Here is a 57,223-nt window from a genome sequence, read left to right on the forward strand (position 1 = left end):
GGAGGGATTAAGAGTAAGATTATGAGTAAGAATTGAATGTGGGGCTGCCTTCGAGATGACCCGCTTGCCAGCGGCGGGCGTGGCATGGTGCTATAAGGGCGAAATGCCTGATTCCTCTTCCGATTTTTCCCACCTTGATGCCGCCGGCGGGGCGCGCATGGTCAATGTAGGGCACAAGCCCGAGCAACAGCGTACCGCGAAGGCCGAGGGATGGTTGCGTTGTCGACCGGAAACGATATCTGCTTTGCGGGCGCGGGCGTTGCCGAAGGGCGATGTGCTCACGGTGGCGCAGATCGCGGCCATCCAGGCGGCGAAGCGCACCGATGAATTGATCCCGCTTTGCCATTCGCTGCCGCTGAATGTGGTCGAGGTGGAATTTGACATCGAGGACACGGCGATTCACATCCGCTCGAGCGTGTCGATGACCGGGAAGACCGGCGTGGAGATGGAGGCCCTCACCGCGGTGAGCGTAGCGGCGCTCACGCTCTACGACATGTGCAAGGCGGTGGATAAGACGATGCAGATCGATGGCATTCGCGTAACGGAGAAGATCAAGCAATGAAGGTCGCGCGCATCACTTTGAGTGACCGGGCGAGCGCCGGAGTTTACGAGGACCGCAGCGGGCCGGAGATCGAACGCATCCTCAACGAGAGTTTTGGCTCGGGTATCGAATGGCAGCGAGTGGTGATCCCTGATGAGCGCGTGCAGATCGAGGAAGCGCTGCGCCGGATGTGCGACGTGGAGCACTGCGATCTGGTGGTGACGACCGGTGGCACGGGCCCCGCACCGCGGGATGTCACGCCGGAGGCCACGCGGGCGGTGCTGGAGCGGGAGATGCCGGGCTTCGGCGAAGTGATGCGCATGCAGTCGTTTGCCAGGGTGCCGACGGCGATTCTCTCGCGCTCCACTGCGGGGACGCGCGGGCAGACGTTGATCATCAATCTTCCGGGGAACCCGAAGGCGATCGGGGAATGTCTGCCGATGCTGATTCCCGCAATTCGGGAGTGCATTCGGCATTTGCACGGGGAGTAGGCTGGGGTTCTCCTATAACTCCTATTCTTCCTATCTCTCCTATTGGCTCCTATAGGACGAATAGGAGAGATAGGAAGAATAGGAATTATAGGAGGAGACTTAAACGTCCCCGCTCAGAGCAGCGACTCGATCTTGCCCAGCGAGCGCAGGTAGATTTCGCTCGTATTTGCGCGACCCATTTCTTCGTCGAGCAGGCTGAGGATGTTATCCTCCGAGCACGCGGGATAAATCGCGTGGTAGTTGTGACCGCCGGGAAGGTTGAGTGTCGCTTGGTAGAAGGACGACTTCGGCTCGTGGCGCAGGGCGAAGGTGGCTTCGTCGCTGGCCAGGGTGATGCGGCTCAAGCCGGGGCTGTTGCTGGGCTGGAGCTCGATGACGACGTCTCCGCCGTCCTCGTCGGTGAAAACGATCGGCGATTCGCTCTTCAGCTTCCACTTCATCTGGCCGGCGAGCCAGCCGATGAAGAGCAGCGCGGTGGAGCGATTCTGCGGGGCGTGCATCATGGAGACGCGGCGCAGGCGCAGGAGGTGCGGCTGGTTTTCGGGGTGATCGAAAATCTGCGAGATCGCCTGACGGAGAGCCAGCGAACGCGTCCAGTTGAGATCGCGCAGGGCGAGTTGCGACTTGGCCTCGGCCAGCGAAGCACGCAGGCGGGCAAATTGCGCTTTCGGATCGCGCCAGGCGATGCTGTCCACGAGCAGTCGGTCGATCCACGCCCAGAGGTGCGGATTGAGATTCTCGGAGATATCGCCCTGCCACCAGAAATAGAGCGGCAGATCGGAGTCGAGGTTGGCGAAGACAATGTTGGTGAAGCGCCCCTTAATCTCGCCCTCGAGCAGGAAGCTGATCTGCTCACAGCAGACGTGCTTGCTGCCGCCGGAGAGATGGCAGTGGGCATTGATCCAGGCGGAGGCATTCGGCTTCGGTGCGTTGCGCACCACGCAGATGACCAGCGCGCGGCAGGCGTGCGTGCGGGTGAACTCCGAGATGAGCTCGGTGTTTTCGAGCAACGCCTCGGTGCTGCGGCAGTAGACGGCGAGATTGATGAGCGACGCCCGGGTGAGCGTCCCTTCGCCGGTGTCCCAAATCTTCTTCAGCTCGCGATTGATCTGCCCGATGGCAACGGGCTCGCCGAGACTGGTGGAATCGAAGTTGGCGGGCATTTGAAAATGACGAATGTCGAATGACTACAGTCGGCGCCAGGTGCGGCCGTCGCGGGCGAGGAGGTCGTCGGCTTCCTTTGGGCCCCAGGAACCGCTGGGATAGAAGGCGAGCGGCGGCGGGTTGTCGTGCTGGTGCCAGGCGTGTTCGATGTGGTCGACGAAGGCCCAGGCGCCTTCCACTTCGTCGCGACGGGCGAAGAGCGTGGCGTCGCCGGCCATGGCGTCGAGGAGCAGTCGCTCGTAGGCCTCGGGAGAGGCTTTGCCGAAGCTCGTGCCGTAGTGGAAGTCCATCTTCACCGGTTCGATGCGCACAGCGGTGCCGGGCATCTTGCACTGCATGCGCAGGGAAATGCCTTCGTCAGGCTGGATGCGGATGACGAGCACGTTCGGGCCTTGCGGCTCGGTGGGCTTGTTGAAGAGCACGCTCGGCGCGCTCTTGAATTGCACGGCGATTTCGGTGCCGCCTTTCGGCAGGCGCTTGCCCATCCGGACGTAGAAGGGCACGCCTTCCCAGCGCCAGTTGTCGATGCTGACTTTGATCGCGACGTAGGTCTCGGTCATCGACTGCGGGTTCACGCGGTCTTCCTGACGGTAAGCCTTCACTTCCTGGCCGCCGATCGCGCCTTCGATATATTGGCCGCGGACCACGTCCCTGACGACGTCCTCGGGAGACATCGGGCGCAGGCAGCGAATGACCTTCACCTTTTCATCGCGCACGCTATCCGCGCTGAGGTCGGTGGGCGGCTCCATGGCAGTGAGGCTGAGGAGTTGGAGCAGGTGATTCTGCACCATGTCGCGCATCGCGCCGGAGCTTTCGTAGTATGGTCCGCGCGCTTCCACCCCGAGCGGCTCGGAGGCGGTGATCTGCACGTGGTCGATGTAACGATGGTTCCAGAGCGGCTCGAAGATGGCGTTGGCAAAGCGCAGCACCATGATGTTCTGCGCGGTCTCTTTGCCGAGGTAGTGGTCGATGCGGTAGGTGTGTTTTTCCTCGAAGACGTTGTTGACCACCGTGTTCAGCTCTTCCGCGGAAGGCAGGTCGGTGCCGAAGGGCTTTTCCACGATCACGCGGGCCCAACTGCCCTCCTTCGCCTTGTTCAGGCCGGCGGCGGCGAGTTGCTTGAGGATGCCTTCGAATTCGCTCGGCGCGACCGAGAGATAGAAGATGCGATTGCCGCGGGTGCCACGCTCTTCGTCGAGTTTGTCGAGGCGCTGGGCGAGCGTCTTGTAACCTTCGGCATCGCCGAATTCGCTGCGATGGTAAAACAGCCGCTGCGAGAAGCTTTTCCAGACTTCGTCGTTCAAGCCGGAGCGCGAGAATTTCTTGGCGGCATCCTGCAGTTCCTGGCGGAACGATTCGTCCGTCTTTTCGCGGCGGGCGAAGCCGACGACAGTAAGCGCCGCGGGCAGATCGCCATCGGCGGCGAGATTATAAAGAGCGGGAATGAGCTTTCGGTAAGTGAGGTCGCCCGATGCGCCGAAAATCACGACGCTGCACGGCTGCGGGAGGGGCCGGCTGGAAAGTCCCTCCCGGAGAGGGTTGGCGGTAGAAGTGGTGGTGGCGTTCAAAACAGGAAAGTTCTATCCATCCACCGCGAAGAGGCGAAGTGAAATGTTTTCATCGAGATGATGAATGAACCGAGCGGCGTTGGGGTTTTTTAAACGCTGTCCCTAAACCGACCAAAGATGTGGGTAATGCTTAGAATGGGATAGCGCACTGCGAAGATCGTCTCATTGTCTTCTTCCGCCCTCTGCGTCTCCGCGTCTCTGCGTTTTAAAATCCCCACACGCGTGGCGTGGCCGCTCGTTAGCTCGTGGCGGCTCGCTGGTCGGGGAGTTCCACCGGCAGGCGGACGTGGGCAAGTTTGTGGACGACGACCTCGACGAGCATCCAAAGCGAGAGGCCTTGGGTGAAGAGGGTAGTGACGAGTTGCACGTGCGAATAGCGGCCCACGCCGAGTGTGTGGAAGAGCGCGATGGCGACGTTGTTGCCGAGATTGTAGGCGTAGCCGACGGCAACGACGACCGCGAACAGGCCGCAGGTGGCGCGCAGTTCGGCATCGGCGAGGATCCAGCCGATGGTCAGCAGCGCGAGCAGCATTCCCGGGAGATAGCTGCTCGCGAGGAATGGCATCACCACCTTGTTCAGGAACTTGTGGCGGTGGGTGTCCGATTTGGCCCCGTCGAATGCGTGGAGGGTGGCGACATATTGCGCGGCCGCCGGCACTCGAGCGACGAGCGGGAATCGATTGGGCTCGGAAAGGAACTCCGCGGTTTCGGCATAGGTGCGGGCCATCGTTCCGGAACCGTGTTCGTAGACGGGACAATTGAGGTTGTAGAAGAGCGCGAGCTGCGCACCTACTTTGTGCAACATGGCGCCCGGTTGCTGGCGCCACGTGCGACGGAAATAGAAGTGATAGAAGGCGGCGCGCTCGGGCCGCGTGTGCAGGATGTCCGCGAGTTTGCGACAGAAGGAATCCTCGTAGAGCAGGTAGTCCGGATTGAACCCGAGCGGCGCGAAGCCGTGGCGGACGGTGGGCCGGCTGAGTTCGATCTCGTGGTCGAGCAGGGTCAGGATCGATTGCAGTTGCTCGTGCGAATAGGGGACCGCGGGATCGTTGGCCGCCAGGTCATTGGCGAGTTGCGTGCGAATCTGCGGTGCGTGGATGGTGAAGAGCGACGCAGGAAGAAAAGTCAGGCGACGCGCATCGTTTTCGGCGTAGCGCTCGTTGGGCATCCACAGGAGCAACCAGGCGGCGCACATGGGGATGACCGCCATGGCGAAACGACGAAGAAATTTTTCGCGACGGTCGAAGAGATGCCACCACACGGGCAGTGTCGTGAGGATCGCGGTGAGCGAGTAGCTCGGCTTGAGCAGCGGAATGAAGAACGCCACCGCGATGCTCGCGCCGCCATACCAGAGCGCACGGGTCGGCTGGGCGTCGACGTACTTGGCGAGCAGAAAACGGATGATGAAGCCAAAGCCGAGGATGGCGAAAAACGGCGCGATACCTTCGGGGCGAAGATGATGCTCGGAAAAGGTCGATTGCCCGCAGAGAAGGAAGATCGCGAGTAGGACGAGGCCGAAGAGGTCGTGGGCGAAGGCGGGGATGGGGGAGCACGGAAAGAGCCGCCGTGCCGTCCGCCAATTCGCCAGGAAAAGCAATCCGGTGCCGAGCCCGAGGATATGCTGGGCAACAGTGACTGCATTGAGGCTATGGAACGCCCGGAGCAGGAGGTAAAGGAACCCGGGATAAACGAACGCGCGTCCTTCCGATTGCGTGAAGGGATCGCCGACCAACTTGGCCAGCGCGGGGCTTAAGTAACCCCAGATATCGCGGTCGGCGAGGGGTGGGGCGGGGAGCGAAAAACGCCGCCAGGCCGCGAAACCGAGGATAACAATCCACGAAACATGGAATAAAAACGTGTAAACACGTAAATACGAAGGCTTGGCCTCCTGATCCAGTTGTTGCGGGGCTCCCATGATCGAAGGCTACGTATTTGATGTAGAAAGCGCCACCTGTCAACGCCGCTCGCGCGCAGAATTGTGCACGAAAAAGCACGTAATTTCACCGAAGGGGGTCCTTGTGCGAAGGAGGGATAACGGGTTACGCGGATTTCACGGATTTAGGAAACGGAAACACGGCAAAATCCATGTAATCCGTGGCCAAAATTCCGCCCGCTCGGCTTCGGTACCTCCTAAAGGTCAACATAGGACCTCCAGAAAGAACAGGATGGGTAGCAAGTAGCGGAGAACCGCCTATCCCGGAAGGGGATAACGCGCGGTCAGGGCGCGTACTTCGGCACGGACCTTGGTGATCTCGTCGGCGTTGTCCTTGTTCGACAGCGCGCGGTGGATGAGGTCGGCGATCTCGAGCATCTGCTCTTCCTTCATGCCGCGGGTCGTGACCGCCGGCGTGCCGACGCGGATGCCGCCGCCGAGGGTGATCTTCTCGGTATCGAACGGGATGCCGTTCTTGTTCACCGTAATGCCCGCGTGGTCGAGCGTCTCGCTGGCGATCTTGCCGTTGAGGCCGTTCGGGCGCAGGTCGACGAGCATGAGGTGATTGTCCGTGCCGCCGCTGGTCAGCCGATAGCCATTCTTGATCAGCCCGGCGGCGAGCGCCTTGGCGTTGCTCACGATCTGCTGTGCATAACCCTTGAACGACGGTTGCAGCGCTTCGTGGAAGCACACCGCCTTGGCGGCGATGACGTGCTCCAGCGGGCCGCCCTGAATGCCGGGGAAGACCTGCGAGTCGATGCCCTTGGCAAGCGCTTCCTTGCAAATGATGATGCCGCCGCGCGGGCCGCGCAGGCTCTTGTGCGTGGTCGTCGTCACGAAATCGGCGACCGGCACGGGGTTCGGGTGCATGCCACCGGCCACAAGGCCGGCAATGTGCGCCATGTCGACGAAGAGATAAGCACCCACGCTGTCGGCGATCTGCCGCATGCGATCGAAGTCGATGATCCGCGGATAAGCGCTGGCGCCGGCGGTGATCATCTTCGGCTTCGAGTCGAGCGCGAGCTGGGCGAGGGCATCGTAATCGATGCGTTCATCCTTCTCGCTCACGCCGTAATGTACGACGTCGTAAAAGCGGCCGCTGAAGTTCGCCTTGTGGCCGTGGGTGAGGTGACCGCCGTGAGCGAGATTCATGGTCAGAATCTTGTCGCCCGGCTGGAGCACCGAGAAATAAACGGCGGTATTGGCCTGCGAGCCGGAATGCGGCTGGACGTTCACGTGATCGCCGCCAAAGAGCTGCTTCACGCGATCGATGGCGAGTTGCTCGACGACATCGACGTGCTCGCAGCCCCCGTACCAACGACGGCCCGGATAACCCTCGGCGTACTTGTTGGTCAGGCAGGAGCCCTGCGCTTCCATCACCGCCCGCGAGGTGAAGTTTTCGCTGGCGATGAGCTCGATGTTTTCAAACTGACGCTTCTTCTCCGCCTCGATGGCCTTGAAGATCTCGGGATCCACTTCTTCGAGCGAAGGATGCGAGGCATTCGAGGTGCCGAGATGTTCGAGCTTCTCCACCCGGCGCTCATGGCGGCCGCCTTCGAATTGCCCATTCAGGAAGGCGTCGATGATCTTCGGCGCGTTGCCGGCGTCCACGTGATTGGCGGCGAGGCAGAGGACGTTGGAGTTGTTGTGCTGACGGGGTCACCGTGGCGTCCGTGGCGTTATCGATCAGCGCGGCGCGGATGTGCGGGAAACGATTCGCCGCGATGCTCATGCCGATGCCGCTCTTGCAAGCGAGCACGCCAAAATCGCTTTCCCCGGCGAGCACGTGCCTGGCCACGCCTTCCCGCGTAGTCGGGATAATCCGCGGACTCCGCCGAGTTCACGCCGAAATCCGTAACGATGTAGCCCTTCTTCGTGAGATGCGCGTGGATCGCTTTCTTCAGCTCGAAGCCGCCGTGATCGGCGCCGAGGGCGATGCGCAGGGTGCGGGCGGAAGTGGAAGCGGGCGTGGAGGTTGAGGGCTGTGGTTGGGACATGGACTTGGATTGATCGAGAAAACGAATGATGCCGGGGATACCGCGTTTGAGAGTGTCACGGCACTCGAGATAGGCATGAAGGCCGAGGCCGATGGGGTCGGGAACGTCGAGATTGTTGCTGCGGACGGAGTCGTCGAACTGCCGGAAGAGGTAAATCTTCTCCGAGGCCTCGGGAAAATACATCTCGATGGCCTCCTTGTGCCCGCGAGTCATGACGAAAATGTGCGTGGCGTCCTCCACCAGATCGTCGGTGAGCGGCTGGCTGCGCAGCCCTCCGATGTCCACGCCCCAGGAACGCAGCACTTCCACGGCGTGCGCGCTGGGCGGCTGGCCGTAGCCGGTGGCGACGCCGGCGGAGCTCACTTCGATGTCCGGTTTGTCCTTCACCGCGGCACGGAAAAGCCCCTCCGCCATGGGGCTTCGGCAGATGTTTCCGGTGCAGACAAAGAGGATATGTTTCACAAGAGGAGGGGCAAAATAGGGACACCTGCCGGTCAAGTCAACGCGCGGCGGTGTCCAGCCGTGTTCTAAATCGGAAATCCGGGTATCTTCCGGGTCAAACTGCTTGCGGAATCGGCTTTGCATGCCAGTATGCGCATGTTCACTCTAAAAGTGTCATGGTGCAGAAAGTAATTTCCAGTGGTCAGGCGGGTGTCGCGCAGGCGGCGCTGCGGGCCGCCTCGTGCAGCGGAGTGGCCGTGGGGGGATGGTGCCCGCCGGATTTGCAAATCGAGGAAAGCCTGCGCGCGGAATATGGTTTGATGGAGCCGCTCAGCGACCAAATAACCGGGGTCGCAGAATTGGCCGATGGCGTGGCCACAGATTGGAACGTCAAGGACGCGGATGTGACGTTGGTTTTCCGTCCCGGCAACCCGGCGATTGCGGACCCGATGATCGACGGGACCTTCGCCGCCGCGCATCGCCACGGCAAGGCAGTCCTCGTCTGTGACCCAGCCGATGCGCAGGTTTCGGTGAAGGTTTTCCAATGGCTGCAGAAGACCGATGCCTGGATCGTGAACGTCGCCGGCCCGAGTGAAGCGGCGGCGCCGGGGATTGCCGACCAGGTGCAGGCGGTGTTGCTTCAGGTTTTTGCCAATGAGAAGGCCGCCGTCGAGCAGGCGGAGGCCATCTTGGGCCGCAAGGAAGAACCGGAGGTGCGGCGCGCACGGATGCAGAACGACGCCGCCTGGAAAATCCGCCGGTTGCGCGCGCTATCGGGGCTGAATCAGTTGGATCTCGCGAGAATGATGGGGACTTCGCGCTCGGCGATTTACCGTCTTGAGGATCCCCGCTACTGGGGGCACTCGTTGCCGGTGCTGCGCCGCCTGGCCGCCGCGGTGGGAACGCGGGTGGAGATTCGTTTTGTGCCGAATGGTGAACCGCACGGCGGTCCACCGCCAGAGGAGGTGTAGAGCCAGCAGTGTCGGCGGAAGCGTGCATTTCGCACTATCCAAAAATCAGGCCCAAAGTATTCGCGGGAAACACATCCCACTCCGCCCGGGAATGCGAAATTACGGATGATCGCGCCAACGCTTTTTCCGACGATGTTCCATCTCTACTGTGATTCCCTGAATTCCCATTTCACGCTCTGCCAGGAAGGCGAGAGCTGGCAGCTCACCTTCGAATCATTCGAAGATGCCTACGAGCAAGCCGAAGCCCGCGCGACGGGGGAAGTCCGATTGGTTCTCCACAATGCGAATGGGGCAGTGATCTACCAAACGACGATCTCTCCCTTGGAACCCGCCTTATTGAAGGCTCGCGCCCATTGGAAAGAGGTGGCGAGAGGAGAAAGAGAGGACAAGACGGAAGCTTGGCGCTGGCCAGTCGAAGTTCGCCCACGCCGCGAAAGTTTAGTTAACGGTTGATAGTGCCGGTAAGGTTTTTCATTACGTATTTTTCGGGGCGTTCTCCGGCTGACTCGCAGTTGACCCGAAAGGATGGGTAGCAATACGGTGTCGAGCATGGTTCGAAATTTCACCTTCATCGTCACGGCAGCACTCACTTTCAGCTTCGCGTCACTTGCTTGCGCGGGCCAAAAGGATTTTCACGATCAGGATCTCACTGGGAAGAATTTCGATAACGGGAGCCTGAACGGTGCGGATTTTTCGGATGCGATCCTTAAGCAGGTGCACTTTGATAAAGCCACTTTACGGCACGCCAATTTCAAAGGCGCCGATATCAGTGGTGTTTGGTTCACCGGAGCGGATCTGACGGAGGCGGACTTGAGCGATACGAAAGGCACCTCGGTAAACATCCGTTCGCATTTCGACAAGGCGATCATCCACGGCATGGACCTGCATTGCAATGACTGCAGCTTCAAGGGGGCGGATCTGCGGGAGTCCAAGATTTCCGGCTATATCTACAATTGCGACTTCAGCGGCGCCGACCTGCGCGGGGTGAACATGCGCGGCATGAGCGTGACCGCCGGCGGTTCGGATAGCAACCGCTGGAAGGGTGCCCTTTACGATGACGATACTGCCTGGCCGGAAGGTTTCGATCCGAAGGCGGTCGGCGCGATTTTCAAAGGCTCCGACAAGTAAGCGTCGCCATTTCGCCGCCCACAGGACGTATGAAGCCCTATCGCTATTGGGTAGTCTGCTCCTGCCTCGTCCTCTCCCTGGTGGGAGAGGCGACGCCAGGTTTCGCCGCTCCCACCAACTTCGCGGGACAGGATCTCAAAGGGAAGGATTTCAAGGACGGCAACTTGAACCGGGCCAATTTCGACGGCGCTCTCTTGAATGGAGCGAATTTCCGGAACGCCACGCTGAGAGGCGCGAGTTTTCAGAAAGCGCAGCTCGAAAATGCCATCTTCAGCAAGGCCGTTCTCGATGATGCGGATTTGTCCGGGGCCGAACTTCATGGCGTGGACTGGACGGATGCGAGGGCGTGGCATGCCAAATTGGCAGGGACGGAGATCGATCTGGCGGGCGCCGTCGTCGTCGATCTCAAGAAGTTGAATCTGGATTACGGCGCGGAGAAACTCATTCGATCGGCGCAGCGCAGCGACAGTGGCTCGCTTTCGTTTCATTACGCGGACCTGCGGCGCTGCAAGATCATCGGCAACGCGGATGGCGTGGATTTCCGTGGCGCCGACCTGCGAGGCACGGATTTCACAAAAGCACAAAAGCTGGATTCGGCGCGCTTCGCCGGAGCCAAGTATGACTCCAGCACGCAGTGGAATATCGACCCGGCCAGGATGCATGCCGAATTAGTCGCCGGCAGTGAAGGCGCCGGGCCGGCCGGAGCAAAAATCTCGCATCATCCGCTGATCGGCCACTGGCTGATCCTGAAAGGGGAAAAAGGCGCGACGGAAAGCGGCTCGATTCAGATCCACCCTGACGGCACTTTCGACTGGGATTACTCGCAGAACGGCACGCCGATCAAAGGGGAATGGACCGAGGCCGGCGATAACATCATCGTGAAATCGGGCGAGAAAGGTGAAACCTGGACGGTCAGCCGCACGCATCCCGACGAGATCCTGCTCAAGGGAGACCGCGGCACCGAGCGGGTGGGCATCCTCAACAAATGACTCTTATGAAAACAAATGCCGTTCTTCGTGGAAGCATCGCTTCATTGCTTCTGCTGACACTGCTGCCAAAACCTGCCCACGCCGATCAGCAAACGCGCATCATTGAGGAGCGCATCATCGAACAGCGTCAGGAAGCAGCTGCCGAAGAGCGCCGGGTCGAGGCGCAGAAACAGGCGGCCATGGACGAAAACCGGCGCCTGGAAAATATCCGCCAGGAACAGGCCGAAGAAAACCGCCGCATCGAAAACCTGCGGCAACAGCAGGCGGAGGAAAACCGAAAGATCGCGCAGCGTGAGGCGGATCGGCAGGCGGAAAATCGGAAGGCGGACCAAATCGCGGAAGATCAGCGACAACAGCGGATGAAAGATAACCAGACCGCCGAGAATCGTCGGATCGAGCAGGCGGAAGAAAACCGGAAGGAGGAAAATCGTCGTCAGGCCAATATTGCGGAACAGCAGCGTTTGGATCGCATCAAGGCCGACCAGTTGGCCGAACAACGCCGCCAAAACCGCGTCAAGGAAGAGCAGGCAGCGAACAATCGCATTGCCGCCGTGGCGCCTGTTCGGCAACCCGATCATCCGGATACCCGGCAGTGGCAGGATTATCAAGGTGCTCTCAAGGAACAACGGATCCAGGAAGAACGCCGGCTGGAACGTATCCGGCAGGATCGCCTGGATGAGGAGAGGCGTCTGGCAAGCATCGCCGAAGATCGCCGCCTGGAGAATATCCGACTGGATCGATTGGCGGAAGACCGCAAGCTGGCGCAACAGCGGGAGGATCAACTCGCGGAACAACGAAAGCAGGACGCGATTCGGGAAAGCCAGATCGCCGATAACCGCAAGCGAGAGCAGTTGGCCGAGCAACAGCGCGTCGATCGCCAGAAAGCGGAGCAACAGGCCGACCGGATCGCCGAAGAGCGGAAGCAGGAGAGAATCAAAGCCGACCAGATCGCGGAACAGCAACGGCAGGATCGCATTAAGGCGGATCGGATCGCCGAAGATCGCCGGCTGGAGCGCATCAAAGAAGAATCCCTGGCCGAAGACCGGCGACAGGAACAGATCAAGGCCGACCGACTCGCCGAGCAGCAACGGCAGGACCGGATCAAGGCCGATCAACTCGCGGACCAGCGCAAGGCTCGGCAATAGGTTCGCGAGCTAAACAGACGAAAGAACTCACCGGCGCCGTCGACGCGGGCGCAGGAGGAGCAGGGCACCGATTCCTCCAATGACGCCCAAGGGGATGCTCAATGGGCCCGGGATGGCGGCCAGGATGGGTTGAGCAAATTCTTGGAAGACTTGCGTGGATAGGGCGGAGAGAGTTTGCCCATGGACCGTGCCGGACAGGCAGGCCGCGATGATAGAGGGGGTGAGCAGGTTCACGAAGGGGAATGCATGAAAACCCTACAAAGTAATCCTGATCGGGCAACTCCGATTTCGGAGAATGTTGCGCGATTACACGTATTGTTTTGCCGGTTCTCTATAGTCTTGGGTTGAATCGATATTTAAAGTGAATTTCGAAGCCCGGTTTGCCCTGCGATCCAAATTCGGTCTTTATAAGCGGTATGCGGATTTCGATCGAAAGAGCCATGGCGGAAGCGTTGCCGGTCGATCTGCACCTGTCCGTGGACAAGCTCACCGGATGGGAACCCGAGCCGACGGTCGTCGTGTTGAAGACTTCTGAGGACTGGGTATTGGTCCATCGTCTGGACGATGGCTTTTTTACCGACGGCTATGTGGCCATGAGACGAAGCCTGATTCACTCCTTGGGCACGACGCGGCACGATGCGTTTCGCAAGCGAGTGATGCAGGAAGAGAAGAGATGGCCCCAAGTGATTCGCGCTCCGGCGATCGATTTGAAGAATACCGCGGCCGTGCTGCGGTCCATCCAGCAGCGGCGCCAGTTTGCCATCGTCCTGCGCGAAACCGTGAGTGAATGGCATTCCATTCATTGTCGCATCGAGCAAATCACGGATACGGATGCGACCTTGCTGGGCTTCGATGGAGCGGGAAAATGGCAGCGGCGTCCGCTGCGGGTGGATCTGGACGAGATCACGCGAGTCGTTTTCGGGTCCCGATATCTCAAGGTGTATGAAAAATACGCCTAAAGGGCATGGCGGAAGGGTCGTGGGAGGAGTGGATTGCGTGGAATTGCTGTGACGAAGTCAGCGGTCTTGAATCGCCGGCACTCCAAAATCCGATCCCGGGAATTTCTTCCCGCTTGAGCGAGTGTGCGGGTGGCCTCTATGTTCCTGCGCATTGCAAACCGCTCTCTTCCCCAGTTCCACTCTTGCTGAATTCTACCGCTTCGCCTTGCTCCTGACCGGGAATGCCAAAAGCGCCGAGGAAGTCATGGCTGAGACCCTGACCGAGGTGGAATCGCAGCTTTCCCAGTTCCGCAACGCGACGAGCCGGCAGGCCTGGCTGGCCACGCATATCCGTGAACGCTGCCTGGAGAACAACAAATCGTTGCCTCCGACCGCCCCGCGGTTATTGCGCGACGATACCGATAGCGGGACGAGCCCCGAGGTATTGCAGATCGAGGCATTTCTCCTTGCTCAGCGCTTCCACACCCTGCCCGAGCCGGAGCGGAGTGCGCTGGCCCTGTTTTATCTCGACCTTTTCAAGGCCGAAGAGATCGCGGAGATTTTGAAGATGGACATGCATGCGCTGTCGGACACTCTCGGCGCGGCGCGCGACCTCCTGCGCAAGGCGTTGCAGGCCATGCGCCCCGAAACCAATCAAACCTCGTGAAGGCGGATACTGCTGAGACCCTGTTGCGCTGCTACCGGCCAGGCAAGAGCGCGGATTCGAAGATGGAGAAGGCGCTGCGTCTGGCCGAGGAAGACTCCGAGCTGGGAAGAATCCTGCGCGCGCAGCTCGAATTCGATGAGCAGATCATCGATGTCATCCATTTCATCAAGCCGCCGGAAAACCTGCGGCAGAAGCTGAGCGAACTCAGCGAGAAACCGCGCGCGGAAAAAGCGCGGCTGCGCAAGCAGGTCATCAATCCCGCAGTCGTCACCGCGCTGTGCGGGGTGCTGGTCATCCTCGGCATCATCGTCTTTTTCGTCATGGAACGGATGGAGAAATTCCCCGGACGCGACGCGGTGGAGGCCATGCTGTCCAACGCCAGCAAGATGAACGGGCACGAGCTCGAGGAGGTGACGAGCACGAGCGGACAACTCGGCGATTGGTTCTACATGCGCGGTTACGATGGCTTTGAGTCGCCGCCGGATCTGGCCGGATTGCCGGTCATCGGCTCGCGCGTTTTCCATATCGATGGCCGGACCGTGGCGCAATTTGCCGTGGGCAATGCCGAGGCCTTGAAGTGCCTGGTGCTGCAGTTCCACGCGAGCGAGTTTGGCGTGCAATTGCCCGAGGGAAATGAGTGGAAGGTGCTCACCGAGGGCGAATGGGTGGGCGCCCTGCGCCAGCACGGGGATATTTGCTTTCTCATTGCCTTCCGCGGCAACAAAGCGGAGATGGATGAGTTTCTGAAAACGCTCCCCCCGAAAACATGAGCCGCCCTTTGCTTCGTTCCGTCCTGGTCCTTCTTGCCAGCCTGCTCACCGCCTGCAGCACGACCTTTGACAAGAAGTGGAACGCAGCCGCCCAAGGGAACACCAAGGCGACCCGTTGGGAGGGACGCTGGGCCAGCGGCACGCGCAAAGACACCGATGGCAGCCCGCACGGGGGACGCCTCCGTTGCGTGATCGTGCCCCAACCGGATCGCAGCCTCGCGGCTTCCTTTCACGCCAACTGGCTCTGTTTCTCGGGCAACTACGACATGACTTTCCAGCCGGCGCCCGGCGGTCAGCGTCACGGCAAGATCCAGAACTACAAGGGAACGCATGACCTTCCGAAGATCCTCGGGGGCACCTATTCCTATGCGGCCACGGTCGCCGGCGACCACCTGGTAGCGCACTACACCTGCAACTACGACCAGGGGACTTTCGACCTGCGCGAACTGCCGCCCGGCAAGAAATGATAGCAATTTTTATGCGTAGGATTGACGCCGCGCGTATTCTTGTCCTACACGGAGACATGTCCCGCCCCTTTCGCTTTCTGCTTCCTGCTGTTTTCGTAGCCAGCGCCGTCGGCCTGACCGGTTGCGTCGGCACGATTTACGACAACACCTACTCTTATCATAAGAATCACTTCGTCCCGCCGCGGGAAGATGCGGTCGCGCATGGCAAGGAACCTTCCGCGGAAGCGCTGCTCGGCGACGCGGAAAAGAACAAGCCGGCTACCGATGCCGGTTCTCCCGCCGGGTTGCCGCCCGCTGGGGAAATCCCGGGCCTGCCGCCTGCGGCGGCTCCTGGCGCTCCTGCGGCGCCGGATGCTGCCGCCCCAGCCCCAGCTCCAGCCGCTCCGCCGGCTCCGGCGACGCCGCCCCCGAAATAACTCACGCCTCACGCGCGCTCATTCGCGTCTTGGAGAGCAACTCGGCCTCTTGGAGCGGGTTCCATCCCGCATGGTCGACACTCATGCCGTCTTTGGATTTTGTCCGAAGCGGATTGTGCTTGTTGACTTCCACTTTGAATGAGCGACTTGCCCACTGTCATGCCTGACCCGCAATTGAACGATGCGGACGCGACGCCGGAACAAATCCAGGCGGAGATTTTCGTCTACGTCGGCCAGGAGCTCAAAGCCAAGTACGCCATCGAGCACGGTGAGTACATCATCGGCCGCGATGCCTCGTGCCCCATTCGGATCGATGCCGACCTGGTTTCGCGGCATCATGCGCGGCTGACCTTCAATGCCTACGAGCTCGTCATCGAGGATCTTGGCAGCAGCAACGGCGTTTTCATCGATAGCATCCAGGTGCAATTGCCCACTCGAGTACGTCTCGACCAGGAGGTGCAGGTCGGTACGGCGCGCCTCTTCATTCGCCTGCGGGCGGAAGCGGCCAAACAACTCGCCGAGGCGCTCTGGGACAAGGATCTCGGTCTCGCGCAGGTGCGCGAGCAGCTCGAGGAGAAGAAGTACAAGGTCATTACCACGATCAACCGCGGCGGCATGGGCGTGATCCTGCAGGCGCGCGATCTGCGGATTCGTCGCACGGTGGCGATGAAGGTGATGAAGACGAGCAACCAGTTTTCGCGCGAAAACGTGCTGCGTTTCATCGACGAAGCCCAGCTGACCGGCCAGCTCGAGCACCCGAATATCGTGCCCATCTACGAGCTGGGCATCGATGATCAGGGGGAGATTTTCTACACGATGAAATTCGTCAAGGGCACGACCCTCGACGACGTGCTGCGTGGGATTCGCAACGGACGGCAAAAGACCATCGAAAAATATCCGCTGGGCACGTTGCTCACCATTTTCCAAAAGGTCTGCGACGCCGTGGCGTATGCGCACTCCAAGAGCATCGTGCACCGCGATCTCAAACCGGAGAACATCATGATCGGCTCCTTCGGTGAGGTGCTGGTCATGGACTGGGGCCTGGCGAAAAATCTCACCACGGTGCGCAAGGAAACTCCGGAGCACCCCCAGGAGCCGGTGCCGGATACGCCGGTGGCGAAATCGGGAGACAACCTGCGCGGCTTCGAGACCATGCACGGGCTGATCGTAGGCACGCCGCCTTACATTTCGCCCGAGCAGGCGCGAGGTGAGCTGGATCGCATTGACGAGCGTTCCGATATCTATGTGCTCGGCGGAATCCTCTACGCGATCCTGGCCTTGCGGCCGCCGGTGGAGGGCGAGTCGGTGCACGAGGTGGTCGAGAAGATCGTGACCAGCGCGATCGCGCCGCCGTCGAGTTACAACCAGCCGGCCAGAAAATCGGCCGCGAAAACGGCGGGCGAGAATTCGTCCGATGGCGCGCCGGCCAATTTCGTCTTCGCGCATTGCCCGAACAAACGCATTCCCGACGGGCTCTCCGCGGTGGTCATGAAGGCGCTCGCGCTCGACCCGGCGGATCGTTATCAGCATGTCGAGGATTTGCAGACGGACATCGAGGCTTACCAGGGCGGCTTCGCGACGAAGGCGGAGCGGGCCAGTGTGGCGAAGCACGCGCTGCTCTTCGCCGCGCGGCACAAAAAAGAGGTCGCGCTCTTCCTGGTCTTCGCGGTCATCTTCAACGTCGTGGTCATCGGCTTTTTCCTCCAGCTCATGCACGAGCGCGACCGCGCGCGCTTGAGCGAGAAACGCGCGATCGACCAGGAGCAACTGGCGGCGGCCCGCTTGAACGAACTGCGCGGCACGGCGCCGACCTTCGCTTCCGATGCGCAGCAGCTCATCGATGAAAACCGGTTCCCGGAGGCGCTGGAAAAGATCGAATACGCCATTCAGCAGGTGCCCAACGAGGCCACCTATCACAACCTGCGCGGCAACATCCTGCAGGCGCAGCTCCGGCTGGAGGAAGCGGCCGATGCCTACACCGAAGCCTTGCGCTTGAACCCCAAGCTCAAGGAAGCGCAGGTCAACCTCGATCTCTCCCGGCGCGTGCTCAAGAGCATCGGCACGGATGAGCAGATCAAGCCGGCGATTCAGGATGAGCTCTACAAGGCGCTCATGAACCAGGGGCGCCACAGCGCCGCGGAGAGCATTCGCGACGAGTTCGGCATGGACAAACAGCGGCTGAACAAAATCTGGCGCGACACCTTCGACAAGCATGGCCTGCGCGCCCAGCGCTTCGAGACGAATGGCGACGGCACGGTGAGTGTCGACTTCAGCTATGTGGCGCAGCCGGATTTCAAGAAGCTGCGCGATCTGCCGGTGACGGGGCTCATTCTCGACGAAACGCGGATCACTGATCTCAATGCGCTGAAGGGGATGGAACTGGAGTCGCTCTCCCTCGGGCACACCGTGGTGCGCGATCTCTCGCCGCTCGAGGGCATGCCCTTGCGGAACCTGAGTCTCGAGGGCAGCGCGGTGCTGGATTTGCGGCCGTTGCACGATCTGCCGCTGGAGGTATTGCGGCTTTCCACCACGCGCGTGGCCAATCTCGTGCCGCTCAAGGGAATGCCGATCGAGCAGCTCTATCTCGCGAATTGCCGCTCGATCAAAGATATCTCGGCACTGGATGGCATGCCGCTGCAAACGCTCACGCTGAATCACACCAGCATCACCGATCTCAAGCCGCTCATCCATTCGCCGCTGCGCGAACTGAATCTCGAAGGGTGCACGTCGCTGACGGATCTGCGTCCGCTGATGGAGATCGCGACCCTGGAAAGCGTGCTCATCCCTTTGCAATGCAAGGACATCGCGTTCCTGCGGAATCATCTCGGCATCAAGCGTCTCTCGTACATCAAGATGACGGAGCCGGCGGAGGAATTCTGGAAAGCGTTCGACACCCGCGCGGCCGGTCACTCCACGCCAAAGCAAAGCGCCCGCCCTGTGTTGTTGAAAGCGGAAGTCACCCCGGCGGCGAAGGAGAAAGAAAAGCCTGCAGAGAAGGTGACCGAAAAAACGGCGGAGAAAGCGGCCGACAAGACGCCGGACAAAGCGCCGGAGAAACCGACGAATAAAGCCGCGGAGAAGCCGGTCGAAAAGGCCACGGAGAAACCCTCGGACAAAACGCCGGAGAAAGCGCCCGAGCCTCCGGACAAAAAGCCGGCTCCGTCAGCGGCAAAATAGTGGAAGCAACATCCTGCCGCCTTGCGTTGGAGGATCAGCGGCTGGAAGCGGCTGCCCCATTGAACAAACCTTCCTCGGGCTCAACGCCTAGGCCCGAAGCGGTACTGGGCAACAGAACTCCCCGATCAAACTTCCACCCGCGGAAAGGATCATCGCCCAGCAACCACGCCCCATCGAGATCGGCATAGTCGGTGCGTTGCGCGACCACCGCGCCGGCGGCGATCAAGGCGCTGCTCTCCAGCATGCACCCGACCATCATCTTTTTCCCGCGTGCCTTGCCGGTCGCAACCATGCGCCGGCCAGGAGTGATGCCGCCGCACTTCACGAGCTTGATGTTGAAGCCATCGAAGGCGTCGGGCAGTTGCGCGGCATTTTCCTCGGTCACGCAGCTTTCATCGGCCATCACGGGCAACTCCAGCTTCGGCAACTCGGTATCGCGCGCGGGCAACCACGGCTGTTCGATGAAGGTGACGCCGAGTTGCGCTAACTCGCGGGAGAGTTTGGCCAGGTCGATTTTCCCCCACGCGCAATTGGCATCCACGGCGAGCAGGGCAGGAGATCGTTCGCGCACGAAACGCACGGGATCGAGGCTCGCCGCTTGATCGGACTTTATTTTGATGCGCGCGAAGCCGCGCAGCTCCTCGACCTTTTCGATCAATTCCTCCGAACTCGACAAGCCGATCGTGGCAAAGGTGATCACCGGCCGCGGAGGCTCATTCCAAGCCAGTTCCGAGACGGTCACCCCTTTTTTCCGCGCGAGCCAATCCCACAGCGCAATGTCGAGCGCGCACTGCGCGGCGTGCGACGGCGCCAGAAATCGCCACGCTTCTTTCCAGGCTGTTTCGATATCGGCGACACTGTGCACTTCGAGCGTCTGGAAAAACTCCCGCGCACTCTCCAACTTCGCCATCACACCGCTCCACGTTTCGTCGTAGAAGGCATTGGGTGAGGCTTCGCCGTAACCGACGACTCCATCGCTTTCGAGACGGATGAAAACGTTGCGCACTTCCGTCTTGCGCGCGCGGCTGATTCGAAAGGCGCGGCGTGGATGTAATTCGCGACTGGTACAGGTGAGCTTCATCACAAAGAGGAATCTATTTCCACAGGGATAGATTTCTGGGAATGTATGCTGAACACGCATGCAAGGCAGCCCAATCTTCACGCGATCCATCGGCCGCTCCGTCGAAGGCCGGGAAATCATCGTGCACGCGAATTTCGGCTTCGCTGTTTCCCCACCGCCGCGTAACAGCACGCTGCTCATCGGTGGCACGCATGGCAACGAACCCGCGACCGTGCGCGCGCTGGAGGATTATCTGCAAAGCCCCGCATGGGAAGCGTTGCGGCAATTCCCGACGATGGTCCTGCCGCTCGCCAATCCCGATGGCGCCGAACGTGCCACCCGCTACAACGCGCGCGGAGTCGACCTGAATCGCAACTGTGGTTTCAACTGGCGCCCGGACTGCGAAGAGCCGCCCGGCCCCGCGGCGTGGTCCGAGCCGGAATCGGTCGCCCTGCGCGATTTCATCCTCGCCTGGCAACCGGCGAAGGTCGTGAGCTTGCATTGGGCGCTGGCGGAAATCGATGCCGATGGTGTACAATCCACGCCGCTCGCCCAGGCCATGTGGGAATCGCTCGATGAGAACGCTCGCCGTCCCTATCGCCTCCGCGTAACGGAACCCGGGCGTGGCCAGCGCCGCCTCGAGCGCATCTACGCCGCGTGTCCCGGTTCGGTCGGCCAATGGTGCGGCTATGGGCTCGAATATGCCGATGGCTCGGCTCCTGCGATGATCACGCTGGAACTGCCTTACGATCCCGAGGCCGAAGCGCGCCCGGACGAATTGCCCGAAGATCATCTCGATACCGTGCGCGCGCTTTGGAAGACCGATGCCGCGGGTTATTTGCGCGGAATCGAGCCTGGCGTGCACGCGATGCTCGCCACGGCCATCCGTTTTCCTGCACACTCCTGACGACATGGTCAAAATCTCCATCGCATATCACGGCGATCTTCGCTGCGAGGCCATCCATGGCCCTTCGAATAACAAACTGCTCACGGACGCTCCCGTGGATAATCACGGCAAGGGCGAATCGTTTTCCCCAACCGATCTCGTCGCCACGGCGCTCGGCACTTGCATGGCGACGGTCATGGGCATCTATGCCCAACAGCACGAGATCGATCTGCGCGGAATGAAAGTGACCGTGGGCAAGGAGATGACCCAGGTGCCGGTGCGGCGCATTGCACGCCTGACCTGCGAAATCACCATGCCGCTGCCGGACACGCATCCGCGCCGTGAGGTGCTGGAGCGCGTGGCGTTAACCTGCCCGGTACACCAGAGTTTACACCCCGATGTAGAGAAGCCGGTGACTTTTATCTGGGCCGGCGCATAGGGCCTATTCCGTAGCTTGCACTCCCACCCGCCGCCGTTATAAACGCCTCGCATGCCGACTCTCAAAGAGCCGAACGGACTGAAAAAAGGCCGACGCCTCGACGACTTGGAGCACAAGTCGATCGACGAGGATGACTACAAACCGAAGCTCAAGGATTTCCAGCTTCGGTTGCTTAATCTCACGCGCGAACTCTCCGAGTCGCACCGCTCGCTGATCGTCGTTTTCGAAGGTCCGGACGCGGCCGGCAAAGGTGGCGCGATCAAGCGGCTCGCCGAGCGGCTCGACCCGCGCCTGCTGCGGGTGCACTCCGTCATCAAGCCGACGGCAGAGGAGTATCAGCACCACTACATGTGGCGCTTCTGGAACAAGCTGCCGCCTTACGGGCAGACCGTGGTCTTCGATCGCTCGTGGTATGGGCGCGTGCTCGTAGAGCGCGTGGAGGGATTTGCCTCGGAAAAGGAGTGGAAGCGCGCTTACGAGGAGATCAACGAATTTGAGCGCACGCTGGCCGATGACGGCGCGGTCATCGTGAAATTCTACCTGCACATCTCGAAGGAGGAGCAGCTCTTCCGCTTCAAACGTCGTGAGGCGGATCCTTACAAACATTGGAAGATCAACGACGAGGACTGGCGCAATCGTCGCAAGTGGGACGAGCACAATTCCGCGGCGGAGGATATGTTCGAGAAGACTTCGACCGAGGACGCGCCGTGGTCGGTGATCCCGGCCAATTACAAGTGGTTCGCGCGTCTCCGTGTGCTCAAGACTGTCGTCGAGGCGCTGGAACGCGCCGGACTGAGCCGGAAAGCCTGAGATGCAGATTCCAGGCCGTTCGCTGGTCCGCGTATTGATTGCTGTAAGCTTGCTCGCACTTCCCGCGTGCGAGCGTCTGTTCGACAAAGGCACCAAGGAAAATATCGCTGCCGCCGATAAGAAGGCGGCTGCAGGAGATTACCGGACGGCGGTGGATTTGTATGAGGGCGCGCTCGATGGCACCGCTAAAACCGCCGAGGTGCACTACAAGCTGGCGCTCCTTTACGATGACAAGCTCAAGAGCCCGATCGATGCACTGCACCACATGGATCGCTACATCGAGCTCGCGCCGAATGGTCCGCATGTCCGCGATGCGAAGGCCTATAAGAAGGAAGGCGAAGCGAGACTGCTGACCAAGCTTTCCAACGGTTCACCTATCACCCAGCAGGATGCCGTTCGATTGAAGAACGAGAATCAAATCCTGCGTGAACAACTGACGGCCTTGCGCGCGCAGAGGGCCATGCCGGCGGCCACGCTGAACGCGAAGGGCGAGCCGATGCAAAAGCCGATCCCACCGGGCGCCCGGACGTATACCGTCCAATCCGGCGACACGCTGGCCAAGATCTCCCGCAAGTATTACAAGACACCTGCGCGAGCCCGCGACATTCAGGACGCGAACTTCAACGCGCTGTCCGGCACGGTGAAGATCAAGCCGGGGATGGTGTTGATCATCCCGTAGGGGGAGGAGGAAGTTGAGGGTTGATGGTTGATAGCCCCCCCACGTGACCGCTTTTCAGCGGCGCTCCGCGCCGAATTTTGTAGGGGCGGCTGGCCTCAGCCGCCCTTCGATGAGTGCCTTGCTGCAGAATAAAGTAATCGCACATTTCCCGGCACATCGAGGCGGGTAATCTCCAGCCAATACCGCGGAGCGGTCACGTCAGAGGTTAGGTGGCGGACTCTCAACTATCAACCTCCGTTCCCTATTCCTCGTCCGTCGCGCCTTTTTCCGCGCTTCAGGCCCGCGGAGCTTGCCCTGGATGAAGGCGTCGATGTCGCCGTCCATCACCGCAGAGATGTTGCTCGTATCCACGCCGGTCCGCAGGTCGAGGACCTTCTGATAGGGCTGGAAGACATAGCTGCGGATCTGGCTGCCGAAGCTGACATCGGCCTTTTCACCATAGGCTGCCGCCGTCTCCGCGGCCATCTTGTCCACTTCAATCTGCTGCAGTTTCGCCTGCAACATGCGCATGGCGGTGACCTTGTTCTTCTGCTGGCTGCGCTCGTTTTGGCAGGCCGCGACGATGCCCGTCGGGATGTGCCGGATGCGCACCGCGGTTTCCACCTTGTTCACATTCTGCCCGCCCTTGCCGCCGCTTCGGTAGGTATCCACCTCGATGTCCGCTTCGTTGATCTCGATCGGCGCGCTCTCGGGCAACTCGGGCACCACATCCACGCCGGCGAAGGACGTGTGCCGGCGCTTGTTCGCGTCGAAAGGCGAGATACGCACCAATCGGTGCACTCCACGCTCCGTCGCGAGATAGCCAAAGGCATATTCCCCGGCAACCTTCAGCGTGCACGATTTGATGCCCGCTTCTTCGCCGAGCTGAATGTCCATGACTTCGCTCTTGAAGCCATGCCGCTCGATCCAGCGCTGATACATGCGCAGCAGCATGTCCGCCCAATCGCACGACTCTGTGCCGCCGGCGCCAGAGTTGATCGTGAGGAAAGCGTTGTAACGGTCGTTTGGACCGTTGAGCAGCATCTTGAGCTCGAATTCGGCGAGCCCATTCTGGATCACGCCGTATTCCTTCTCGACCTCCTTCACGCTCGTCTCGTCGTTCGCCTCACGGGCGAGTTCGATGAGCACCGGCAAGTCCTCGATCTGCCGATCGAGCGTGAGCAGCGGCCCGATCTTGTTCCGCAGCGTGGAGACTTCCTCGACGTTCTTTTGCGCGCGTTCTTTGTTCGCCCAGAAATCGGGCTCGGCCATCAGGCCTTCGAGTTCCGCCAGGCGGGCTTGCAGCTTGGGGAAGTCAAAGATACCTCCGAAGCTCGCCTACGCGGGATTTGAATTCGTCGGTATTGATAGCGCTGAGGTCCATTTTTCGAAAAGTGTTAAGTGTTCAGTTTTAAGTATTAAGGGAAGAGGGGCCGTCGAGAGTTTTCGGGCGTCGCAGGAAGCCGCTTAAAACTTAAAACTTAAGTTCTTAAAACTCCCCGTGCCCTGGAAAAAGATCAATGTACCCTTTTCATCGCCGACCGGTCCGGCTTCGCCGGATCGATGCGATAGATCGTCTCGTTCTCCTTCATCAGGTCGAGGCGGTCGCGGGCGATGAGCCCCACATACTCCGGATCGTGCTTCAGCAGCTCCTCGATCCGCGTATTGCGGATGAGGAGTTGCCGCTGCTGCTCCACCTCGAGCTTGAGCTGCTCGACGCGCGCTTCCTGATCACGGCGCTTTGTCACCTCCGGAAGGAAGTGGTATGCCGCGATTGCCCCGAGCACGAGAAGGATCAGGACAAAAAGGAGCCGATTGAGGAAATACCAGATTCCCCCAGACGGAGAAGGGTTTTGGAAGTGGCCACGGGCCGAGCTCACTTATCGCATCTTACCGCCATAAATGGCATTGTCACCCAATTCTTCTTCAATTCGGAGAAGTTGATTGTACTTCGCCACGCGATCGGTGCGGCTGAGGGAGCCGGTTTTGATCTGTCCGGCGTTTGTCGCCACCGCGATATCGGCGATGGTGTTGTCTTCGCTCTCGCCGGAACGGTGGGAAATGACCGCCGTGTATTTGTTTTCCTTGGCGAGCTCGATGGCGTCGAGGGTCTCGGTCAGCGAACCGATCTGGTTCACCTTCACGAGGATCGAGTTGGCCGTGCCGGTCTCGATGCCCTTCTTGAGGAACTCGACGTTGGTCACGAAGAGATCGTCGCCCACCAGCTGGGTCGTGGCACCGAGCTTGTCGGTCAGCTTCTTCCAGCCGGCCCAGTCGTTCTCGGCGCAGCCGTCCTCGATCGAGATGATCGGGAACTTCTTCTGCAGCTGGACGTAGTATTCGACCAGCTCGTCGGCGTTGCGCTTCGAGCCGTCGCTCTTCTTGAAGACGTACTGCTTCTTGGCCTTGTCGTAGAATTCGGAGGAAGCGACGTCCAGCGCGATGAAGACGTCCTTGCCGAACTTGTAACCGGCCTTCTTGACCGCAGCGGCGATCGATTCCAGCGCGTCGTCGGCGCTCTCGAAATTCGGGGCGAAACCGCCTTCGTCACCCACGGCGGTGGAAAGGCCGCGGCCCTTCAGCACGCTCTTCAGCGAGTGGAAGATTTCGGTGCCGGCGCGGAGCGCTTCGGAAAAGCTCGGAAAATTCTTCGGCACGACCATGAACTCCTGGAAGTCCACCGGCGCATCGGAGTGCGCACCGCCGTTGACGATGTTCATCATCGGCACCGGAAGGACCTTGGCGTTCGGACCGCCGATGTACTTGAAGAGGGACTGGCCGAGCTGATTGGCGGCCGCCTTGGCCGTGGCCAGCGAGACCGCGAGGATGGCATTGGCGCCGAGCTTGGCCTTGTTGGCCGTGCCATCGAGCGCGATCATCGTCTTGTCCACGCCGATCTGGTCGCACGCGTCGAAGCCCTCGATTTCCTTGGCGATGCTCTTGTTGACGTTGGCGACCGCCTTGGTCACGCCCTTGCCGCCGAAACGATCCTTCACGCCGTCGCGCAATTCCCAGGCTTCGTGTTCGCCGGTGCTGGCGCCGCTGGGAACGATGGCACTGCCGACCGCGCCGCCGGCGAGGACGACATCGGCTTCGACCGTGGGGATTGCCGCGGGAATCAATGACCTGCCGGGCATGAACTTCAACGATAGTAGTAAGAGACATGGGATGTAAGGATGGTGAGAGTGATCAACTGCGGGGTGCGCGGCAATCCGTGGGGCGGGCCGGTGCGCGCAAGGGCAGCCGGTGTGGATAAAATCTCACGCCAAAATTGGCAAGGCGATTCGGTGGGAAGCGGAAGAGGAATTGAAACGCAGAGGTCGCAGCGCGGCGGAGCCGCAAGCAAAGATTTTTAACGCAGAGGCCGCAGAGGCGCAGAGAAGAAGTGTTGAGGGGTTGGTGGACTAAAGAACCGCGAAGGGACGCTCATCAACGCGCATAGGAAAGGGCCTTCAGCTTGCTCCCCTTTTTGTGTCCATTCGCGGTTAATAAATTTCCGCAAGCTGCGTACACTTTTCAGGTTAGCACTGCACGAGACGCAGAGGCCGGACCTTTTTGGTATCGTCAGCGACTACGAAAGTCCGTCCACGCAACCATTTTCATCTACCCTGTTTTCCGCGACGAGGTAGCTCTCCACGCAAAACAAGTCGGCTTCAAAAGTAGTCAGTCGCGAAATTCCATTTTGTTCCAGGAAATCTTCGACAGCCGCCTTTAGAACCGCGCGCGCGACGGATTGCGGGCTTTCGCCAAATAAGAAAACTCGGACGTAGACCTTGATGTGAGTATTCGCGTTCCAATGCATCTCTACCCTTCCCCTCACGGTTCTGACGCTCTTTGCGTGCTGAAATACCGCTGGGCGTTCGGCGATCGGTATTTCCTCCGTCAATATATGACCAACTCCGGAGGGTGTTCGAAAGCACTCGCGGCAATCAAAAGACAGGAAACGCATTTTGTCAGGGCCTCCAATGCGGGTCTGGCCGATTTGCAGACCTTACTTCGCTTTGCCGAGCTGGCTGAGGTAGGCGAAGAGGTCGCGCAGGTCTTCGGGTGAGAGGTTGTCAGTCAGGCCGGCAGGCATGAGGGAGCCGATGAATTCGCGCTTGGCGATGTCGGCCTGGGCGACGGTGTGCTCCATGCCGGCGGGATCGCGCAGGGTGAGCTCGGAGTCGTTGCCGGCGACGATGATGCCGATGAGCTCTTCGCCTTTCTTCGTGGTGATGCGATAGGTCTCGAAGCTTTCCTTCACCTCGCGCTGCGGTTCGAGCACGGCGCCGATGATGAATTCCAGCGGCTGCGCGCTGCCGATTGCGTCGAGCGCCGGGCCGATGTTGCCGCCTTTGTCGCCGACGTGGTGGCAGGAGATGCAGGCGATTTCCGGACGATGAAAGACTTCCTCGCCGTGCTTCGGGTTGCCGTTCTTGGTCACGTCCGCGGCGATGGTGCCGAGGATGTAAGGGGAGGCGCGCACGCGGCCGTAGATGGGCACGATCGGGGCGCTGACGAGTTGCGTTACTTTCTTCGCCGGAGCAGGTTTCGGCTTCGGCTTGTCGAGGGTCTTGAGGAGAGCATACCACTCGGGCTTCCAATCCGGTGCGCCCTTGGCGACCACGGGTTCCCATTGCGGCTTGAGCGCGGCAGTGGCAGCGACGAGCGCGGTGTTGATGAATTTGTCGCGCGGCTGCGTGGCGGCGCTGAGGACGACGACCATCGATTCCGGGCGCGGAATATTGCCCGCGGCGACGATGGCCGCGAGGCGCACGCGCGGATCTTCGTCGTGGGCGAGATCGGCGAGCTTTTCCACGACGTCGAATTGCGGTGGCAGCCGATCCGCCCAGCGGGCCAGCGTGCTGGCGGCATAAGCACGGGCCTCGGGCGCCTTGGAGGCCAGCACCCGCTGCAACAACTCGGGCTGGGGCGACTCGTGCCATTCGCACACGCCGAGCGCTTCGTAGAGGGCGTGCTCGGTGTCGGGGTGGCCGGGTTCGAGCCGCGGCCACCAACTGCGCACGGCGGAGATCACTTCCTTCGTCGGACGACCGGCGAGTTCGCGCTTGCTCTGCTCGCGCACATATTTTTCCGGCGAATGCAGGTTTTCCAGCAGGTGCTCAATCGGCGCATCGGCGATGGGCGGCGGCGTGAGCAGCGGGCGGCCTTTGTAGGTCACGCGCCAGATACGGCCGTGCGTCTTGTCGCGATCGGGATGCCGGAAGCTCGCCTGGTAGTGGCCGATGATGGGGTTGTACCAATCGCAAATGTAGAGCGCGCCATCGGGTCCGAGCTTCACGTCCACCGGGCGGAAACTGCCCTGCGTGCTCTGGATGAGCGGCGGGAGCTTGGGATCGTCGGAGATCTTGAAGCCGGCGCCGTCCTGTTCGACATGCAGCGTCCACACGGCGTTGTTGATGTAGCCGCCGGTGATGATCGCGTTCTGCCATTCGTCGGGGAATTGCGAGCTCTCGAGGAGTTCCGGGTTGCTCGTTTTGCGGCCGCGGCCTTCGGCCCAGATGGTGTCGCGGCGTCCGCCTTGATAGCCGCGAATCATTTCCGGCAAGGCGAAGTACATGTTGCCGCTGTTCCCCGCGGAGAGCAGGGGTTGGCCCCAGTGCAGGAAGGTCCAGCCCCACGGATTCTGCGGATCGGCCGAGCCGCCGAAGAAGGCGTCGAGCCGCTGCTCGTCGGGGCGATAACGCCACAGGCCGGCTTCATCGAGTCCGACGACACCATAAGGCGTCTCGACACGAGCGTGGCCGTGCAGGCCTTGCGAAAACATGAGTTCGCCGCCCGGAGACCAGCGGAAGGAATTGATATTCTGGTGATTGTCGCCGGTGCCGAAACCGCGCAGCACGACTTCCTTTTTATCCGCCTTGCCGTCGCCATCGGTATCGGTCATGAGCCAGAGCTTCGGTGATTCGCCGACGTAGCAGGCGGATTCCTTGCCGTGCGTGGGCGCGATTTCCAAGCCGGTGGGAATCATGAGCCCATCGGCGAAGACGGTGACCTTGTCGGCGTGACCGGCGTGCTTGGTGTCCTCGAGGATCCAGACTTTGTCGTTGGGCGTTTCGCCGGGCTTGAGCTGTGGATAGGTGGTGGTGCCGATGGCCCACAGACGGCCGCGCGCGTCCCAGCGAATCTGGACCGGCTTGACGATGCCATCGCGCTCGGAGGCCCAGAGGTTGACTTCAAAGCCGGGTGGTAACTTGAACGAGGCGAGCTCGGCCTCGGGGGAATCGCGATCCGGCTCCGCGGCGAAGAACGGAGGGGTAGCCACGAAAAGGCTCAAAAGACACAAAAGGGTCTTGGCTGTGGGATGCTGTGTGGCGGTGCGAGCGTCGGCGAATGGGAAGGGCGAGGAGAAAGGATTTTTGTGCATCTTGTGCCTTTTTGTGGCCATCACTTCTGGCTGAGTTTCGCGGCGAGCTCGTCGATGTCTTTTTCCTTCGTCTCGATGAGCGGGATGAATTCCTCGCGTTCGGCGGGGAACCAGCGTTTGGAAGGATCGCGCCAATCGCGGCTGCTCGGTTGATTGGTGCGGTCGCCGAAGAGAAACGCCCAGTTTTCCACGCGCCAGTAGTCGAACCAGAGTTTGTTTTTGGCGAGGACAAGCTGGCGCAACGGCTCAAGCTCGGGTGTTTCCAGGTGCGCTTCTTTCGTGACTCCAAGGTTCACGCAAAACCGATCGGCGAGGAGCCGATGGCCGAGTTGGTTGAGATGGATGGCATCGCGTTGGACGGCGGAATCGACGACTCCGAAATTGGCGGCATCGACAACGCGAATGGTGGCGCGCTGTTTTTCATCGAGGGAAGGAAGCCCTTCCATGACATGTCCGGTGGCCCCGAAAGCGCTGATCGCCTGAATATAGCCGCGCATGTTTTCACGCTCTCCAACGAGATGTCTCTCCAATTCCACGTGCATTCGATCCTTGGGGAACCGATCGGCAGACTGCGCGAAATAGCTCGGGGTGATCAGAATGAGCCGACGTTTGCCGTTGCCGCTGAAACGTTGAATGAGCGCGGCGTAGGCGGAGGAGAATTTGCCGATCTCGGCTGGCCCGTCGAGGCTCTCCATCGCACCGAACTGGCAGATCACGACCGTGGCGCCGATTTTATCGAGGGTTTCCTCCCACGTGGGGAAGTTGAGGTCGCGGCGTTGCTCGTAAACGGTGTCGCCTTCCCACGCGAGATTGCGGAAGCGCAAATGATAGTCGGGCAGGGCGTGGGTGAGGCGTGTTTCGAGATAGCCGTATTCGCTGGCCACGACCATGTCTTCGCCGCCGACCAGCGCGATGACGTCGTTCTTTTTGAAAAAGGGTTCGTCGGCGCGCGCGGCACTGAGAAGAGCCACGATGATGAAGAGGCAGAGCAAGGGGAGGCGCATGGGGTGAAGACTTATCGCCGTGGACAATCCGCGAGGCGAGGAAAACGTAGGCGGGAGGTGCGTTAAAACGCCTTGTCGAAATCGTTGTGAGTGCCGATCCAAAACCATTCGATCGTGTCTCCCTGGCGGTGACCGACCCCCCGATATTGTTTGTTGATGCGTACCGACCAAACACCTTCGTAGCCCTCCAGCTTTTTGAAATGGAGCGCCGGATGCGATGGGTCGGACATAAAGCGCACGCAGGCCTCACGCGCTTGCGCGCGGATTTCCGGCGGCAATGCCCGATAAAGCCGCTAGAATGACGGCCTCGTTCGCGAGATCACAGTTTATCCGGGTTCAATGGTTCCGACGGACCTTCGGCAAGGGCGGCTTCCATAAACGCTTGAAACTTTGGCCGCGGTTTGGGATCGGCAATGATCTTCTCCCAAGCCGCATCATCCGGTGATTCTGCCGTTCGGGTTTGCAAAAAGCGGGCAAAGTCCACGAGCTCTTCCACCTTTTGCGCTGGGAGGGTCGCACAGATTTGGGCGAGTTCTTCGACAGCGGACATGGATGGACTTTAGCCGAAGCGATTGCCGGCCTCAAGCGGCAGGTTAATGCCCGCCGCAGCCGCCTCCGCCACAACTACCACCTCCGCAACTGCTGCCACCCCCACAGCCGTGGCCGCCGCCACCGCAGCCATGGCCCCCGCAACTGTGGCCTCCGCCGTGGCCGCCACTATCACTACTGCCGTGGCCGCCATGGTGGCTGCTACCACCACTGTCACCACCACCTCCGCAATCCGCGCCGCCGCATCCGGAACCACCCGTGCCACCGCCGCCGCGCCCGACCTTGTTGATGACGATCAGGATCAGCGCCACGACGATCACGAACACGACGAGTCCAAGTGGAAAGTCGCCATCGGCTTCGGCGAGGATCACCGGGATCGTGCCGAGGCTCACCGCGGCGAAGGCGCTGCGGCGGCGGTGGAAGCGCGGCTTGCGGATGACCCAGGCGTCGTTCAGGCAGATGCGCTGGTAGTGCTTCTTGCCGTGAAAGCGGATCGCGATGGGCGGCCAGATATCCGCCGGGGCGTGCTGGCCGAAATACCGCGCGTAGCTATCGAGCGTGCGCTCGTACCAGTCGGTGAATTTTGCATCCTCGGCTGCGCCGCCCTTGCTCGGGCCGTGGTGGAACGGCCGCCCGAGGATCTGCGGGCACAACTCGCCCCAATAGGACTCGGTGTAGAGCAGGTGCAGGTGCCACGCTTGATCGACCGCATCCGAAGGAGACACCGGATGCCCAGCTCGCATGGCGAGGAAAAGGAAGCGTCGATACTCCTCGAGGACGCGCACGGTGAAGCTGGGCGTCCAGCCGTTTTCATTCGCGAGTCGGGTCGCGAAGTGGAAGGTGGTGTCCGGGGTGTCGATGCGAAACTCGCGGAGTTTCGACCACAGTGGATCGGCGAGCGCCGATGGGGTGTTGTTGCCGAGGGTGGTTTGTCCGCAGCGGCGTTCCTCTTTTTCGCCGCCAACCTCGTTCCCGTATTGGAACGTATTTTTTGTATTCATACCTTCATTCTGCGAAGGACCACTTCCGGTGGGACCGGTGAGCGGTCCGAATTGAGTGTTGGATTCAGCCTCCCTGGGAGGGTGGGCAAAAGTGTGTCTTCACATTCAATTCTACGAGAAATGTATACTCGAATATATATCATTGCAAGCTCTATTTAGGACCGGGAATTGAGAAAGCACCTATTGCCAGGCGTCATGTACCGGATCGGCTGCGGAGAAGCTCCATAACGGGGTTTGATCCGCCCGTGTTCGTCGAAGCCGATCCAAAGGCCGTCGCTGTGATCGAGCGTGGACATCGAGCACCAATCGCGCGGGAAACCGCTGCGCTCATAGTTTTGCCAGTCCAATAGCCAAACCCACACGCGAGCGTCCTGGTCGACATTCTGCGGATCGCCCAGAATTTGCCGGATGTCTTCCTTGGTCGCGTTTTCAGGAATCTCGATGTTCCCTTCATCCCGTCGACTCAACATCTCCGCACAGCGTTGCGCCTGTGGGACGCGGGGCAGCGGCGTTTTCCATATCAGAAAAAACACCCCGAAGATCACCGCAGCAGCACCGCTGGCAGCGAGGGCGATGCGGGATTTCATAGAGGGAAGCTAACGGAGCATTCGCGGGAAGGCGATGACGGCGACGATGGCACGTAGGAGAGTCGCGGCTGGGCTATTCTCAAGGAGGGAAGCTCTCGAAAACGCGCGTGCCCAAGCCGAAGCTTGGGCACGAGAGTCAATCTTGCCGGGCCGTCCCGGCTTACTTCTTGTAAGCCTCGATCTTCTCGATACGGGCGGTGCGGTCGCCGTGCTCGGTGGGCACGTTGACCTGCTCGCCGGGCTTGTGGCCGATGAGGGCCTGGGCGAGCGCGCTTTGGTAGCTGACAATGCCCTTGTCTGGATCGCCGTCCCATGCGCCGAGGATAGTATAGACATCCGTGCGCCCATCGCCGGTTTCCTTGAGCGTCACAATCGTGCCGACGGAAACCTGTGCGGTGTCGGGGTTGGCAAAGTCGGTGCCACGAGCCTGGGCGAGGTCGCGTTCCGTTTCGGCGCGGCGACGGCTGAGCACGCGTTGCATTTCCTTGGCGGCCTTGAACTCGAAATTTTCGCGCAAATCGCCGTAGCTGCGGGCGACCTGAATTTCTTTCACGTTCTCGGGAATCTTCTTGTTCACGAGATCGTCATATTCCGCCTTCTTCTTCTCCATGCTTTCCCACGAAACGATGAGGGTCTGCGGCTTGGCATCGCTTTCGCCGGAGACGAGGGCCTGCATCTCCGGGTAGACGCGGATGATGCGGCCGAGCAGCGAACGCTTGTTCAGCTCCTCGAAGACCGGGGTGCGCATGAGCTTCTGCATGATGTCGCGCAGCTCTTCGTGCGTGGCGGCTTCGAGCAAATCGGTGAGGAGTTCCTTGTCATTCAGGAGCAAGTCGTGCAGACGGCGGTCGCGCTTCGTTTCGTCGAATTGATCGCGTTCGAGAGCGCCGATGATCGCGCTCAACAGGCGCGGGTTCATCAGCTCGGAGAAGACGCCTTCGCGCTCCCGGCCGAGCCAGAGTAGGGCTTCGGAAGTGATCGAGTGTTCGCGGATGGCGCGGTCGAGGCCGGTGATCAGCGTTTCGATCTGGCCCTTGTCTTCGAGTAGACGGGCGGATTCGGCGACCACTCGGGTGCTGCCGCTGGTCACGAGACTCAACGCCACGGAGGTCCATTCCTCGCCGAAGGCATCGGGAATGCCGGCCAGGGCGCGCTTCTGCTTGGCCGCCGGCAGGTCGCCGATGAGCGTGGCCAGGCGGCGTTTCTCGTCGAGGAGGAATTGCGCGACCGTCGGGGCATCGGCGCCACGAGCGAGCGCCGGCACCTTCTCGATGATCTCGTCGCGGGAGAGGAGAAATTCGAGGGCCTGCGCGGGATTGAGGCGCTGGTTCTTGCGGCCCTGGTCATCCGCCGTGGCGATCGCCGAAGCGAGCTGCGTCGCGGGCTCGCTGAATTCCGCGAGGTTCTTGAAGATCTGGTCGAGGGCGTTGAGTTGATCCTTGAGCTGGCGCGCGTTTTTGAACGTCTCGAGATATTGGTCGGCGTGCGAGACGGGCGCGTCGCGGAGTTCCACGGGGTCGCCTTTTTTCGTCGGCACGGCAAAGTGGCCGTCCTTCTTCAACGCCTTCTTGGTGGACTCCCACCACTTCTTGAATTCGGTCTCGTTGAAAACTTCCGGGGCGAGGGATTGCGCGATCTGGTCCTGCGTGGCCTTGCCGCCGAAGCTGTCGAGGATCGCCCGGACGAGGCCCACGGCATCGTTCTTCGCCCGCGCTTTCACCGCCGCGGCGTCGGCGGCCTTTTGCGCGAGGATGTGATTTTCCGAAATGGGCTGAAGCGACTCGGCGGCGTACTGAAGCTGCATCGAGTGCCCCTTCTTGGTCTTGAAATTGATGGTCATCTGGCTGACCAGAAAGTTCAGCGAGTCGACCTGCCCGAAGCCCCAGCTTTTGTGAATGACGTAGGTGCCGGGTTGGAGTTGATCGAGAACCTGACCTGCTGCCGCGGAGAGCTTGCCGGCGTCGACCGCTTTTTGGATTTCGGGATGCATGGGTTGGGCAAAATAGGAGGGGGTGGGGGTGGGGCCAAGAAATAATTTGATCTATTAGGAACTCTGTTTCGGAGAAAAGCGGCTTTCGTTGTGGCATGGGTCTCGCTTTCTTATATTTGGATATGTCCTTCCGATTCCTTAACTGCTCCGTCATATCGACGTGGTTTGTCGTCTTTTGACCTTGGCTACCGTGCTCGATTCGCCAATTCCGCCGCAGTTGGAATCCGAGGCCAGTTTTCAGCTTCTGTTTCACCAGCATCCCTTGCCCATGTGGGTGGTGGATGCCGAGACGCTGGTCTTTATCGCGGTCAATGATACCGCGGTGAGGAAATACGGGTATTCCCGGGAGGAATTCCTGACGATGACCATGGACCAAATCGCCACGCCGATGGAGGACGCGGGCGAGACGGTGGCGGACGATTCGCACGGGGCCAGCACTGCCTGGCGGCACAAGACCAAGGAGGGCGCGATGCTCTTGGTGGAAAGCACGTGGCACGAGATCCCCTTCGCCGGACGCGATGCGGTGCTGGTGCTCACGCTGGATCGCACCGAGCAGCGCCGGGCCGAGCAGCGCAACCGGGAGCAGGCCAATCTTCTCAATCTTGCGTCGGACGCGATCATCGTGCGCAACCTGGACAACGTGGTGCTTTTTTGGAACCAGGGTGCGGAACGACTCTATGGATGGAATACGCAGGAGATGATCGGAGCGAAGACCATCGAGACCTTTGTCAAAGATCGGGAATACGAGGCGGAGATCGAATTGCTGAAGACGGGCGTGTGGACCGGTCAGCTCACGCATCAGAGCAAGGCCGGGCAGGCGGTCATTGTGAACAGCCGGTGGACGCTCGTCCGCGAAGACGACGGCAGCCCGAAGGCGGTGCTGGTCATCAATACCGACGTGACTGAGACGAAGAAGCTCGAGTCGCAATTTTTGCGCGCGCAACGTCTCGAAGGGATCGGCACGCTGGCCAGCGGCATCGCGCATGATTTGAACAACATCCTGTCGCCGATCCTCATGTCGTGCGGCATCCTGCGGAAGGAATTCGACGACGAAGACACGCTGAAGATGCTGAGCATCATCGAAGGCAGCGCGGAACGCGGCGCGGGGATCGTGAAGCAAGTGCTGACCTTTGCGCGCGGCGTGGAAGGTGAGCGCGTGTTGCTGCAGCTCAAGCACCTCGTCAGCGAACTGGCCAAGGTGATGGCGCAGACTTTCCCGCGCAACATCGACATCCAGACGAATTTTCCGCCCGACCTGTGGACTGTGATGGGCGACGCCACGCAGTTGCACCAGGTGTTGCTTAACCTCTGCGTGAACGCACGTGACGCCATGCCGCAGGGTGGCGGCATCCGCCTCAGTGCGGAAAACGTAAATATCGACCAGCACTTCGCGAGTATGAACCCGGGCGCGCAGCTCGGGCCGTACGTGGTCCTGCGCGCCTCGGATACCGGCAGCGGCATGTCGCCGCAGACGATGGAAAAGATTTTCGATCCGTTCTTTACCACGAAGGAAGTGGGCAAGGGAACGGGCCTCGGTTTGGCGACGGTCATCGGCATCGTGAAGAGCCATGGTGGCTTCCTCACCGTGCAGAGCGAGCTGGGGGTGGGCACGACGTTCAGCGTCTTCCTGCCGTCCAGTCAGGAGAAGGGCTCTGACGTGGCGAAGGAGGAAGTGCCGATCGCGCGTGGCAATGGCGAGCTCATCCTGGTGGTGGACGATGAGCCGCCGATCCGTGAAGCGCTGGTCCGCACGCTCACGGCGAACGGTTACCACGCTTACACCGCGGAGGATGGCAGCGATGCACTGGCCCTCTATTTCCAGCGCCGCTCGGAGATCGCCGCGGTCATCACCGATATATCCATGGGACAGATGGATGGCGTGACGCTGGTGCGTTCGCTGCGCAAAGTGGACCCGAAGGTGAAAGTCATCGTCTCCAGCGGGCACCTGCAAAAGGAACACATCGTCGTGCTCGAAGGTCTCGGCGTGAAGGCGTTCCTCGATAAGCCTTACACGGCGGACAAGCTGCTGCGGGCGCTGCAAGGCGTGCTCAAGCAGACGGACGAACAGCCGGAAGTAGTGAAGTAGGGTAAGGGGGAACACCCAACATCGAAGGTCCGACACCCAACACCCGATGGGATGATGCGGCGCGTGGTGTTGCCGCCGCGAGGGGGCAGGTTGAGGGCGCTGCTCTGGCTAAGCATTACCCACATCTTTGGTCGGTTTAGGGACAGCGGGGAATTCGGCTGCGGCTCACTGGGAGGGGCGACTTCCTAGTCGCCCTGCGTCGCGGATCGTCACCCTCAAAGAGAGTCGTTGCGCGCATCGGTTTTTCGGTCAGGGGCTAGGAAGTCGCCGCTCCCAGTGGCGCTATCCCATTCGATATCTAAACACCGAGCAAAGATGGGGGTAATGCTTAGGCTCCGTCAGCGCCCCAATATTTGGGCGGCGACGGAGCGCCGCCCTCCAACACGCTGGCGATGCGCAATGCGTTTGGTCGCTACCGCAGAAACGCGATCAGCAGCGTGACCGTGAACATGCTCAACAGCGTCGAATAAAAGACGGCGGCGGCGGCGAATTGGGAATCGGCGTTGAATTCGTGCGCGATGAGCGCGGTGTTCACCGCGGTGGGGAAGGAGCTGCTCACGATCATGATCGTCGCTTCCTGCCCTTTGAAACCAAAGATCGGGACGAGCGCGGCGGCGATTCCGGGCGCGATGAGCAAACGCAAACCGAGCGCCCACCCGAGCCGCGGCAGGCTCTGCCGCACTTTGGTCTGCGAGAGTTGCACACCGAGCGTGATGAGCGCGAAGGCGACCAGCCCCTCGGAGATGTATGCAGCGGCACCCACAACCATCGCACCTGTTGCACGGGGAGATGCAGCACGCGCACGATGATCGCGCTCAATACCGCCCACAGCGACACCTGGCGCAACATGGGCAACGCGAGCCGCCAGCCGGAGCGATGCGTGGACGCAGCCAGCGCGAGACCGACGGTGAAGGTGCTGATGTTTTGCGTGAGGACGATGAAGACCTGCATCAGTTCGCCCAGTCCGGGAAAGGCGAGGGACATGAGCGGGATGCCGTAGTTGCCCGAGTTGTAAAACATCGTGGCCAATTGCAGCGCGCGGGTGTGCCCGGCTTCGTAGCGCATGCCGCGTCCGACAATCGCACTGAGCACGAACATGCTGGCGATGATGCTCGCGGTGAAGCCCATGATGCGGGCGGCTGCGGCGCCGCTGAGATTCGAGTCGACGACGTGAACGAAGATAAACGCCGGGACGAAGAGGTAGATGTTCAGCTTGACCAGCGATTTCAGGTCGAGCCGGCTGCGCCGATCAATCAGCCAGCCAAAACCGAACATCACGAGGATGGGCAGCAGGACGTTGGTGAAGACGGACCAGAAAAACACGTGGGGAAGCGGGGAAGCCGCAGACCGTGGAAGAGAACGGGGGCAAAAGCCAGTCTGGGGATTGTTCCCAAAAACAAAAAACGCGAGCCGTGAAGCTCGCGTTTTTTGAAAACTTTGGCCGGACCTCGCTTATTGGCTGAGGAACTGCACGCGGCGATTGTTGATGTTCGGCGGGAAGCCGAGCGCGCCGGGCAGGTAGGGCGAACCGCCGCGGAAATCGGCGATCGGATCCTGCGGGCCTTCGGCGATGGGCTCCTTGGCCTCTTTGCCACCCTTGCCTTCGCCCATGTTGCGGGAACCTGGGTCATAGGCGGCCACCGCTTCGGGCTTGAGGCCGACTTCCCACGTGTTCAGCGACTCGTCACCGAAGGAGGCGATCTCCTTGATCGTCACGGTGTCGCTCGCCGTATCGGGCGTCCAGCGCACCGCCAGTTGCGTGGCGTGGGTGGCCGGGAAATCGATGCTCGAGCGGTTCGTCGTGCCGTCGAGGACCATGCTCACGGTCGGCGTCTTGCCTTCCAGCGAGTTGGTCGCCGCCGGGTCGTCGATGGCGAAGAAGTCCAGCTTGCCCTTGGCCGTACCGTCAGTGAGCAGGGCCACCCGCGAGATGGACTGCGCGCTGCCATACTTGATCACCGCACCCGCTTCATTCGTCGAGGCGCTGATCGCCACGCCGCTGTCCGGGTTGTCATCGATCGCCTTCTGCCAGGCGAGGGCGCCGTCGGGGGAGTTCGCATAAGACATGGTGCTGCCTGTGAAGAGCCCGTTGGCGTTGAAAGCGGTTTTGTCGTTGACCTGGCCGAAGATGGCATGCGCATCGATCGCCTGTTCGCGCTGGCGCATATCATAGACCGTGGCCGGCTTCTCGCCATACAGATAGAGGCTGTAGAGCGGGCCGGGGTTGGCCAGGTCGGTCTCGATAAGAATGTACTTGGCGAACCGGGTGAACGGCTTGTCGAGTTTCTTCTCGTTGATCGAGTTGAAAGAAATGTTTTCCGCGAGCGGGGTCCAGGACTTGGCCCCGGGCGCGCCGGGTTCGTCCCCTGCGTAGAGCGAGATCGTGCCGTCGGCCGCTTTTGCGGACACGCTGAAATTCGAGACGAGTTCTGGCTCGGCCAGCGCGACGAGGTAGTGCTGTTTGCCGGCGAGCACCGGCCAACCGGTGGTCACGTCGTCATCCAGCCACGCGGCGGAGGCTTCGCTCGGCACGTAAGTCTGGTTGGAGGGATTGTAGAGGAAGAGATTCGACCCGACGTGCTGGCGGGCGAGATTCTTCGGGTACACCTGAAGCTGCCGGGTCACCGGATCCGGGTCCGCAGCGAGAGCGAGGCTGGAGCAGGCAGCCGCAGCGAGCAGAACGAACGACGTGGTCTTCATATCTTTTAGCCCTGGATGTTAGCGGGTTTCAATTTTGAGTGAAAGTCAATTTCTCCAACGGGTCTACGTGAGCAGATGTTCTAGAAATTTGAGCGAGTATGGACAATTCACTCAGTCCCGCAAGCGTAATTTTCAAATTTGTGATAAGCATTTTTAATGCCATAAATTGCCTCCATCTTTGCTGTTGGCAAAAATATCGGAAATCAGTATCGAGAGCATTCGCGCGGTTCGTGACAGACCCGGCGGCTCCCGCACGAGCTGGCCTGTAACGATGCCAGCGACCTTTTTCTCGTGAGCACTACCGATCCGACCTCCTCCCCCGATTCTCCCGCTTCCACCGGCTTTTCCGAGGGGCAGACGCTGGCGGGTTGTTACGCGCTTTCACGCCGGATCAGCGATGGCGGTGGAACAGAAATCTGGCTTGCGCAGGACGAAGTGCTGGGGAAGGACGTCACCTTGCACCTGCTCCCAGAGGCGGTGGCCAAGGATGGCAAGGCGCTGCAGGAGCTGCGCGCGGAGGTCAAGCGGGTCCGTCAACTGATCAATCCGCAGATCCTGCGGGTCTATGACCTGATCGAGGAGAGCGACTGCATGGCGATTTCGATGAATGCCTTCGAGGGCGAGTCCGTCGCGGCGCGCCAGGCGAAGCAACCGGAGAAGCGCTTTGCCGCCAAGGACATCGAATCGTGGGTCTATGCATTGGTCCAGACGATCGAGGATGCCCATCGGATCAATTACCTGCACCGCGATCTCGCACCGCAGAATCTTTTCCTGACGAATGGGGGGCAACTGCTCGTCGCGAACTTCGGGGTCGGCCACATCATTCAAGGTGCGCTGGCCCGGGCCGGTGCGGCGGAGGAAGCGCGCCAGGCTCTCGCCAGTCCGCAGGCTTTGGGAGGAAACGCCCCGGCGAAGACGGATGATGTTTTTTCACTCGGCGCAGTTCTTTATACACTGCTTGCCGGCACGCCGCCGCCGGCCAGCGGAGATGTCTCCGCGCTCGATCAGCCGGAATGGCAGGTGCCCCCCGCCTGGCGCCAGGCGATTGCTGCTGCGTTGCAGAAATTGCCGGAATCTCGTCCACAGACAGCGAGCGACTTTTTGAAGCGGTTGAAAGGCGAGGCCCCGCCGGCTGCTGCTCCCGCCGCCGAAAAGGCGCCCGCGCCTGCGGTGGTCCCGATGGTGGCCGAAGTAAAGATGGAATCGCTGGCGAAAAAAGAACCGGAGCCACAATCGGAGCCGGTGGTCTCGCCCAAAGGCGAAGAGAAGCCCGCACCGGCGGCGCGCGAACCGGAAAAAGTGGTCCCCGTCGCGGAGCCGGAACCGAAGGTGGAGAGCATTCCCACGCAGCCGCTCCACGCGGTCACGGAGACGAAGACGCCCGAGTCCAAGCCGAGCCGAAGCCCGACCGAAAAGAGACCAGGCCCGCATTCCTTACCCCGCCCTCGGAGCCGAAGAAGTCGATCGAGCGTCCCTTGGTCGGCGATTTCAAGCCGCGTCTTTATCCGGAAGAGTCTTCGCGCTTCGCGACCATCGCCGTCGTCGTCGCCGTGCTCGCCCTGGTGGTTTCGATTTTCTGGTATTTTCTCACGAACGGAAAGAAGCCGGCCCAGCAGGAGATCGTCAATGCGACCCCAACTCCTGAGGCGCCTGCGGTGACTCCCGAAAAGAAAGAGCTCCGGACGATTCCGAGCACGCCGGTGCCGCCGACCGTGGTGACGAAGGAGAAGGAGACGCCCGCGCCACAGACGCCGACACCTGCGCCCGTGGTCGTGAAAGCGACGCCCGCTCCCGCCATGTCGGAAGGTGAACGGGCCATCGCGGACAAACAATCCGCCTTGGATAAGGCGCGTGAGTCGGCCAGGGCAGCGGAGAAAAAGCACACCGATCTCTTGAAGGATCAGCAAGCCGCCACCCTGTTGGCGAATGCCTCGCAAAAAGCGGTCGAGGATCAGCGGAAGACCTACACGCCGATCAAGGCCGCCGCGGATGACGCCGCCGCGAAGCGCAAAAAACTCGAGGACGACCAAAAGGCCGCCGAAGCCGCCGCGCAGGAAGCGCAGAAGGTGGCCACGGAAAAGGCGCGCCTGGTCGAGGAAGGAAAGAAAAAGCTCGAGGATTCGGAAAAAGACTACACGGACAAGCAAGCGGCGCAGGAAAAGGCGAACGCTGATTTGCAAGCGACGCAAAAGACCCTGGAGGAAAAGCAAAAGGTCGAGGCGGATGCGACGAAGGCTGCGAACGATGCCGATACAGCGTTGCAACAACAACAGGCGGCGGTCGCAAAGCGGGAGAAGGAACTCGAGGACGTCAAGGTGGTGCTCGATCTGAACAAATCGTTGAAGGAAAAGGTCGACCAGTTCCGGGGCATTGCCTCGACGAATGGCCTGCCGGCTCCGGCCACGTGGGTTGCGCCCGCGACGCCCAAGCCGTCGACGCCCAACCCAATCCCGGCGGCCACGCCGAAGGTCGCGGTCGCCACGCCGGCGCCGAAGCCGGCCACTCCCGAACCGACGGAAATGGTCAAGCTCGCTCAAACCCCTTCGGCCACCCCGTTCCTTTCGACGCCGGCGCCTGCGACGCCGATGCCGACTACACCGGCGCCTTCGACTCCCATGCGGACGACTCCGGTGCCGGCGACCCCGGTTCCCGCCACGCCCGTTCCGGCGACGCCTGTGCCCAGCACGCCGGCGCCGGCCACACCCACTCCGCCCACGCCGGTTCCCGCCGCCACACCCGGAGGCGCGACGCCCGAGGTCACGGTGACGAACAGCCTCGGCATGAAGTTCGCGCCGGTGGGGGACGTGGATTTCTGCATTTGGCTGACGCGCGTGAAAGACTTTGAGATCTTTGCCAAGGAGAAGAATTTGAAGTCCAACGCCTGGCGGTCGCCCGGTTTCCGCCAGGGGCCGGATCATCCGGTCGTCAATGTGACGTGGGATGAGGCGCTCGCCTTTTGCGCGTGGCTCACCGACAAGGAGCACAGCGGGGGGGCGCTGCCCGCGAACAAGTTCTATCGTCTGCCCACCGATCTCGAATGGAGCAAGGCGGTCGGCCTTCCGGAAGAAGTAGGGAGAACCCCGGAGGCGCGCGATATGGGCATTCCAGACATCTATCCGTGGGGCAAGGACTGGCCGCCGCCGCCCGGCGCCGGCAACTATACGGGCGAAGAGACCGGCTCCGACGTGGCCATCAAGGGCTACGAAGATGGCTATGCGTGGACCTCGCCCGTGGGCAGCTTCAAGGCCAATAAATATGGTCTTTATGATATGGGTGGAAACGTCTGGCAGTGGTGCATGGACAATTGGAACAACGAGTCCAAGGCCAAGGTGCTGCGCGGCGCTTCGTGGTACAACGGTGCGCTGAAGCTCAGTCTCCTCTCCTCCTGCCGCGTCCATGCCGCGCCGGACAGTAGCACCGATAATTACGGCTTCCGGATCGTTCGTGCTTCTGAATCGGCTTCGTCGATTAAGAGTAAATTTCGTTAGAAAACTAGGGAATTGGCGCGCTTTTAGCGTTGCAATTCTAGGGGTGGCCTGACAACTCTGGGGTCCACAACGACGAATCGTGGTATTCTTATGAAAAAATCTGTCGGGTCTTTGGCTCTTCTCTTAGCCACACTGATGGTTGGCAAGCCCTGCGCCAGCCGCGCGCAGGACTTTTTCCGTGACCTTGGAACCTCGCGTTCCTCTGGCGGCATCGGACCGGTGGTTCCATCGGATTACACGTATGAAAACGCCTCCCCCAGCGGCCTGCGGCCATTGCGCCCGGGACAGGACCTCTCTGTCACCGAAGCGCAGGAGGAAGAAGATAAGTTCAACTTTGCTCTCGGTAATTTCCGCTTTGGGGCCGCTCTCGGCGTGGGCATCGAGTTCAACGATAATATCAAGCTCTCGCAGAATGACCGCATCTCCGATTTCATCTTCCGGCCGGTCCTGAATCTGGATTCAGAATGGCGCCTCAGCGACTTGAATACGCTGCGCTTCAATATCGGCCTGAGCTACGCGAAGTACTTCCAGCATAGTGAATTCGATACGGATGGCGTCCTCATCTCGCCGACTTCGGAGATCGCGTTCACCATGTACACCGGGCCGGTAAAGTGGACCGTCCGCGATCGCGGCAGCTACCAGGAAGATACCTACGACATTCCGGACGTCAGTGGTGTCCCGCAATACAAGCGCTGGGAAAACCAGGCGGGCCTTGATGCGGATTGGGCGATCAACCAATCCTTCGATCTCACGGTCGGCTACGATCACTACAATCTGTGGACTACGGGCAATAGCGGGCAACAAGACCTCACCGGATTCCAGCTGCAGGACCGCGCCATCGATACCATTTTCGTGAAGCCCTCGTGGCAGATGAACCCGGCGATCAAAGTCGGTGTCAACGCGTCTTACAGCTTCATCGATTTCAAGGATCCGGCGCGGAGCGATGGGGAAGGCTTGCTCGCAGGTCCGTTCATCGAGTGGCAGATCTCCGAATACACCAACTTGTATTTGGAAGGCGGCTACCAGAGCCTCACCTTCGACCATGCCAGCAACTTCGAGGATGCGGCGATCAACCAGCTGGGCCTGAGCGCGACCGACGCTGCGGCGGTGCGTGCGTCGGTCCAGGACAGCGAGGACTCCCACAGCTACTACGTCAAATTTGAGATCAACAACCGCCCGAGCGAGTTCTTCAAGCACCGCTTGTCCTTCTCCAAGACATCGGAAGTCGGGTTCCTCTCGGATTTCATCACCCTTTACAACGTGGAATACGACGCGGATTGGAAGGTGACGGAAAAATTGGAACTCGGTCCTACGGTGTTCTACGAACACTATACGACCTCCGGCTCATTGGGTGAAAAAGCAGATCGCATTGGCGCGGCGATCGGTTTGCGCTATCATATCCGAAATAATCTGACCCTTGGGCTCGATTATCGCTATATCTGGAAAAACTCAAATTTGGATGGCTTGGACTATTACCAGAACCTGGTCTTCCTCAGCCTTTACTATAAATTCTAAAATTTAACCTCTATGGCCTATGCCTAGCTTTCTCCGTTTTGCGATTTTCGCCAGTGCATTGCTGGCCGTAACATTAACGGGAAGGGGGCAGGGAGGTTGGGCGCCGAAGCCGGCCGCATTTCCCCAGCCCGGTTATCCCGCGGCGATCCCCGCCACGGGGATTACGCAACCCGGTCTCGGTCTCATGCAGGAACGCATGGCGGTCGTAGACCCCGACAAGAAGCTGTCCGCCGGTGATCAGGTGACATTCGAAATCATGGAGGATCGCGAAGGTGGCCTCCCGCGCGTCGTGACCGCGACCGGTGAACTCGATGTTCCGCCCTTGGGTCGGGTGAAAGTCTCCGGCAAGACCGCCACGGAGGCGGCCGCCGAGATCAAACTCGCCTTGGAAAAGGATTACTATTACCACGCGACGGTGCGGCTGAATATCGACCGCGTCAGTCCCGTGCAGGTTCGCTCCGGTCTCGTCTATCTTTCCGGTGAAGTGCGCGTCGGTGGCCCGCAGGAGATCATCTCGGGGGAGACCCTCACGCTCTGCAACGCGATCCTGAAAGCAGGTGGCGTCAGCGAATGGGGCAACCCGGAAAAAGTGCAACTCACCCGCCAGAAGAAAGAAGGCGGTGTCGAGACGATCGTCGCGAACTACAGCAAGATCATCAAAGATGGTGATGCGAAGAAGGATCCCGTTCTGCAAGACGGTGATCGTATCTTCATCCCGAAAATTTTCTGGCGGTGGAAATAATCCGCTAATTCCACATGGACTCCGTCAATCCTCAAGCACCGTCGGTCCCACTCGCCGCCGGCCTCGGCCTCAAGGTCTACCGTTACCGTTCGCTTCTTCGCCGGAACTGGTGGGTGCTCGCGCTGACGATCAGTCTGGGTCTTCTTTACGAAGGCTACATTCTTTTCTCCAAGCCGCGTCTCTTTGAGTCGTACTCGCAGATCCTGCTGCGCGACGAAATGATTTCCGACGTCAACAAGGGCGTCAATTTCGATGATCGCGCGGGTCGTATGTACGACACCACGATCGAGCTCTTAAAAAATGAGATGACGCTCGCCCGGGCGCGCAGCCGCCTGGCGCTCGAGGCTCCGGGATTGACCGGCAAGGTGGACATCAGTGCGACCGTCGCGCCACGGACCAATATTTTCACCGTGACCGGGACCGGTCCGAATGGCGAATACACCCAGAAATTCGTGGACGCGGTGGTGAAGGAATTCATGGATGCGCGCTCGGTCAACCGCAACTCGCAGGTTAGCCAGGCACGCGAAGGCATTGATTCGCGGGTCAAGAAACTGAAGGAAGATCTTGATAAACAGCAGGCGGATTTTCAGGCCTTCATCAAGGCGAACAACATGGCGTTCTGGCAGGAGCAGGCGAAGAGCTCCGCGGTGTTTCTCTCGGGCTTGAAGAACAAGCAGGCGGAGTTGACGAACGAACTTTCGCGCCTGGAGAATCTTTCCCCGGATGAATTGCTGACCATCGCGGGGCAGTCGCCGACTGCCAAGGCGCCGGTCGTGGCTCCCGTCCCGGGACCGAATGCGGCCGCGGTAGCCGCCGCGGCATCGTCGCCTACCTCGCCGGCCTTCAACAGCCAGCTCTACAACCAGTTCACGCAAGTCACCCAGGAGCTGGTGCAAAGGCAGGCGGAGGTCGAGTATTGGAAGACGATCTGGAAGCCGAAGCATCCGAAGTTTCAAGCCCTGCAGAACAAAGTGGAGGAACTCCAGCGTCTGCTCGGCACCATCAAGAAACAAAACGCGGAAGCGACTGAGGCCCGGAAGGTGGCGATCAAGGCGGAACTCAAGAGCCTCGAGAGCAGTATCGAGAGTTGGCAGAAGAAAGTCACCGAGGCCAGCAGCAAGGATGCGGAATACACGACGCTGCAGAATGCCGTGGCGACTACGCAGACGCAGATCAATCAATTGACGAACAACAGCGGCGAACTCGATCCGAAATCATCGACGCCCGACCCGCTGACCATCATGCAGGCGGCCACGCCGCCCCAGGAAAAGTCGCCGGACACGATCAAGCATTTGCTGCTCGGGATCATCGGAGGATTCGTCGTGGGCGTCATCGTCCTGCTCCTCATGGATCGTGCGGACGACCGCGTTTCGTCTTCGACGGAAATGCTCGATCATTTCTCCGAGCCGATCCTCGGCCAGATTCCGAACGTCGCGGAGACGCGCAAGGAAACCGGGCTGCCGTTGCTGCAGCCGGAGGACGATCGCTACACGTATGCGGAGGCGTTCCGCAGCTTGCGCTCCTCGCTCATCTTCATGCCGAACCAGGCGGAGATGAAGACCCTCCTCATCACCAGCGCGATTCCGAACGAAGGCAAATCCACCATCGCCAGCAATCTGGCGGTGACCATGGCGGCCTCCGGGGCCCGCGTGTTGCTTGTGGACGCCGACCTGCGCCGCGGCGACCTTGCCCAGCTCTTTGATACCGACGGGCGTTTCGGCCTCTCCAGCATCCTGCGCGGTGAAGTGCCGTGGAAGGAAGCGGTGCAGACGACGAAGTATCCGACGCTCTCGCTCATCCCGCGCGGGCCGGTGACGAATCAATCCGGCGAGCTGCTGCTCAAGCCCGATCTGGTCGGCTTGCTCGAGGAATTCAAGGACGCTTACGACCTCACCATCTTCAACACCGCGCCGATCCTCGCCGCGGATGACACGCCGACCCTGGCGCCGAATTTCGACGGCGCGCTCATGGTCGTTCGCGCCGCCTTCACCTCCGCGCGCCTCTCGAAGAATGCGCTGAACATGCTCTATCAGCGGCAGGTCAACGTCCTCGGCCTCATCCTCAACTGCATCGACGCCGAGATGCCGGACTATTACTACTATCGCTATCCGAAGTACTACGCGGCGTCGTAGTCGATGTGGCCGCGGCGCTCTGTTGCCGCTCCGTGATGTAACTGCCTGCGCGCGCGAGGCGTCGTCTCTGTATGATGAATCGTAAGTGGAAGCTCGTGGCCGTTTGCGGAGTTGTCTTGCTGACTGCGCTCGCCGCAATCGTCGCGTGGCGATATCGGCCGCATCCGCATCGGAAGCACGTGGCGCAAGGTCTCTCGCCGTGGGCGGATGAAGCGGTACCGCGCGCGGTATTGGCCACGCCGACGATCTACCTGCAGACCGACCCGCAATGGGCGCACGAGGAAATCGGCGGCAGCGGCGAGGAATTGCGATCGGTGGGTTGCACGAATTGCTGCCTCTGCATGGCGCTCGCGCAGCATGGCATCGTCCTGAATCCTGCGGAACTCAATCAAAAGCTCATCCAGGCCGATGGCTACACCGAGCGCGGCTGGATCAAATGGGACGCCGTGGAAGACATCTCACAAAAGCGCGTGCGCATCGACATTCCTGAAAACCCCACGCATCGCGATATCGATCAAGCGCTGGCTGCCGGTAATCCGGTGCTGGTGAAGATTGTCTACCGTCCCGGCGTGCTGCATTGGGTGTTGCTCGTTGGCCGCGAGGGCAAGGAATACCTCATGAAAGATCCGTTGGGCGATGGCCACACGCTCGGCCTGCTGTCCGCTTATCACAGCGATATCCTGTCGGTGCGAATCGTTGCGAGGTTGTGAGGGCATTGGGCAGTGCTAGACTCTGTTAGTGGCTAACCATTTCTGTTGCCACCAGTCGCCGCGCGTGGGCGATGGTGTCGATCTGTTCGGGAGTTTTGTCGCGGCGGATGGCTTTGATGCGCGGGAAGCGCATGGCCAGGCCGCTGGCGTGACGGTCGCTGGGTTGGATGGAGTCGAAGGCGATTTCGAGCACGATCTCGGGAACGACTTCGCGGTAACGGCCGTGACGGGCGATAGTGGTGGCAGTGAAATGCTCGGTGAGTTCTTCGATCTCCTCGTCGGTCAGGCCGGAGTAGGCCTTGCCGATGGTGAGCAAATGTCCGCTGACTTCATCGCGCACGGCGAAGGTGTAGTCGCTGAGCACATGGCTGCGCTTGCCATGACCTTGCTCGGCGCCGACGACCACGACATCGAGCGTCGCGAGTTCCTTTTTGAATTTCAACCACGCCTGCCCGCGCCGGCCGGGGGTGTAGAAACTCGCGCCATCCTTGATCATGAGGCCTTCGTTGCCGCGGGCGCGGGCGGCCTGGAAGGCGGCTTCGATTTCCTCGGCAGAAGCCACGCGATGGATGGGCGCGACTTCAAGGCCAGGCGGAAGCGTTAGCGATTCAAGAGCGAGACGGCGCTCGGCAAGCGGACGCTTGAGCAACGAAGTGCCGTTGAGATAGAGAAGATCGAAAGCCTTGAATACGACGGGAATGTCATTCGCACCGAGGAAAAGATCGTCCTCCGTCTTGCGGCCAAGCCGCTTTTGCAGATCGAAAAAGGTGAGCCGGCGGCCTTGTTCGTAAGCCAGGATTTCGCCGTCGAGAATCGCTTCACCCGGATAGCTCCGCGCCGCGCGCGCGAGGTCGGCGAATTGCCCGGTGATCTGCCGCAAATCGCGGGTGAAAATCTCCGCGCGCCCCGAACCGAGATGAATCTGGGCGCGAATGCCGTCGAATTTATCTTCGGTCCACGCCGCTGGCGCATCATGGGCGGCGATGCGCGACCACACCGCTTGGGCGGTCGGTTCCGGGCTGGCGAGCATCACCTGGATGGGGCGGAACAAATGCAGCGACGCTTCTTCCAGTTGGTTCTTCGAAGCCAGCGCGGCGACTTCGCCGAGATCGCCGGTGAACATCTGCGCCTCGCGGACGGTGTGCAGATCCGCCTGGAAAGCGGCTGCGATCGCTTCTTCGACGAGCCCGGATTTCAAGCCGATTCGCAGATCGCCGGTCAGAATCTTCACGAGATAACTCGCCTCCAGCGGTGTGAGTGCCGCCAGTCGCTGTTGCAGCAATTCGCCTTTGACCAGCGGCCCACGCGCGGCGTGGAGTTGATCGAAGAGCGCGAGGGCATCGACGAGCGAGAAGTCCCGCGGTGTGGTTCGCTCCAGCAGCGCTTCATAAGTCGCTTTGCCCGCGTCGGCATACTGCCGGGAGATGGCGCGGAATTCCTGCTCGGCGAGTCCGCCCGCGGCCATCACTGCGCGTTTGATCACCGCCCAGCCGACCTGCAGCGTGCGCATGTCGCTCTGCGCGAAGGCGCGGCCGGTGAGGAAGCGCGCGGCAATCGGAAGCTGCGTCTCATTGAGCGAACGCAGGTAATCCGCGAGCAGGGCGATCTTCTTCAGCTTGCTGGTGCTATTGGCGATTTGGTCACCGAGCGTGGCAAAGGCACCAAACTCCGACTGCGGCATTGCGGCTACGGGTGCCGCCGGACGCTCAGGCTGGGGCGTGGAGGGAGCGCGTCGAAGTAAAAGCTCGAGCTGGTTTTCCTCGCTCAATGCCCAGGCATCGAATCCGCGCTCGCGCAGATCAGCGGCGAAGGCGGCGGCGAAACCATGCAGGGTGAGCACGCGCTTCGGTTGCACGAGATCCACATAGCGCACGAGATCGGTGTAGTCCGCGTGATCGCTCAACGGGAACGCCGCGTCGCATTGGTAACGATACGTCGCTCCCGGATCGAGCGCCCAGCCGGTGAGCACGGCCACGCGCCGGTTCTTGATGCGCGTGAGCATGATCGTGCGATTCGCGCTCGGCGGGCAGATGAGCACCTTGCCCTCGACCTTGCCGGCCGAGTAGCGCTCGTAGCCATCGGGGAAGTCGGGTTTCAGTTGCCGATAGATCTCCGTCATCTGGTAGACGGCGCCGTGGAGCATCGGCGTCAGCCCCGCCTTGAGAATCGCGCAAAGGATTTCCTGCGCCTTGCCCAGCGAATAGCCGAGCAGCACCGGCACCGCGCCATCTTCCAGCGACTCCTGGCAAAACGCCACCATGCGCGCCATGACTGCCTCAGTCGGTGGCAGCCGATATTTCGGCAGCCCGTAGGTCGTCTCCATGATGAGCGTCTCCGCGTGCCGCCACTCCGTGGGTTCGGCGGAGAGACCGCGGCGCAGTTTGAAGTCGCCGGTGTAGAGCAGCGACCCGTGCTCGCTTTCGATGAGGGATTGCGCGGAGCCGAAGATGTGGCCCGCGGGCAGGAGCGTGATTTGAAAATCGCGAAAGCTGGCCGGTTGTCCGAACTCGAGGATGTGTCCCTGCCGCTCGCCGCCAAGCCGCGCCTGCATGAGCCGCGCGGTGCCGGCGCTGGCGATGAATTCCGGATGCCGCGCGATGTGATCGGCGTGCGCGTGCGAGACAAAGGCGAAGGGTCGCGGATCCTCCGGGTCGAGCCAGAGGCCATGTTCGGGCAATTCAAGGCCTCGATGGTAGCGGACAGAGATCATGGGCGAAACAGTCTCCCATGGGTCCGGCGAGAATGCCACGATGGGTGCACAAAATCACACGGTGGCTTCTAACAATCCCGCCCGTGAGTTCGGGCGACCGTGCCATAGTGTGCCGGTTTTAAAGACGGCCTCGATTGGCTCGAGAATGAGCTGACCTCGTAGTATTACTGGGTTGAGGTGCATTTGACGGCTTGCGGCCACCTGCCGGGCGAGATTTCTTCGCGGTGTGCCATTCTCGCCGCTCAAACCTACCGCCGCCCAATGGGGCGCGATCGCCGTGGCGGCGTTAGGTTTTGCCTATGTGCTCATGGGTTTGGAGGACGATAGAACGGGACGCCGACCGGTGCCCGACAGTCACGGGACCACGCTGGAGTATCTCGAGGGGAGTGAGGAAAAGCTGACCATCGATGACGTGGCAGCGTTGCCGCAGTCGCGCTGGCATCCATGGTCGATCGCTGGCTTTGCGCCGGCCACCAAGCCGAAGAATGTTCTGTGGGCGCGCGTGCGACTGCGCAATGCGGAGGCACGCCAGTTGGAGGGTGTGCTCACGGATGGGGAGCATTATGTCGATCGTGCAGATTGCTATTTTCACGCACCCGGTGAAGAAGGCGTGTGGCGGCAAATGCGCTCTGGCGAGTGGACGCCGGCGGTGCAAAAGGCGATCTGGGGCCGCGAGACCGCGTTTTCCATCATTGTCCCCGCGCGCGGCGAACAGGCAGTCTACCTGCGCTACGAGGATTTCTTCGCGGTGTGGCTGGAGGTGGTCTGGTGGCCGCAGGACACGCTCTTTCACGCGATGCAATTGCGGCAGACGCTGGCCGAGGGACTTTATTTCGGCACGCTCCTCGCGCTGCTCTTTTACAACGCGATCCTGTGGATCAAGCTGCGGCTGCCGCCGACGGGAAGCTATCTGCTCTATCTCGGCTCATTCACGCTGTTCATGTTTTTCTGCCGCAGCGTGCCGCAGTGGTTTGGCTGGGCCGTTGGTTCGCCGTGGGTCGAGTCGTTCTTAAACACCTTTCTTTCGGCCAGCGCCGTCTTCCTGCTTTCCTTCGCCGGGCTCCTGCTCGACCTGCCGCGATATCTGCCGCGGACCGCGGTCTGGCTCCGGCGATTGCGCGCGCTGCTGATCGTACTGGCGGCGGCTTCGCTGGTAGCGCCGTGGGCAAGGCTCACCTCGATGCTGGTCATACCGGGTCTCCTGGTCGTGGTCGCGCACGTCGCGGTGTTTGGCGCGGCGGTTGCGGCGCGGCGCGTCGGCGCCCCGCAGGCGTCCTATTTCATGCTGGCGATCGGCGCGCTCTTTGCCGGCGTCGCGCCCGCGTTCTTTTACTGGATCGGTTCGGTGCCGCTGCCGGATGCTGGCCGGGTGGTCATGGCCGGGTCGGCCATGGAGATGCTGTTGCTCGCGGTGCTCATTTCGGAGCGCATCGGTTTCATTCAGCAGGAAAAGATCGCCGCGCAAAAGGCGCTGCTCGTGGAGGCGGAACAGCGCGAGATCATGCAGGAAGCCTATGCCGACGATCTCGCCCTGGAAGTGCGCGAGCGCACCGCGGATCTCGAGCGGGCCAGCGCCGACAAGGATCGCATTCTCACCGTGCTCGGCCACGACCTGCGCAGTCCGCTCACCGGGCTGACGCGCTCGGCGGAGCATCTGGCCGGCCGGGCGAATGGCGACGAGAGTATGCGCACGTTCCTTACGGAAGCCGTACAGACCGGGCGCGGTTTGCTGCTGCTCATCGAGGATCTGGTGATGTGGGCGCGGTTGCGGGCGGGCACCGGGCAGGTGACCGTGCATCCGCTCGGTGCGGTCGCCGCGCCGGTGTTTGCCTTGCAGAGTTTCCAGGCCGCGGCCAGCGGCATCGTAATGGAGATTCAAGTGCCGGACGAGCTGATGGTGAAGACCGATCTCGTGCCCACGCAGGCGTTGTTGCGCAATCTGCTTTCCAACGCCTTGAAAGCGGCGCGCTACAAAGTGTGGGTGGAAGCGACGCACCTGCCTGAAGGTGTGCGGGTCGCGGTGCGCGACGATGGACAGGGACTGCCCGCGTCGCTGGAGGCCGCGCTGATCGCGGCAAATCCCGAGCGACTCCCCTCGATGGGGGGCCTCGGCCTGCGACTGTGCCTGGAGATCAGCCGCGCCCTCGACTTGAAACTCGGTGTGGTGCCGATCGACGGGGGCGGCACCGAGTTCCGCTTCATTCTTCCCACCGCGACATCATGAGCCGACCCCATGCCAGCACCGGTTCCGTTGAAACGACCCGCGTCCTCGTCGTCGAGGATCAGGGCATGTTCCGCTCCTTCCTGGAGGAGTGGGTGCCTTCGCAGTCAGACTTCGTCCTGGTCGGCGCCTTCACCTCGGCGGAGGAAGCGTTGCGTCGCATCGAGACATTGAGCCCGCATGTAGCGCTGCTCGATTTGCAATTGCCCGGCATGGACGGCATCGCCCTGGCGCAAGCGCTGCGCCAGGTGCGGCCGCACTTGCGCACGCTCCTGCTTTCGTCGCTCAGCGACCCGCTCACCCTCACGCGTATTCGCGAGAGCGGGGTGGAGGGGTATTTGGAAAAAGATGCGCCGCTGGCGGAACTCGCCGAAGCCCTCCGCACCGTCGTGCGAGGGCGGTCTTATTTCTCGCGAAAATTCACCGAGACGCTTGCGCAGGAGAGCGCGAAATCGGAAGCGCTGGGGAAGATTCTTTCGCGCCGCGAGCAGCAGGTGCTCACGCAAGTCCTCACCGGCCGGACTAGCAAGGAGATCGGCGAATCCATCGGCCTGAGTCCGCGAACCGTCGAGTTCCACCGGTCGAATCTCATGGCCAAACTGGGGGCCTCGAATCTCGCCGAGTTGCTCGTGCATGCCCGCCAGCGTGGGTTGGCATAGGAGGACGTTTACGTTTTCGATTCCCCGCGCTCAAAACGTGCAATTCTTGCGAATCGATGTTTGATTTGCGGTCGTTGTGAATACACCGGATCCAGACGAGCAATTTTATCGCGATACCGAGAGCGTGGCTTTTCCCAAGCTGGACGATCGCCAGATGGCGATGCTCGAAGGCTTGGGGCGCCGCCGCAAGGTCAAGCAGGGCGAGATCATCTACCGCGCCGGCCAGCGCGACTTTGCCATGGCGGTGGTCATCACCGGGGAGATCGAAGTCTTTGCGGTGCGTGATGGGGTGGAGCAAATTCTCGCCGGCGGCGGACCGCGTGATTTTGCCGGAGACATCGCCATGCTCAACGGCACCTCCGCCGTGGCTTCGGCGCGCGGGAAATCGCCGGAATCGGAAATCCTCGAAGTGCCGGCGGCAGACTTGCGCCGGGCGCTGGTGGAATTGCCGGGGCTTGGCCGGCCGCTGGTCGATGCCTTCATCATGCGCCGCCAACGGTTGCGGCGGGATCGCGACTTTGCCGGTCTGCGCGTATTGGCAGATGGCGGTTCGCAGGATGGCCATCTCATCCACGATTTCCTCGACAAGAACCATATTCCGCACCGGCTCATCCCCGTGGAAAGCGAGGATGGCAAGGCGCTGGCGGCACGCCTGCATCTCGCTCATCGCGATCTGCCGGCGTTGATCGATGTGAATGGCGCGCCGCTGCGCCGGCCCTCGCTGCGCGAAGTCGCGCAGGTAGCGGGGCTGCTGCGCCGGCTCGAGCGCGAGGATGAAATGGAAATCTTCTGCGACCTGGTGATCGTCGGCGCCGGCCCGGCGGGACTCGCGGCGGCGGTCTATGCGGCTTCCGAGGGGCTGAAGACCGTCGTGCTGGAAAGTTACGCGCCCGGCGGCCAGGCCGGATCCTCGTCGCTCATCGAAAATTTCTTCGGCTTTCCGACCGGGATCAGCGGCGGCGATCTGACCCACCGTGCGCAACTCCAGGCCTTCCGCTTCGGCGCAAAATTTTCCACGCCCGCCCAGGCGCTTTCACTCACCATCACCGACGGCGAGTATCGCGCCGCGTTGCAGGTCGAGAGTTGCCCGGCGACCTTGTGGGCGCGTTGCGCGATCATCGCCACCGGCGCGTCTTACCGGCGGATCGAAGCGGAAGGACGCGAGGATTTCGAGGGCCTGGGCGTCTACTACGCGGCCACGGCGATGGAAGGTGCGCTCTGCCGCGGCGCCACTGTCGTCGTTGCCGGCGGCGGCAATTCCGCCGGACAAGCGGCGATGTTTCTTTCGGAGTGCGCGGCGAAAGTGCTGCTCGTCATTCGCGGCGCGGATTTGTCGAAGAGCATGTCGAGCTATCTCTCCCGGCGGGTGGAGACGAAAGAGAATATCGAAATCCTGCGTTACACCGAGATTCGCAAGATGACCGGCGGAAGATGCCTGGAGCAGGTGGAACTGGAAAACACCGCGACCGGCGAACGGCGCACGGTCCAGACCCCGGCGGTCTTTTCCATGATCGGCGCCAAACCGTGCACCGATTGGCTTCCGCCGGAAATCGAGGTCGACGAAAAGGGCTTCATCAAAACCGGCCAGGCCGTGGCGAAAGCTCCCGCCTGGCAGAAATCGGAGCGCCCGCCCGGGGCGCTGGAAACCAGTTGTCCGGGGATTTTTGCCGCAGGCGATGTCCGTTCCGGATCGGTAAAACGTTGCGCCGCAGCGGTCGGCGAAGGCGGCACGGCCGTGGAGGGGGTGCACGATGCCCTCGGCACTTACGTCGAGCGGATCGCCCCGCCGCGTGGATAAAATGGTCCGCCGCGCGAGTGGTGTCGATTGTTAGACATCCGCATATTCCCCCAGTGCCATGATTGACACGCTTTATTTAAGAAGCTTAATTTCCACCCCCTAATGAAACGCTATTTCCTGCTGCTGGCCTCTCTTCTCGCCGCCACGGCTGCTTTTGGCGAAAATGGACGCAATATCGTCGGTGGTGATACGTCAACTGCCATCGACAAAGCCAACGTGCTTCCGTTGGCTTTGGACGACGCGTTCCAATTCCGCAAACAGATCGTTATCTTGAATGACCCCCAAGTCCTGAAGCCGTCCTTCGACCCGATGATCAACTTCGAGCGGACACGGCTTAACTACGGCGCGTTAAACAGCTATGAACGCCGCTCCCGGTACGGTCATTACTTCAAATTCTTCTGGCGGTCGAAGCGCAAGGCCGACCTCACGGTCCGCTTCGAGTATCGTCAACAAAACCTCGGCGCTTTCGTGCAAGCCAAGGAATACCATGTGAAGGATGCCAAGGGCTCCTACGTGTCGGAATTCGACGTTCTCGGCGATCAGTATATTGAAGACGGCAAGGTGGCCGGGTGGCGGGTCATTCTGATCGAGAACGGCAAAATCGTCGGTCTCAACCAATCTTTTCTCTGGAACTGATTGGGAGATGCAATTTTTCAACCATGGCATTATTGTCTCATCGTCAGGTAAAGCCTGACGCTGCGTCCACCGTGGCCACCCAAATTTCTTTCTGAAGCTGTGAACGTTCAGCCATCCATTCTCGTAGGCACTGCCAACCGCACCGTGTGGGTGCGGGTTGAAGGCAAGGGCTCGTTCTTGAACAGCACTGGCCTGAAGGAGTTTGCCAAGGAAATGATCAACCGCGGTTTTCGTGAATTTGCGGTCGATCTCAAGAACTGCACCGTGATGGATTCCACCTTCATGGGCACTCTCGCCGGTATTGCCCTCCGCCTCCGTGAACTGGGGCAGGGGAACTTGCGCGTGACCAATCTCAACGAGCGCAATAGCGACCTCTTGAGCAATCTCGGTCTCGACCAGCTTTTTGTGATTGAAGCGCGGCACTCGGCGCCCGTCGCGGCCACGCAGACTCCGCTGGCCGCCGCCGCGCCCGACAAAACTGCGCAGGCGCAAACGATGCTGGAGGCCCATGAGGCCTGCGTCGAAGCCAATGAAGCGAATGCGGCGAAGTTCAAGGACGTCCTCGAATACCTGAAACAGGATCTCCACCTCGCCAGCTAGGCGCTGATGTGGTCCGCCGTCCTCTTAGCGCTCCTTGCCTTGACGGCGGGTACGTTCGCTTACGTATACCGGCGGCAACGACTGATGATCGATGCGTTGCGCAAGGCGCGGGAGAAAATCCAGCTCGAGGAGACGCGGGTCTTTGATTTCCTGCACGGCCTGGGTGCTGCGCTGACCGCCGTCAGCAAGCCGGCCGACCTGCACATGCTCATCGTGGAAGGGGCCTTGCGCATTCTCGATGGCCACGGAGGTGCGCTGTACCTCTCGGATCGTGCGGGCGATATCCTGCGCCCGGCCTTTGCCACGCGGAATTGCCCGCCCTTCTTCGATGTCCCGGAGAAGCTCACCCGCGAGCCGAATTTCTCCTGGCCCGGTTACTTGCGGTTGCGCACTGTGGCCCCGGAGGATGGTGTGCTCGGTTCTGTCTGGAGCGAGCAGGAGCCGCTGCTGCTGCGCGGCGAAGACAGCCGCCTCGTCTCCCTGCGCATCGGCCCGCTGCGGACGAAATCGGCGATGCTCTGTCCGCTTTTTTACGGTGAGGAAAGCCTCGGCGTGCTGGCCATCGCCCGCGGCCCGGGGAGCGACGATTTCATTCCCAGCGACTTCCAGATATTCAAGGCGATCTCCGAGCAATCCGCCTTCGCGCTCTACACCGCCACCATTTTCTCCGAAGCCGCGGAGAAGAAGCGGCTCGACCAGGACTTGCAGGTCGCGCATGAGATCCAGCGCATCCTGCTGCCGGCGAATGCGCCGGAAATCAGCGGCTTCCAGATCAGCGGTATCAATGTCCCCGCGCGGCAGGTCAGCGGTGATTACTACGATTACATCTGTGTCGACGACACGCACTGCGGCCTGGCGATTGCCGACGTCTCCGGCAAGGGCGTGCCCGCTTCTCTGATCATGGCCATGTGCCGCAGCGTGCTCCGCAGCCAGGCCTCGAATCAACTTTCCCCTTCCACCGTCTTACGGGAGGTGAACGCGCAACTTTTCCCCGACATCAAAGAGGATATGTTCATCAGCATGGCCTACGCGATCATTCAGCAGGATAGCGGGACCATCACGCTTTGCC

At 61.0% G+C, this 57,223-nt stretch carries 50 protein-coding genes and 2 pseudogenes (1 of these 52 cut by a window edge); 28 read left to right on the top strand and 24 right to left on the bottom strand.

The window, feature by feature from the left end; genetic code table 11:
- Positions 1 to 103 precede the first annotated feature (103 nt).
- Together moaC and mog are read left to right on the top strand one after the other, a co-directional pair.
- Complete coding sequence (gene moaC, locus CFE428DRAFT_RS17400) at positions 104 to 562, top strand: cyclic pyranopterin monophosphate synthase MoaC (protein ID WP_042725246.1); 459 nt, start codon at positions 104 to 106, stop codon at positions 560 to 562.
- Positions 559 to 1,032 carry a molybdopterin adenylyltransferase gene (gene mog / locus CFE428DRAFT_RS17405; protein WP_006980928.1) on the top strand — a complete coding sequence of 158 codons (474 nt, stop codon included), beginning with the start codon at positions 559 to 561 and terminating at the stop codon, positions 1,030 to 1,032. The genes moaC and mog overlap by 4 nt, the downstream gene beginning before the upstream one ends.
- Before the next feature lie 113 nt (positions 1,033 to 1,145).
- Here the strand turns inward: mog and CFE428DRAFT_RS17410 are convergent, their stop codons facing one another.
- From CFE428DRAFT_RS17410 to CFE428DRAFT_RS39890, 6 genes are all read right to left on the bottom strand, one after another.
- The gene (locus CFE428DRAFT_RS17410; protein WP_006980929.1) at positions 1,146 to 2,195 is read right to left on the bottom strand and encodes a glucose-6-phosphate dehydrogenase assembly protein OpcA; all 1,050 of its coding nucleotides are present in this window, start codon (positions 2,193 to 2,195) and stop codon (positions 1,146 to 1,148) included.
- 24 nt (positions 2,196 to 2,219) lie between these two features.
- Positions 2,220 to 3,764, bottom strand: coding sequence for a glucose-6-phosphate dehydrogenase (zwf, locus tag CFE428DRAFT_RS17415; RefSeq protein WP_006980930.1), 1,545 nt, complete (start codon positions 3,762 to 3,764; stop codon positions 2,220 to 2,222).
- 238 nt (positions 3,765 to 4,002) lie between these two features.
- Entirely contained in the window at positions 4,003 to 5,679 is a 1,677-nt protein-coding gene (locus CFE428DRAFT_RS17420) for a hypothetical protein (protein ID WP_006980931.1), read from the bottom strand.
- A gap of 276 nt (positions 5,680 to 5,955) precedes the next feature.
- Positions 5,956 to 7,308, bottom strand: a complete 1,353-nt coding sequence (locus tag CFE428DRAFT_RS37475) for a serine hydroxymethyltransferase (protein ID WP_006980932.1) — start codon at positions 7,306 to 7,308, stop codon at positions 5,956 to 5,958.
- Positions 7,238 to 7,429 (bottom strand): hypothetical protein, encoded by a 192-nt coding sequence (locus CFE428DRAFT_RS41175; RefSeq protein WP_420196888.1) that lies wholly within the window; start codon positions 7,427 to 7,429, stop codon positions 7,238 to 7,240. Before CFE428DRAFT_RS41175 ends, CFE428DRAFT_RS37475 begins: the two co-directional genes overlap by 71 nt.
- Entirely contained in the window at positions 7,377 to 8,156 is a 780-nt protein-coding gene (locus tag CFE428DRAFT_RS39890) for an arsenate reductase/protein-tyrosine-phosphatase family protein (protein WP_162145277.1), read from the bottom strand. Before CFE428DRAFT_RS39890 ends, CFE428DRAFT_RS41175 begins: the two co-directional genes overlap by 53 nt.
- 155 nt (positions 8,157 to 8,311) lie before the next feature.
- Here CFE428DRAFT_RS39890 and CFE428DRAFT_RS17430 point away from each other — a divergent pair, with 155 nt between their 5' ends.
- The 3 genes from CFE428DRAFT_RS17430 to CFE428DRAFT_RS37485 all read left to right on the top strand — a co-directional run bounded on the left by CFE428DRAFT_RS17430 (position 8,312) and on the right by CFE428DRAFT_RS37485 (position 11,223).
- A complete protein-coding gene (locus CFE428DRAFT_RS17430) occupies positions 8,312 to 9,106 on the top strand; it encodes a YpsA SLOG family protein (protein WP_006980934.1) in 795 nt (264 codons plus the stop codon).
- Between the two features lie 549 nt (positions 9,107 to 9,655).
- Positions 9,656 to 10,234, top strand: a complete 579-nt coding sequence (locus CFE428DRAFT_RS17440) for a pentapeptide repeat-containing protein (protein WP_162145278.1) — start codon at positions 9,656 to 9,658, stop codon at positions 10,232 to 10,234.
- Between the two features lie 29 nt (positions 10,235 to 10,263).
- The gene (locus CFE428DRAFT_RS37485) at positions 10,264 to 11,223 is read left to right on the top strand and encodes a pentapeptide repeat-containing protein (RefSeq protein WP_006980937.1); all 960 of its coding nucleotides are present in this window, start codon (positions 10,264 to 10,266) and stop codon (positions 11,221 to 11,223) included.
- Positions 11,224 to 11,264: 41 nt separating this feature from the next.
- Here CFE428DRAFT_RS37485 and CFE428DRAFT_RS17450 read toward each other — a convergent pair whose 3' ends face one another.
- Both CFE428DRAFT_RS17450 and CFE428DRAFT_RS17455 read right to left on the bottom strand, forming a co-directional pair.
- Positions 11,265 to 12,365 carry a hypothetical protein gene (locus tag CFE428DRAFT_RS17450; RefSeq protein ID WP_006980938.1) on the bottom strand — a complete coding sequence of 367 codons (1,101 nt, stop codon included), beginning with the start codon at positions 12,363 to 12,365 and terminating at the stop codon, positions 11,265 to 11,267.
- A gap of 30 nt (positions 12,366 to 12,395) precedes the next feature.
- Positions 12,396 to 12,602, bottom strand: a complete 207-nt coding sequence (locus tag CFE428DRAFT_RS17455) for a hypothetical protein (protein WP_042725211.1) — start codon at positions 12,600 to 12,602, stop codon at positions 12,396 to 12,398.
- A gap of 182 nt (positions 12,603 to 12,784) precedes the next feature.
- Here CFE428DRAFT_RS17455 and CFE428DRAFT_RS17460 point away from each other — a divergent pair, with 182 nt between their 5' ends.
- The 6 genes from CFE428DRAFT_RS17460 to CFE428DRAFT_RS33915 all read left to right on the top strand — a co-directional run bounded on the left by CFE428DRAFT_RS17460 (position 12,785) and on the right by CFE428DRAFT_RS33915 (position 18,803).
- Positions 12,785 to 13,327, top strand: a complete 543-nt coding sequence (locus tag CFE428DRAFT_RS17460; RefSeq protein WP_042725212.1) for a hypothetical protein — start codon at positions 12,785 to 12,787, stop codon at positions 13,325 to 13,327.
- A gap of 151 nt (positions 13,328 to 13,478) precedes the next feature.
- A complete protein-coding gene (locus tag CFE428DRAFT_RS17465) occupies positions 13,479 to 13,973 on the top strand; it encodes an RNA polymerase sigma factor (RefSeq protein WP_006980940.1) in 495 nt (164 codons plus the stop codon).
- The gene (locus CFE428DRAFT_RS17470) at positions 13,970 to 14,743 is read left to right on the top strand and encodes a hypothetical protein (RefSeq protein WP_006980941.1); all 774 of its coding nucleotides are present in this window, start codon (positions 13,970 to 13,972) and stop codon (positions 14,741 to 14,743) included. Before CFE428DRAFT_RS17465 ends, CFE428DRAFT_RS17470 begins: the two co-directional genes overlap by 4 nt.
- On the top strand, positions 14,740 to 15,210 hold the full coding sequence (locus CFE428DRAFT_RS17475) for a hypothetical protein (protein WP_006980942.1): 471 nt from the start codon (positions 14,740 to 14,742) through the stop codon (positions 15,208 to 15,210). Before CFE428DRAFT_RS17470 ends, CFE428DRAFT_RS17475 begins: the two co-directional genes overlap by 4 nt.
- 56 nt (positions 15,211 to 15,266) lie before the next feature.
- Positions 15,267 to 15,626, top strand: a complete 360-nt coding sequence (locus CFE428DRAFT_RS37490; protein ID WP_006980943.1) for a hypothetical protein — start codon at positions 15,267 to 15,269, stop codon at positions 15,624 to 15,626.
- Between the two features lie 159 nt (positions 15,627 to 15,785).
- The gene (locus tag CFE428DRAFT_RS33915; protein ID WP_162145279.1) at positions 15,786 to 18,803 is read left to right on the top strand and encodes a protein kinase domain-containing protein; all 3,018 of its coding nucleotides are present in this window, start codon (positions 15,786 to 15,788) and stop codon (positions 18,801 to 18,803) included.
- A 34-nt stretch (positions 18,804 to 18,837) separates the two neighbouring features.
- On the opposite strand, the gene CFE428DRAFT_RS17490 is transcribed toward CFE428DRAFT_RS33915, so the two are convergent.
- A complete protein-coding gene (locus CFE428DRAFT_RS17490) occupies positions 18,838 to 19,884 on the bottom strand; it encodes a dipeptide epimerase (RefSeq protein WP_006980945.1) in 1,047 nt (348 codons plus the stop codon).
- Between the two features lie 58 nt (positions 19,885 to 19,942).
- Here CFE428DRAFT_RS17490 and CFE428DRAFT_RS33920 point away from each other — a divergent pair, with 58 nt between their 5' ends.
- Genes CFE428DRAFT_RS33920 through CFE428DRAFT_RS33925 form a run of 4 tightly spaced genes read left to right on the top strand, consistent with a single transcriptional unit; the run spans position 19,943 to position 22,677 of the window.
- Positions 19,943 to 20,770: a M14 family zinc carboxypeptidase gene (locus tag CFE428DRAFT_RS33920; RefSeq protein WP_006980946.1), complete on the top strand. Its 828-nt coding sequence runs from the start codon at positions 19,943 to 19,945 to the stop codon at positions 20,768 to 20,770.
- A gap of 4 nt (positions 20,771 to 20,774) precedes the next feature.
- Positions 20,775 to 21,188 carry an OsmC family protein gene (locus tag CFE428DRAFT_RS17500; RefSeq protein ID WP_006980947.1) on the top strand — a complete coding sequence of 138 codons (414 nt, stop codon included), beginning with the start codon at positions 20,775 to 20,777 and terminating at the stop codon, positions 21,186 to 21,188.
- Between the two features lie 51 nt (positions 21,189 to 21,239).
- Positions 21,240 to 21,998: a polyphosphate kinase 2 family protein gene (locus CFE428DRAFT_RS17505; RefSeq protein ID WP_006980948.1), complete on the top strand. Its 759-nt coding sequence runs from the start codon at positions 21,240 to 21,242 to the stop codon at positions 21,996 to 21,998.
- Between the two features lie 49 nt (positions 21,999 to 22,047).
- A complete protein-coding gene (locus CFE428DRAFT_RS33925) occupies positions 22,048 to 22,677 on the top strand; it encodes a Cell division protein CpoB (RefSeq protein WP_049975674.1) in 630 nt (209 codons plus the stop codon).
- A gap of 198 nt (positions 22,678 to 22,875) precedes the next feature.
- Here the strand turns inward: CFE428DRAFT_RS33925 and prfB are convergent.
- The 11 genes and pseudogenes from prfB to CFE428DRAFT_RS33930 form a co-directional block, all read right to left on the bottom strand.
- A protein-coding gene (prfB, locus tag CFE428DRAFT_RS17515; RefSeq protein ID WP_193352244.1) for a peptide chain release factor 2 occupies positions 22,876 to 24,040 on the bottom strand; the annotation gives its coding sequence in 2 pieces (ribosomal slippage) (positions 22,876 to 23,979 and positions 23,981 to 24,040; 1,164 coding nt in all).
- A 133-nt stretch (positions 24,041 to 24,173) separates the two neighbouring features.
- On the bottom strand, positions 24,174 to 24,536 hold the full coding sequence (locus tag CFE428DRAFT_RS39895; protein WP_006980951.1) for an FtsB family cell division protein: 363 nt from the start codon (positions 24,534 to 24,536) through the stop codon (positions 24,174 to 24,176).
- Positions 24,537 to 25,821, bottom strand: a pseudogene (eno, locus tag CFE428DRAFT_RS17525) (phosphopyruvate hydratase).
- Positions 25,822 to 26,227: 406 nt separating this feature from the next.
- On the bottom strand, positions 26,228 to 26,605 hold the full coding sequence (locus CFE428DRAFT_RS17530) for a hypothetical protein (protein WP_131989306.1): 378 nt from the start codon (positions 26,603 to 26,605) through the stop codon (positions 26,228 to 26,230).
- 42 nt (positions 26,606 to 26,647) lie between these two features.
- Complete coding sequence (locus CFE428DRAFT_RS17535) at positions 26,648 to 28,924, bottom strand: PVC-type heme-binding CxxCH protein (RefSeq protein ID WP_162145280.1); 2,277 nt, start codon at positions 28,922 to 28,924, stop codon at positions 26,648 to 26,650.
- A gap of 122 nt (positions 28,925 to 29,046) precedes the next feature.
- Positions 29,047 to 30,030, bottom strand: coding sequence for an SGNH/GDSL hydrolase family protein (locus CFE428DRAFT_RS17540; protein ID WP_006980955.1), 984 nt, complete (start codon positions 30,028 to 30,030; stop codon positions 29,047 to 29,049).
- Positions 30,031 to 30,092: 62 nt separating this feature from the next.
- Positions 30,093 to 30,308, bottom strand: a complete 216-nt coding sequence (locus CFE428DRAFT_RS17545) for a ParE family toxin-like protein (protein WP_049975675.1) — start codon at positions 30,306 to 30,308, stop codon at positions 30,093 to 30,095.
- 41 nt (positions 30,309 to 30,349) lie between these two features.
- Positions 30,350 to 30,580: a hypothetical protein gene (locus CFE428DRAFT_RS17550; protein WP_006980957.1), complete on the bottom strand. Its 231-nt coding sequence runs from the start codon at positions 30,578 to 30,580 to the stop codon at positions 30,350 to 30,352.
- A gap of 43 nt (positions 30,581 to 30,623) precedes the next feature.
- The gene (locus CFE428DRAFT_RS37495; protein WP_006980958.1) at positions 30,624 to 31,580 is read right to left on the bottom strand and encodes a glycine-rich domain-containing protein; all 957 of its coding nucleotides are present in this window, start codon (positions 31,578 to 31,580) and stop codon (positions 30,624 to 30,626) included.
- Between the two features lie 155 nt (positions 31,581 to 31,735).
- Positions 31,736 to 32,167, bottom strand: a complete 432-nt coding sequence (locus tag CFE428DRAFT_RS17560; RefSeq protein ID WP_006980959.1) for a hypothetical protein — start codon at positions 32,165 to 32,167, stop codon at positions 31,736 to 31,738.
- Between the two features lie 160 nt (positions 32,168 to 32,327).
- A complete protein-coding gene (locus tag CFE428DRAFT_RS33930) occupies positions 32,328 to 34,157 on the bottom strand; it encodes a GreA/GreB family elongation factor (RefSeq protein ID WP_006980960.1) in 1,830 nt (609 codons plus the stop codon).
- A gap of 190 nt (positions 34,158 to 34,347) precedes the next feature.
- Between CFE428DRAFT_RS33930 and CFE428DRAFT_RS17570 the strand changes: the two genes are divergently transcribed.
- The gene (locus CFE428DRAFT_RS17570) at positions 34,348 to 36,243 is read left to right on the top strand and encodes a hybrid sensor histidine kinase/response regulator (RefSeq protein ID WP_237705519.1); all 1,896 of its coding nucleotides are present in this window, start codon (positions 34,348 to 34,350) and stop codon (positions 36,241 to 36,243) included.
- Positions 36,244 to 36,655: 412 nt separating this feature from the next.
- Here the strand turns inward: CFE428DRAFT_RS17570 and CFE428DRAFT_RS35840 are convergent, their stop codons facing one another.
- The 3 genes and pseudogenes from CFE428DRAFT_RS35840 to CFE428DRAFT_RS17580 all read right to left on the bottom strand — a co-directional run bounded on the left by CFE428DRAFT_RS35840 (position 36,656) and on the right by CFE428DRAFT_RS17580 (position 38,943).
- Positions 36,656 to 37,012, bottom strand: a complete 357-nt coding sequence (locus CFE428DRAFT_RS35840; RefSeq protein WP_006980962.1) for an AEC family transporter — start codon at positions 37,010 to 37,012, stop codon at positions 36,656 to 36,658.
- A gap of 131 nt (positions 37,013 to 37,143) precedes the next feature.
- A pseudogene (locus CFE428DRAFT_RS40775) lies at positions 37,144 to 37,566 on the bottom strand (AEC family transporter); the annotation flags it as partial.
- A 129-nt stretch (positions 37,567 to 37,695) separates the two neighbouring features.
- A complete protein-coding gene (locus CFE428DRAFT_RS17580) occupies positions 37,696 to 38,943 on the bottom strand; it encodes a hypothetical protein (RefSeq protein WP_006980965.1) in 1,248 nt (415 codons plus the stop codon).
- A 291-nt stretch (positions 38,944 to 39,234) separates the two neighbouring features.
- On the opposite strand from CFE428DRAFT_RS17580, the gene CFE428DRAFT_RS39900 reads away from it, so the two are divergent.
- The 6 genes from CFE428DRAFT_RS39900 to CFE428DRAFT_RS17610 all read left to right on the top strand — a co-directional run bounded on the left by CFE428DRAFT_RS39900 (position 39,235) and on the right by CFE428DRAFT_RS17610 (position 47,530).
- Positions 39,235 to 40,602, top strand: coding sequence for a serine/threonine protein kinase (locus CFE428DRAFT_RS39900; protein WP_006980966.1), 1,368 nt, complete (start codon positions 39,235 to 39,237; stop codon positions 40,600 to 40,602).
- A gap of 1,121 nt (positions 40,603 to 41,723) precedes the next feature.
- Positions 41,724 to 42,431, top strand: a complete 708-nt coding sequence (locus tag CFE428DRAFT_RS39905; protein WP_237705520.1) for a formylglycine-generating enzyme family protein — start codon at positions 41,724 to 41,726, stop codon at positions 42,429 to 42,431.
- A 111-nt stretch (positions 42,432 to 42,542) separates the two neighbouring features.
- Positions 42,543 to 43,946 (top strand): outer membrane beta-barrel protein, encoded by a 1,404-nt coding sequence (locus tag CFE428DRAFT_RS17595; RefSeq protein ID WP_157447562.1) that lies wholly within the window; start codon positions 42,543 to 42,545, stop codon positions 43,944 to 43,946.
- A gap of 19 nt (positions 43,947 to 43,965) precedes the next feature.
- Positions 43,966 to 44,688 (top strand): polysaccharide biosynthesis/export family protein, encoded by a 723-nt coding sequence (locus tag CFE428DRAFT_RS17600; RefSeq protein ID WP_006980969.1) that lies wholly within the window; start codon positions 43,966 to 43,968, stop codon positions 44,686 to 44,688.
- Between the two features lie 14 nt (positions 44,689 to 44,702).
- Positions 44,703 to 46,820 (top strand): polysaccharide biosynthesis tyrosine autokinase, encoded by a 2,118-nt coding sequence (locus tag CFE428DRAFT_RS17605; protein ID WP_006980970.1) that lies wholly within the window; start codon positions 44,703 to 44,705, stop codon positions 46,818 to 46,820.
- Positions 46,821 to 46,891: 71 nt separating this feature from the next.
- Positions 46,892 to 47,530, top strand: a complete 639-nt coding sequence (locus CFE428DRAFT_RS17610; protein WP_006980971.1) for a cysteine peptidase family C39 domain-containing protein — start codon at positions 46,892 to 46,894, stop codon at positions 47,528 to 47,530.
- Positions 47,531 to 47,555: 25 nt separating this feature from the next.
- Here the strand turns inward: CFE428DRAFT_RS17610 and CFE428DRAFT_RS17615 are convergent, their stop codons facing one another.
- Positions 47,556 to 50,240 (bottom strand): ATP-dependent DNA ligase, encoded by a 2,685-nt coding sequence (locus CFE428DRAFT_RS17615; protein ID WP_006980972.1) that lies wholly within the window; start codon positions 50,238 to 50,240, stop codon positions 47,556 to 47,558.
- Positions 50,241 to 50,466: 226 nt separating this feature from the next.
- Between CFE428DRAFT_RS17615 and CFE428DRAFT_RS17620 the strand changes: the two genes are divergently transcribed.
- The 6 genes from CFE428DRAFT_RS17620 to CFE428DRAFT_RS17645 all read left to right on the top strand — a co-directional run.
- Positions 50,467 to 52,464 (top strand): sensor histidine kinase, encoded by a 1,998-nt coding sequence (locus tag CFE428DRAFT_RS17620; protein WP_006980973.1) that lies wholly within the window; start codon positions 50,467 to 50,469, stop codon positions 52,462 to 52,464.
- Positions 52,461 to 53,120 carry a response regulator transcription factor gene (locus CFE428DRAFT_RS17625; protein WP_006980974.1) on the top strand — a complete coding sequence of 220 codons (660 nt, stop codon included), beginning with the start codon at positions 52,461 to 52,463 and terminating at the stop codon, positions 53,118 to 53,120. The genes CFE428DRAFT_RS17620 and CFE428DRAFT_RS17625 overlap by 4 nt, the downstream gene beginning before the upstream one ends.
- Before the next feature lie 76 nt (positions 53,121 to 53,196).
- Entirely contained in the window at positions 53,197 to 54,918 is a 1,722-nt protein-coding gene (locus tag CFE428DRAFT_RS17630) for an FAD-dependent oxidoreductase (protein ID WP_006980975.1), read from the top strand.
- Between the two features lie 102 nt (positions 54,919 to 55,020).
- Positions 55,021 to 55,554 carry a hypothetical protein gene (locus CFE428DRAFT_RS17635; RefSeq protein WP_006980976.1) on the top strand — a complete coding sequence of 178 codons (534 nt, stop codon included), beginning with the start codon at positions 55,021 to 55,023 and terminating at the stop codon, positions 55,552 to 55,554.
- 99 nt (positions 55,555 to 55,653) lie between these two features.
- A complete protein-coding gene (locus CFE428DRAFT_RS17640; RefSeq protein WP_006980977.1) occupies positions 55,654 to 56,154 on the top strand; it encodes an STAS domain-containing protein in 501 nt (166 codons plus the stop codon).
- A 6-nt stretch (positions 56,155 to 56,160) separates the two neighbouring features.
- A protein-coding gene (locus tag CFE428DRAFT_RS17645) for a PP2C family protein-serine/threonine phosphatase (RefSeq protein WP_006980978.1) crosses the window boundary here: on the top strand, positions 56,161 to 57,223 show its 5' portion. The gene runs 359 nt beyond the window's last position; 1,063 of the gene's 1,422 nt are visible here — the first part of the coding sequence; it begins with the start codon at positions 56,161 to 56,163; its stop codon lies beyond the right edge, outside the window.

Source organism: Chthoniobacter flavus Ellin428, assembly GCF_000173075.1.
In the GTDB taxonomy this organism is placed as follows: Bacteria; Verrucomicrobiota; Verrucomicrobiia; order Chthoniobacterales; family Chthoniobacteraceae; genus Chthoniobacter; species Chthoniobacter flavus.

Excerpts from the sequence above, each read along its gene's own strand:
- moaC (WP_042725246.1), top strand. The coding sequence starts at position 104 with ATGCCTGATTCCTCTTCCGATTTTTCCCACCTTGATGCCGCCGGCGGG.
- mog (WP_006980928.1), top strand. The coding sequence starts at position 559 with ATGAAGGTCGCGCGCATCACTTTGAGTGACCGGGCGAGCGCCGGAGTT.
- CFE428DRAFT_RS17410 (WP_006980929.1), bottom strand. The coding sequence starts at position 2,195 with ATGCCCGCCAACTTCGATTCCACCAGTCTCGGCGAGCCCGTTGCCATC.
- CFE428DRAFT_RS17420 (WP_006980931.1), bottom strand. The coding sequence starts at position 5,679 with ATGGGAGCCCCGCAACAACTGGATCAGGAGGCCAAGCCTTCGTATTTA.
- CFE428DRAFT_RS41175 (WP_420196888.1), bottom strand. The coding sequence starts at position 7,429 with ATGAGCATCGCGGCGAATCGTTTCCCGCACATCCGCGCCGCGCTGATC.
- CFE428DRAFT_RS17430 (WP_006980934.1), top strand. The coding sequence starts at position 8,312 with ATGGTGCAGAAAGTAATTTCCAGTGGTCAGGCGGGTGTCGCGCAGGCG.
- CFE428DRAFT_RS17440 (WP_162145278.1), top strand. The coding sequence starts at position 9,656 with ATGGTTCGAAATTTCACCTTCATCGTCACGGCAGCACTCACTTTCAGC.
- CFE428DRAFT_RS37485 (WP_006980937.1), top strand. The coding sequence starts at position 10,264 with ATGAAGCCCTATCGCTATTGGGTAGTCTGCTCCTGCCTCGTCCTCTCC.
- CFE428DRAFT_RS17460 (WP_042725212.1), top strand. The coding sequence starts at position 12,785 with ATGCGGATTTCGATCGAAAGAGCCATGGCGGAAGCGTTGCCGGTCGAT.
- CFE428DRAFT_RS17475 (WP_006980942.1), top strand. The coding sequence starts at position 14,740 with ATGAGCCGCCCTTTGCTTCGTTCCGTCCTGGTCCTTCTTGCCAGCCTG.
- CFE428DRAFT_RS37490 (WP_006980943.1), top strand. The coding sequence starts at position 15,267 with ATGTCCCGCCCCTTTCGCTTTCTGCTTCCTGCTGTTTTCGTAGCCAGC.
- CFE428DRAFT_RS33915 (WP_162145279.1), top strand. The coding sequence starts at position 15,786 with ATGCCTGACCCGCAATTGAACGATGCGGACGCGACGCCGGAACAAATC.
- CFE428DRAFT_RS17490 (WP_006980945.1), bottom strand. The coding sequence starts at position 19,884 with ATGAAGCTCACCTGTACCAGTCGCGAATTACATCCACGCCGCGCCTTT.
- CFE428DRAFT_RS33920 (WP_006980946.1), top strand. The coding sequence starts at position 19,943 with ATGCAAGGCAGCCCAATCTTCACGCGATCCATCGGCCGCTCCGTCGAA.
- CFE428DRAFT_RS17500 (WP_006980947.1), top strand. The coding sequence starts at position 20,775 with ATGGTCAAAATCTCCATCGCATATCACGGCGATCTTCGCTGCGAGGCC.
- CFE428DRAFT_RS17505 (WP_006980948.1), top strand. The coding sequence starts at position 21,240 with ATGCCGACTCTCAAAGAGCCGAACGGACTGAAAAAAGGCCGACGCCTC.
- CFE428DRAFT_RS17530 (WP_131989306.1), bottom strand. The coding sequence starts at position 26,605 with ATGCGTTTCCTGTCTTTTGATTGCCGCGAGTGCTTTCGAACACCCTCC.
- CFE428DRAFT_RS17540 (WP_006980955.1), bottom strand. The coding sequence starts at position 30,030 with ATGCGCCTCCCCTTGCTCTGCCTCTTCATCATCGTGGCTCTTCTCAGT.
- CFE428DRAFT_RS17550 (WP_006980957.1), bottom strand. The coding sequence starts at position 30,580 with ATGTCCGCTGTCGAAGAACTCGCCCAAATCTGTGCGACCCTCCCAGCG.
- CFE428DRAFT_RS37495 (WP_006980958.1), bottom strand. The coding sequence starts at position 31,580 with ATGAATACAAAAAATACGTTCCAATACGGGAACGAGGTTGGCGGCGAA.
- CFE428DRAFT_RS17560 (WP_006980959.1), bottom strand. The coding sequence starts at position 32,167 with ATGAAATCCCGCATCGCCCTCGCTGCCAGCGGTGCTGCTGCGGTGATC.
- CFE428DRAFT_RS33930 (WP_006980960.1), bottom strand. The coding sequence starts at position 34,157 with ATGCATCCCGAAATCCAAAAAGCGGTCGACGCCGGCAAGCTCTCCGCG.
- CFE428DRAFT_RS35840 (WP_006980962.1), bottom strand. The coding sequence starts at position 37,012 with ATGGTTGTGGGTGCCGCTGCATACATCTCCGAGGGGCTGGTCGCCTTC.
- CFE428DRAFT_RS17580 (WP_006980965.1), bottom strand. The coding sequence starts at position 38,943 with ATGAAGACCACGTCGTTCGTTCTGCTCGCTGCGGCTGCCTGCTCCAGC.
- CFE428DRAFT_RS39905 (WP_237705520.1), top strand. The coding sequence starts at position 41,724 with ATGAAGTTCGCGCCGGTGGGGGACGTGGATTTCTGCATTTGGCTGACG.
- CFE428DRAFT_RS17600 (WP_006980969.1), top strand. The coding sequence starts at position 43,966 with ATGCCTAGCTTTCTCCGTTTTGCGATTTTCGCCAGTGCATTGCTGGCC.
- CFE428DRAFT_RS17605 (WP_006980970.1), top strand. The coding sequence starts at position 44,703 with ATGGACTCCGTCAATCCTCAAGCACCGTCGGTCCCACTCGCCGCCGGC.
- CFE428DRAFT_RS17610 (WP_006980971.1), top strand. The coding sequence starts at position 46,892 with ATGATGAATCGTAAGTGGAAGCTCGTGGCCGTTTGCGGAGTTGTCTTG.
- CFE428DRAFT_RS17615 (WP_006980972.1), bottom strand. The coding sequence starts at position 50,240 with ATGATCTCTGTCCGCTACCATCGAGGCCTTGAATTGCCCGAACATGGC.
- CFE428DRAFT_RS17625 (WP_006980974.1), top strand. The coding sequence starts at position 52,461 with ATGAGCCGACCCCATGCCAGCACCGGTTCCGTTGAAACGACCCGCGTC.
- CFE428DRAFT_RS17635 (WP_006980976.1), top strand. The coding sequence starts at position 55,021 with ATGAAACGCTATTTCCTGCTGCTGGCCTCTCTTCTCGCCGCCACGGCT.